A 54952-nucleotide genomic window follows, 5' to 3' on the forward strand; every position below is an offset into this window, starting at 1 on the left:
GCGCCGGCGGCGAGCGTGCCGCAGGTGCTGACCGTCGCCGCCAAGGCCGCCGATCCGGCCTTCGAGCTGGCCCTGCCGGCGCGCGCGCTGGCCGGCGAATCGGCGCAGATCTATGCCCGCGCCACCGGCTTCGTCAGCGAGCGCAAGGCCGAACTCGGCGACCGGGTCGCCGCCGGCCAGGTGCTGGCGACGATCTCGGCGCCGGAAACCGACCAGGCGGTGCGCGAGGCGCGCGCGGTGCTGGCCCAGGCCAGCGCCGACCAGGAACTGGCCAAGGTCAACTACGAGCGCGCCCAGGCGCTGATCGGTACCGGCGCTGTGTCGAAGGAATACTTCAGCGATCGCAAGGGCCATTACGACGTCGCCGTCGCCGCACGCAGCGCGGCCCAGGCGCGGTTGACCTCGGCGTTGGAGCGGCAGTCGTTCCAGGCCGTGCGCGCGCCGTTCGCCGGCGTGGTGGTGGCGCGCAACATCGAGCGCGGCGATCGCGTGGTCGGCGATTCGGCCGCCGCCGCGGCGCCGATGTTCGAGATCGCGGTGCTGGACCCGCTGCGGGTGGTGGTCGACGTGCCGCAGAACGTCGCCCTGCAGATCCGCAACGGCCTGGAAGCGGAAGTCGGCTTCGCCGAGCTGCCTGGACAGAGCTTCAAGGCCCAGGTCGTGCGCAGCGCGCGCACGCTGTCGCGCGAAGCCGGGGCGATGCGCACCGAATTGCTGCTGCCCAACCCCGACAGCCGCATCCCCGCCGGCATGGTCGGCACTGCGCGCCTGCAGCTGCCGCGTCCGGCGCCGGCGGTGATCCTGCCGGTCTCGACCGTGATCCAGCGCGCCGCCGGCGCCCAGGTCGCCACGCTCACGGCCGATTCCACCCTGGCCTTCCGCAGCGTCGTGCTCGGCCGCAACCTCGGCAACGACATCGAAGTGCTGGCCGGCATCGCGCCCGGCGACACGGTGATCCTGGCCCCGAACGCGCTGCTCGCCGACGGCAACAAGGTGCAGGCCAAGCCGCTGCCGGCGGCGAAGAAGTCGTGATGCTTGCCTCGCCGCCCTTGTCTACTCCCTGTAGGAGCGGCGTAAGCCGCGACAGCCGAAGCGACGCATGCAAGCGCCTCGGCCGAAGCCCGGATCGGCTGTTGGGCACGATCACTTCGGTGAGGCCGCGTTAATTCATCGCTTCGACTGTCGCGGCTTATGACCGGAGGAAATCCCTGTGGGACGCCGCTACAAGCGCTGGTTTCGGACTTGGATGGACGACGCAAGCGTTGAATACGCTGCGCGTCCCGTGGTCGCGGCTTGCGCCGGTCCTACCCTCCCTTCGCGGCGAGGTTTCGTCTGGACTGCGGTGGCTGCCAGCCGACGCTAGCCGTCGCGCGCTTCGTCGTTGGCGCTGCCGGGCGCTTCCAGCACTTGCAGCTGCAACACGTCCGCGGCCGCCGGCAGCGGCGCGCCCATCGCCTTGCGCACTTCGGCAAGCAGCGGCAGCAGGTTGTAGAAGGAATTGGCCACCGCCCGGCGTCCGAGCGCGGAGTAGCGGTCGCCTTCGCACAGCGCGAACCAGGTTGCGGCGTGCAAGGCCTGCAAGGCACGACTGGAATCGCGTTCGGTCGCATCGGCGTTCACGGCGTCCTCCTTCGCTCCACAGCGGTCGGCCTTCGGTGAAGACACACTAATCCGCGGCAGTCTCATACGCCGACACGTTGGCCGATTCCGGCTGAACCGCAACCCCGCTGCCGGGGTCGGAGCGCGCTTTTGTGCGCGCCGCCGCAACCCGCAACGCCGATTCGATCGGCTTCGTTCAGAACCGATCCGGTTTCAGTGTGTGGGACGACACGATGGAACGCTGCGCGCCACGCGTCGGCCTCGACGCGCCCTTCACGCGCCGTGGACCGGCGCCCCACCCGCAGGGAACGCAATGAGCGACATCATCGACCAGGCGCAGTTGTTCGAGCAGATCAACCTGACCCAATCGCTGCAGGCGCAGCGCCAATCCGCGCAAGCGCTGCAAACGCCGGCCGCGGCCGGCTACTGCCTCAACCTCGCCTGTTTGGAGCCGTTCGACGGCGAGCCGGTGCGGCTGTACTGCGGGCCGGCCTGCGCCGAAGCCCACCACCGCCAGTTGCAACGCGCGGCGCGGCCGCGGCGGCGCGGCTGAGCCGGCGATCGGATCATCGCACCCGCAGCGGCAGGCTGCAGGCGGCGTAGTGCGAGCGGCAGTTCGTCTCGGCGCGGGCGAGGCATTCGTGCAGGGCGCGTTCGACCGCGTCCTCCTTGAGTTCCGACGGCAGCACGAACACCCGGCGGTCGCTGATCGCCACCGCGACGCATTGGTTGCTGTAGACGAGTTGGATCGCGCAGTCCTGGCCGCCCTGCGCGGCGCAGTGGTCGAGCGCCTCGCGCCGCGCCTCGCGCTTGCTCGGCGCACCGTGCGCGGTGCCGATCGCGCCGCGCGCGCCGTCGAGCGCGATCGCGCCCCAGCGCGAGCCCCAGACCTCGCGCGGCGCGGCCGGCTCGGGGTAGTAGCCGGGCGGCGCCGGCGCGCAGGCCTGCTCATTGCCGGTGCGGTAGGGCAGCATGCCGGGCGGGCAGACGCCTTCGCCGAGCGCGCGGCCGGACAGGCAGGCGACGGCCAGGCTCAGCGCGATCGTCCACGGCCGCGCCGGCGGGCGGATCACGGCGCCCCCGCGGCGATGCGCGGCGAGGACGGCGGCGCGACGCGCGGCGACGATGTGCGGATGGGCTCGGCGGGCGTTCGCTCGGTCGCGCTGGTCGCCGGCGGCATCGCCGGCATCGGCGCGGCGCCGCTGTGGGTCGCGCCGGCCGGGTGGCCGGCGAACGCCGAATGGGCCTGGAACTGCCCCAGGGTGCCGTTGAAGAACAAGGCCGACGCCGGCGGCGCGACGACGATGAAGACGGTCAGGATCAGGCCGATCCCGCCCTGCTGCAGGGCCAGGGCGCTCATGCCCTCGGCATCCAGCCCGGGCAAGCCGCCGGCGAGCTTGCTCACCCAGAACGCCACCGCGATCTTGCCCATCAGCTTGGTGGCCATCGCCGTGACCACGCTCAGGGTCGCCATCGAGAACAGGGTGCCGATGCCGTACAGCAACCAACGCCGGAACAGCTCGCGGGTCTGCTCGAAGATAAGGCACAGCACGAACAGCGGCCCCAGGCCGATGAACACCGCGATGCCGAACTTGTACAGCAGCAGCATCGCCGCCGCGGTCATGGCCGGACCGGCCGCGCCGAAGCCGGCGAACAGCAGCGCGCGCGCCTTCTCCTCGCGCAGCGCCTGATCGCCCTCGACCACCTGCACCGCGTCGATCGCGTCCATCGCGACCTGGGCATAGGCCAGGTTCTCGTCGATGCTCTGCGCCGCGGTGCGGCCTTCGATGCCGGTGAACAGCTCGTGGATCTCGCGGTCCAGGTCGACGGTGAGGAACTCGTGCAGCCGCACGCCCGACAGCGACATGCCGGTGGCGACCGCGACGATCACCGCGATCCGGCTCAGATCCGCGACCAGGGCCGACATCGATTCGCGCGAGCGCCCGGTAACGATGCGGTAGCCGGCGACCAGGATCCACAGCGTGACCAGGCTCAGCGCGACCGCGCTGGCCCAGGCCATCGCCCGCGCCATCAGCTGCAGGCCGAAGCGGTCGATCTCGGCGCGGAAGTACTCGTCGATCAGGCGGAAGAACACGAAGTCGCCGATGCCGGCGCTCGCCTGCAGCGCGCCGATGCCAGCTCCGAGCGCATCCCATTGCATTCCGTCCATGCCCAGCGCCCCCGATCGTCTTGGTGGGCGATCGCCGCGACCGCCAGGGCCAAACGCTAACAGCGCCGCTGCGCCGCTTCGGGTAGGAGAAATCTGATTCGGCGGACGCGTTTGACTACACGTTGTGGACGAACGTCCACAACGATGTGGACGCGAAGCAATTTCAGCTGGCACACATTGCCAATTTACGGTTTTGCCGGCGTAGTCGCCCTTGGAGCCAACCGCAAGGACGCAATGTGATCCGGGTATTCGCCGTCGACGCCCAGCCTCTGATCCGCGCCGGATTGCGCTGGATCGCACAGGAGGCCGGCGACATCGCCGTGGTCGGCGAAGCCGACCGCGGCGAGGCGGCGCTGCGCGCGGTGTTCGAGGTCGAGATCGACCTGGTGGTGTGCTCGACCCAGTTGCCGGACATCGACGGCGTCGATTTCCTGCACCGGCTGCCGGGGCGGCCCTGGGTGCTGGCGCTGGCCGCGGCCCACGACGGCGTCCTGCCCAAGCATCTGTTCGCCGCCGGCGCGCGCGGCTATCTGTCCTACGGCTGCGCGCCGGCGACGGTCGCGCGCGCGGTGCGCGAAGTCGCCGCGGGCCGGCGCTATCTCGACGACGGCCTCGCCAGCCGGGTGCTGTTCGGCGAATCCCCGTTCGACCGGCTCAGCGCGCGCGAACTGGAGATCGCCCGCATGACCGCGCGCGGCCACGGCATCCAGCACATCGCCCAGGCGCTCGGCCTGGTCGATTCGACCGTGCGCACCCACCGCTCGCGCCTGTTCAACAAGCTCGGCGTGCGCAGCGACGCGGGGCTGACCCGGCTGGCGCTGGAACACGGGCTGCTGCTGTGAGCCCGATGCCTTCCCGCGACGTCGCGCGTTCGACGCTCCTGGCGGCCTGAATCCTTACTCCTGTCGAAGGGACCGACGCATGAGCCTGCCCAGCCGCCACTACGCCGCCCTCGCCGAACACGCGGCCCGGCCCGCTCCGCCGTACCCGGACGATGCGCTGCGCATCGACGGCGCGAGCTACGCGGTGGTGCAGCGCGTCGACCGCGCCTGCGGCTATCGGGGCACGATCTATCGTCGCGCCGACACCGGCGAATATGTGGTCGCCCACGGCGGCGATGCGTTGCGCCAGGCGGACCGGGACGCGGCCGGCCTGGCGACGGCCGGCCGGCGCATCGCCGCGCACAGCGACGGCGCGCTCGCCCTGACCCGGCAGGCGCTGATGCTGGCGCGCACCCTGCCGCCGGCGACGCCGGTCAGCGTCACCGGCCATTCGCTCGGCGGCGGCCTGGCCCAGATCGCCGCGCACCGCTTCGGCCTGCGCGGCGAAACCTTCAACGCTTTTGGCGCGGCCCATCCGGCCTGGGGCATTCCCGAAGGCGGCCGGCAGATGCTCAATCACGTCATGGCCGGCGATGCGGTCAGCGCCGCCGGCCAGCACTTCGGCCGCGTGCGCGTGTACGCGCTGGCGCAGGAGGTCTGGCGCCTGCACGAGATCGACCGCCACGCGCAATGCGGCGGCGGCGCCGACCTGCCCCATCCCCTGCCGGCCGCGGCGGCCTTGCGCGATTCGCACCGCCTCCAGCATTTCCTCGACGGCGGCGGCGACGGGCGCAGCCGCGCGGTGCTCGACGATCCGCTGGCGCGCTATCGGGCCCAGGCGCATCAGCCGATGTTCGAACGCTACCGGCACGGTGTCTTCGCGCTGTGCGAACGCCTGGCGCGGGCGGCCGCGCGGCACGGCTCCGGCGGCGTCGGCACCGAACTCGGCCCAGCGCCGGACCGTACGGCCTGAACGGCACGGACCGTGCTCGCGCGATCGGCGCTATGGCTGGGCGCAATTGGCTGGATTGGCCGGATCGGCCGTCGACGACCGGCACGACGCCGGCGCGGAACCGCCGCGCCGGCTTGCGGCGGCTGACCCGGGGACGACATCTCACTACAATGCCGCCCCCCTGTTTTACGTAGCCGCAGCGCATGAACATCGTCATCAACGAAGACCTCAAGGCCTATATCGACCCGCTGACCGCGGAGGAATACGCCGCGCTGGAGCGCAGCCTGCTCGCCGAGGGCTGCCGCGACGCCCTGGTGCTGTGGGGCGACGTGCTGGTCGACGGCCACAACCGCTACGGCATCTGCAAGAAGCACGGCCTGCCGTTCCAGACCGTGCAGAACCCGCGCTTCCAGTCGATGGAAGACGTCTACCTGTGGATGATCGACCAGCATCTGGGCCGGCGCAGCGTGTCCGACTTCCAGCGCGGCGTGCTGGCGCTGCGCAAGCGCGAGATCCTGGCCGAGCGCGCCAGCGCCAAGGCCAGCGCGGCAATGGCCGCGCCGGCGCCGATTCCGCCGCCGGCCTCGCCCGACGACGACCAGGCGCCATGGGATCCGCCGGCCGAGGGCCAAGCCGCACCGGCGGCAGCCGCAACCGCACCGGCGGCGCCGGCCGCCGCCGCGCGCAAGCAGCGCAGCGAGATCGCCCGCGAGGCGCGCCTGAGCAGCGCCCAGGTCGGGCTGATCGAAACCATCCACAAGCAGGCCGCGCCGGAAGTGGTGGCTGCGGTGAAGTCCGGCGGCTTGTCGATCAATGCCGCCGCTGCGGTGGCGACCCTGCCGGAAGAGGAACAGCGCGCCGCCGCGCTGGCCGGCAACAACGAGCTCAAGGAAGCGGCCAAGCGGGTGCGCGCGTCCAAGCGCAAGCCGCGCGAGAACGCCGAGGAGGACGCCGAAGAGGCGGCCGACGCGGGCCGCGACGAAGAGAAGCGGATCCTGCTGCGCCGGGTCGCCGAGCTCAGCGCCGAGAACGACGCGCTCAAGCGCGAGAACGCCGAACTGCGCGCGCAGCTGGCGGTCGGCGAGATCGCCGCCGGCGCCTGATCGGTCGGCGCTGCGATGCCGCTGCGCAAGCCACCGGCATCGCGCCGCGGCGCCGGATCCGGCCTTCCGTCGGCGCTGCCGGCCCGAGTGCGCGGCCGGGTCCGGCCCGGCTTCTAGCGACCGGCTTCTACCGGCGCGCCTCTTCCGACACGCCCCGACGCCCTCGTTCGTATCGGCTCGCCCGCCGCCCGGTTCAATTGACCGTGCAGGTCAGCGTCACCGTGATCGAGCCGCCGTTGCTCAAGGTGCCCAAGGCCACGCCCGCGTCGAGCTGGGCCAGGCTCAGCCCCGCCGGGCAGGCCGCGCCGCTGCAGCTCGGCGGCGCGGTGCAGCTGATCCCGCTGCGCCCGGCGACCGGGTCGCGCAGGATCGCGCCGGTCACCGCGTCCGGGCCGTTGTTGCCGACCACGATGGTGTAGGTGGTCGAAGCGCCGCGCACCAGGGTGTCGCCGACGGCATCGTCGGCGCCGGCCGCGGGCGTGTTGGTCTTGCGGATGGTTAGGTCGGCCAGCGGACGGCGGGTGTTGGCGAAGCTGCAGGTCAGATCGTCGCCGGCCACCGGGGTCAGGACGAAGCTGCGGCCGTTGCCGCTGGGCGCCTGGCCGCCGGCCAGCGCATTGCTGCAGGCATAGGTGGTGGTGTAACCGGCCAGGTCGGTGGCGGCGGCGCCGGTTTCGCTGAAGGTATGCGCCGCGCCGATCTCGGCCGGATCGATCAGCACGGTTTCGGCCGGCGCGTTGTCGCTGCCGCTGGTGGTCGCCGATACCGGCGCGCCGCTGCCGGCGATGCTGAGCACGAACTGGTCGGCGGCGACGAAGCGGCCCAGCGGCAGGCTCTTGCGCAGGCGCAGCACCGCCGGCCGGGCATTGACGAAGTCGCAGGTCAGCACCGCGTCCAGCCCGGTCGCGCCGCCTGGAATCGTATAGACCGTGCCCGCCAGGCTGCCGACGGTGGCGCCGCCGGCGTCGGTGCAGCGCGCCGAGCTCAGCCGCCAGCCGGCCGGCAAGGCGTTCTCGTCGATCGTCGCCGCGCTGCCGGCGGTCTGCACGGCGAACGCCTGCACCCCGGCCGTCGCGCTGTCGCCGTCGACCTGCACCGCGCTGCCGCTGGCGGTGGTGGTGACGCTGCCGCCGGCCTGGACGGTGTTGCTCAGGGCGAAACCGAAACTGCCGGTGCCGCCGAGGCTGGTCTTGCGCAGCACGATCCGCGCCGGCTCGGCCAGTTGCACCAGCGCGTCCTCGACTTCGCCGCTATCGGCGCGGCCGCTAGGCGTGGCCGCGCTCAAGGTGCTGCCGTAGGCGACCCGCAGGCGCGCCATGCGCTGGCCGACGACGGCGTTGGCCGGCGCCGCGACGCTCAGCGGCACGCTGGCCGCACCGGCGGCGAAACCGGCGCAGACGCCTTCGCCGGCGGCGAAGCTGCCGTTGTTGTCGAAATCGACCCAGCCGCAGGCGGTGCCGGCGCGGCTGGCGCCGGCGATCGGCACGGCGAAATTCGCTTGCCGGCCGCGCAGCAGGGTCGGCCAGGCGAGGTCGTCGCTGTCGGCGTCGGCCGCGGCGCTGGCCAATGGGCTGGTCGTCGCCGCGGCGACGGTCGGGTTGTCGGCGCTGAGGTTGCCGCCCAGGCTGAGGTCGCTGAGCACGTGCACCGCGGCCTGGCCGGAGTCGTAGCTCGCCGGCGCGTCGCCGAAGTCTTCTTCGACCGTCACCGCCAGGCTCAGCGCATCGACGTGGCTGCTGTCCAGGGTCACCGAACCGTTCTGCAGCAGGGTGTCCAGGGCGACGTTGATCACCAGCCGGGTGATCGTGCCGTTGATGCGCAGGCTGCCGCAGGCGGCGGGGTTGCTGGCGACGGTGCAGCTGGTGTTGCCGGCCAGCACGTTGCTGTAGGCCTGGGTCGCGGTGACGGCGAAGTTGGCGTTGCCGGCGCTGCGGGTCCAGGTCAGACCGCTGACCGGGGTCGCGCCGTTGGCGGCCGAGGCGATGGTGAAGCGTGCGGCGTGGTTGGCGCGTACGCCGCCGGAAATGTTGCCGCCTAGACCGCTGAAATGCAGCGAGGGATTGCGCACCGGCTGCGGGAAGCTGAGGGTGATCGTGCCGCGGTTGGCGCAGGTCTGGCGCGCGCTCGAGATCGGGCAGCCGCCGGCGTTGGCATCGAGCTTCAGCGCCGGCGTGGCTGGGGCGATGCCCGGCGCGTGCTGGCTGGCGACCGGGCCGCCGATGCCGTCGAAGCGGGTCGAGCCGGTGTCGATGGCGAGGTTGCTGCCAGCGACCGCGAGGCCGACCAGGTAGTTGTTCGGCAACACGTAGGTGCCGCCCGCCGCGGTCAGGCCGGCGGCGATGGCGGTCGGCGCCTGGTAGGCGCGCACCGGCGCGATCGGGGCGACCGCAGCCGCCAGCAGGCACAACACGAATGCGACCGCACCGCTGCCCAGACGCGCGCGCGCCGGCGCCGACCGCCGGCGCAGCGCCGCGGCCTCGTGACGAATTTTCACCAACAGTCCCCTGTGCGGCGCGACCAGTCGCGCCACCGAATGCGAAAGCGAACGGAGTTGCTGCCGGGCGAAACCCGCCGCGAGGCGTCGGATGGCCCAGTCAGGGTTCGACTACGGCGCGCATCCTGAATCAGTTCACAGAAATGGTCAATGCGTCACATTAAAAATCCGACGTCAATCGGCATTTGCGGCAAACAGGCGCCGTCCGAGCGCCGGCGGCGCGGGCGGCGGAACGCAGCGCGGGCGCGTCCTGAGCAGGCAGCGGCTTGTTCTGCCGCGCCGAGAACGTAAGATGATCGCAATCATATAAAGGCCGCCGCGATGCGCTACACCGCCGACCGCAAGCCCCAGACCCGCCAGCGCCTGCTCGACCATGCCGCCCGCGCCCTGCACGCGCAGGGCGCGCACCGGCTCGGCGTGGCCGCGATCATGCGCGAGGCCGGGCTCACCCACGGCGGCTTCTACGCCCACTTCGCCTCGCGCGACGCTCTGCTCGCCGCGGCGATCGAGCGCATGTTCGAGCAGGCCCGCGACTACTGGCGCGAGGCCTTCGCCGGACAGCCCCCGGCGCATGCGCTGCGCATCTGCATCGACCGCTACCTGTCGCCGGAACATCGCGACGGCAGCCGCCTCGGCGGCTGCCCGCTGCCGCCGCTGGCGGCCGACCTGCCGCAGCTGCCGCAGGCCGCGCGCGCCGCCTACGAGGCCGGCGCACAGCGCATGCACGAAGGCTTGCGCGCGCTGATCGCCGCGCATCGCCCCGGCGAGGACGCCGAACGGCAGGCGCTGTCGGTGCGCGCCGAACTGGTCGGCGCCTTGTTGCTGGCGCGCGCGCAGGCCGCGCGCGAGCGCTCCGACGCCCTGCTCGCCGCGTCGCGCGAGGCCCTGCGCGCCCGGCTCGGCCTGGACTGAACCGCGCCGGCGCGCGATCGGTCCGGCGCGCGCCTCGCATCCACTCGGAGTTCCGCCATGAGCCTGATCGATGAAGTCGCCGCCGGCCTGCCCGGCCTGGCCCAGTTGCAAGCCCTGCTCGCCTCGGGGCGCAAGCCCGGCATCGCGCGCGCGCTGGAGTTCGACTTCGTCGAAGTCGGCGACGGCGTCGCGGTGTTCGCCGGCACGCCCGGCGATCACGCCTACAACCCGATCGGCAGCGTGCATGGCGGCTATGCCGCGACCCTGCTCGATTCGGCCTGCGGCTGCGCGGTGCATTCGCGGCTGGGCGCGCAGCAGGGCTACACCACCCTGGAACTGAAGATCGCCTATCACCGTCCGGTCACCCGCGACTGCGGCCCGCTGCGCGCGGTCGGCCGGGTGCTGTCGATGGGGCGCCGCGCCGCTTTCGCCGAAGCCCGCCTCACCGATGCGCAGGACAAGCTCTACGCCTCGGCCACCTCCACCCTGCTCGTGTTCGAGCGCTGAACCGGAACGCTCCCATGTCGTCGGATCCCATCGTCGTCTGCGCCGCCGTGCGCACCCCGCTCGGCCGTTATCTGGGCGAGTTGTCGCCGCTGCCCGCGCACCGCCTCGGCGCGCACGCGATCGCCGCCGCCCTGCAGCGCGCCGGCATCGCCCCGGAGCGCATCGACGAGGTGCTGATGGGCTGCGTGCTCGGCGCCGGCCAGGGCCAGGCGCCGGCGCGCCAGGCCGCGCGCGCGGCCGGCCTGCCCGACGCGACCCCGGCGGTCACGATCAACAAGGTCTGCGGTTCGGGCATGAAGGCGGCGATGCAGGCGCACGACGCGCTGCTCGCCGGCTCGATCGACGTCGCCGTCGCCGGCGGCATGGAATCGATGTCGAACGCGCCCTATCTGCTGCAACGCGCGCGCGCCGGCTATCGGGTCGGCCACGACCGGATCTTCGACCACATGGCCCTGGACGGACTGGAAGACGCCTACGAACCGGGCCGGGCGATGGGCGAGTTCGGCGAGGCGCTGGCGCGCGACTACGGTTTCGACCGCGCCGCCCAGGACGCCTACGCCCACGAGACCCTGCGCCGCGCGCAGGCGGCGATCGAAAGCGGCGCGTTCGCCGGCGAGATCGTCGCCGTGCCGGTCGCCGACAAGACCGGGCCCCGACTGGTCGAACACGACGAGCACCCGCGCAAGGTGTCGCTGGACAAGATCGCCGCGCTCAAGCCGGCGTTCGCCGCCGACGGCAGCATCACCGCCGCCAGCGCCTCGGCCAATGCCGACGGCGCCGCAGCCCTGCTGCTGACCCGGCGCTCGACCGCGCAACGCGAAGGCTGGCCGGTGCTGGCGCGGATCGTCGCCCACGCCAGCCACAGCCAGGCGCCGGCGCAGTACACCACCGCGCCGATTCCGGCCGTGCGCAAGCTGCTGGCGCGCGCCGGCTGGAACGCCGAAGACGTCGACCTGTTCGAGATCAACGAAGCCTTCGCGGTGGTGGCGATGGCCGCCGCGCGCGATCTGGGCATCGCCCGCGAACGGCTCAACCTCAACGGCGGCGCCTGCGCGCTCGGCCATCCGATCGGCGCCAGCGGCGCGCGCCTGCTGGTCACCCTGATCCATGCCCTGCGCCGGCAGGGCGGCCGTCGCGGCGTGGCTGCGCTGTGCATCGGCGGCGGCGAGGCCACCGCGATGGCGGTCGAGATCGACCCCACCTGAGGGCCGCCGCCGCGACCGTGACCGCGGCGCCCGGCCGGCCGACGCGGTCGCCTGCTGCGGGCTCGCCGCCTGGCCTTCGAAGCGCAGCGCCGGATGGCGCACGACCTCGATGAAGTCGGCCCGGCGCCATCGCGAATGCAGGGTCATTTGCTGACGTCGGTTGCCGGCGCTTGGCGCAAGACCGACCGCCCGACGATCGGCTCGGCCCGCTCCGGCGCCCGACGCCGCGCACGGCGCACACGCAAATCGCGCAGCGGCCGGCCTGCATCGCGAGGCCGGCACGAAAGCACATGGCGATCGTCATCGGCCGCATCCCGGCGCGCGCGCTCCGGGGCGACCGGCAGCGGCTACTTGCCGGCGCGGACCTTGCGCGCCGGCACCGGCACGCAGCGCAGGCAGCGCCCGGCCAGGCCTTCGTCGACCCGATAGAACTGGTGATGGCTGAGGTCGTTGTAGCTCCACGGACGGGTCACCTCGACGATCGAACGCGGCGCCAGGCGGGCGCACTCTTCGGCCGCGGCCTTGGACGCGCTATGCCAGTGGTCGTCGACGATGCCGCAGGTCTTGGTCCCGACCTGGCCGCTGCCGGCCGGACAGGAATCCGGGTCGCTGGGCGGCTGGCGCTGGTGATAAGCCTTCAGATACGCCGGGCTGAGCTCGAACTTGGCGACCTCCTGCTCGGTCGTGCCCGGGTCCAGGCACCAGCCGACCGGACGCGGGTCGTGGGCCTGCGCAGCCGAGGCGGCGACGGCGAGAACGAGCGACACGAACAGCGGCAGGGTACGCATGGGACTCTCCTTATCGAGGGACGCGTTGGCGAAGATGCGGTCGGACTCCAGGGCGCGGTCACGCTAGGCCTGCCCCTGCCCACTGTCCAACGAATTCACGGGACAAACCGGGAACGAATGCCGCCGCGGCAATGCCGACGCGGCCTGGCGACGGGCCGCGAGGCACATTCAAAGCGCGTGAGTTGCGGCACACCGTCCCCGGGGTCCACTCTCCAAATCGAGAACCAGATCACAAGATCGCCGCTCGACCCGCAGCCGCGCTCCATCGAAGCGGCGCGCGCAGCGACCGCCCTACCCCCAGCTGTGCTCCACCTCGTATGAACGCCATCGACGCCACCCCTCCCGGACTCATCGCCCGCCGCATCGCACCGGATCAGTTGCTGGTCCAACTCGCCGAGCGCCAGACCGTGCTCAGCGACGAAGAAGCGAACTGGCTGTTGAAGCAGCTCGACGTCGCGCTGCGCGCCGCGTGCGCGCCGGCGATCGGCGACTGACCATCGCCGGCCGAAGCCGGCGCGCGGCCGCGCCCGCGGCCGCCCTAGGGCCGGCCCGAGGACTGGGGCACGCCCTAGTTATGCGCAGGCCGCGCCCGGCCTAACCTGCGCGGCATCCCCCTCGCAGCGCCGGAGCACGTCATGGAACTGAACAGCGCCAACCTGTACGCCTTCCGCCCAGTCAACCTGCCGGCGGAAATCGACCACGAGAAAGCGGCCGAGGCGAACAAGACCGAGACGCCGTTCGTCCAGGGCGACGGCGACGCCAATCCGATCGACGCCAACGACGTCAGTCAGGACGGCTACGGCAGCTGCGCGGTGCTGTCGACGATCAAGGCGATCGCGGCGCAGAACCCGGACGTGATCAAGAACATGATCCGCGACAACGGCGACGGCACCTACACCGTCACCTTCAAGGAATACGACAGCGGCTTCCTCGGTTTCGGCTCGGGCTGGGACAAGAAGGAAGTCACCGTGTCCGGTCCGTTCGACGGCGACGCCGCCGATATCGGCGACATGGGCAAGGACGGCCAGGGCGAAGTGTGGCCGGCGATCATCGAAAAGGCTTACGGCCAGTTCGCCGGCGACGGCTACAAGACCTACGACGACGGCGAAAGCCCGGCCAAGGTCCAGGAGGCCATCCTCGGCCGCGACGCCAGCACCGAATCGCCGTCGGAATACAGCTCCGGCGATCTCAACGAGAAGCTCGAGAACGGCGAGGCCGTGGTCGCCTGGACCGCCGGCGACTGGAACGACGAGCAGACCAAGCTGGCCCAGCAGTACGGCGTCGCCGGCGGCCATGCCTACCGGGTCGAGGACATCTACGTCGACGGCGACGGCAACACCCGGATCAAGCTCGACAATCCCTGGGGCCACGGCGACGTCGACATGCCCTATTCGGATTACCAGAAGCTGTACCACGAAGTGAACTCGACGCCGACCCGCTAAGTGCGTCCGCCATCGCCGGTACACCGCGCGCAAGCCGCAGCCCTGCGGCTTGCGCGTTCGGCGTCCGGGTGATTACATGCGCAAGCCTCGTTTCGTGGCTTCACTGCAGACGAATGACGCGATGAACGGCCGATTCTTGCAAGCCGGCGCGGGCCTGTTGCTGAGCCTGACCCTGCTGTCCTGCGCCGCCGAGCCGGCGCCCCCCACCGCTGCCCAGGCAGGAGCCTCCATGAGCGACAGTATCCAGATCATCCAGGGCCGCACCGCGTCCCACGATCAGGCCAAGCTTGGCCTGGTCAACGTGTTCGACGGCCACGACGTGCGCCTGGACGTGTGGAATCCGGCCGACAAGCGCTGGCTCGGCAAGCTCAAGCTCAAGCGCTCGGACATCTTTCCGGTCGGCGGCGGTTTCCTGCGCCTGCAGGACGTCGGCGGCGACGGCCAGCGCGCCAACGTCTCGCTGGCCGAATTCTCCGCCGCCGGCATCGGCGCGCCCGCGGCCGACGCCCTGGCCCTGGTCGAAGGCGGCGAACTCGACATCGGCGACGACGCGGTGCGCATCGTCGAAATCGACCGCGACGGCGCCACGGTCGAAACCTGGCCCAAGCGTTATCCGCGCGACGTGGTCGAGGCCGACAAAGTCGCCAGCCAGCGCCTCGAACCCGGCGCCGTGCTCGCGCTGGGCGGCGCCTCGCTGCAGGTGCGCCGCCTGCAACCGCGCGCCGGCGAAGTGCTCGGCTTCATCGAGTTCGACCTGCAGCACTGAGCCCGGCATTCGGCGCATCTGGCCGGACGACTTCCGACGACGGCCGCTGCGGTGCTCCCGCAGCGGCCGTCGCCGCATCGACGCCAGCGGTCCCGCATCCGTCGGCCGATTCCCTATTCCCGACTCCCCATTCCCGGCTCCGCTTCACTCGGCCGGCGAAGCCAACCCGCCCAGATCGCTGACGATATTGATGCACTTGCCGCCGGCATCGCAGGCGGCATGAGCGATGTTGCGGTCGTTGCAGTTGCCGTAGGTGCGGGTGGTTTGGCCGGTCGCCGGAACGTTGCCGTTGGCCATCGGCAAATAGAACACCGAAGACTGCGCGCCGATCACGCTGCACGAAGCGAGCTGGTTGCTGCCCTGGCTGTACTCCTCGACGAAACTCACCGACTGGTTCTTGAGCCCGCTCCACGCGGTCGGGATCAGGATCGTCGCCACGGTGATGCTTTCGCCGCTCATCAGGTCGGTGACCACGCCGCTGACCCGGTTCGAGGCGCGGACGATGTCGAGCCGGTACTTGTGCCCGGTCTTCCAGTTCCATTTGATCTGGCACTGCACGCCGCTGCCTTCGTGGCTGAAGTGGCCGCAGTTGGCGCGGCTGGCCGGATCCCAGCCGCTGGCCAGCCAGATCGAGAAGTTGAGCCAACGCTGGCCGGAGCGGTTCTGCAGGCCGATGTAGCCGCCGTCGCCGCCGACGAACCAGAACTGGTTGGCCCAGTAGTAGTTCGAGCGGCTGCCGCCGTCGTGGTTGACTTGATCGTAGAAGCTCAGCCGGTCGTAGCCGCCGACCGCTTCGGGCCATTGCGCGTGGGTGCTGACGATGCCGCCCACCACCACCGCCTGCGCGCTTCCACAGACCAGCGCGCTCAACGCCAGCACGCCGCTCAGCAGCCAGTTCTTCATTGCGACCTCCCTCTTTCGGTTCGGAATGCGTCCGCGGATGCGGACGGCGAATGCGCGTGCGACGCCGGCGCGACCGGCGCTGTCCACGCGGCGGCCGAGCCTAGTCGCGCCGAAGACGGGTAAGAAAAGAACCTTTTTTCATAAGCGCGGACGCGGCGCGGCGCGTTTTCGCGCCCGCTTCGGGGCTGGCCTTCGAGACAACGATGTCATGCGTCCGGTTCTGTGCGGACCATTGCAGGCGACTACGCGGACAGGTCGCTCAGCGCGCGTGAGAAAGCGTCGATGACATCGCTATTCGCTGTCGCGGCTGTTTCGCCTTACTAGATGAAAATTTCCTTCATCGCCGCCATCGGCCCCGGCGAAGGCGCGGATTTGCGCGAAGTCGCTGTCCTGTAGGAGCGGCGTGAGCCGCGACCGCCGAAGCGACGCACAACGTGTCACGTCCGAAATCCGGATCGGCGCATGAGGGCTTGTCGATCGGCCGCTTCGAACACAACGCTGGCGTACACCGCTTCGGCGGTCGCGGCTTATGACCGCAGGAAATCCCGTGGGACGCCGCTCATACAAAAGCCGGGGGGGGGGGGGGCGCATCGGACACGCAAAAAACCGCGGGGCCGATCGGCCCCGTGGTTCGTCGTCATGCTCGCTGGCGCCGGGATCCGGCCGGCGTATAGGCCTGGCCGACGGGCACTTGCGCCATATGTCGTGTTACGGCGCCCCGCGCAGTGCCCGCCGGCACCGGCCGGTTCGCGATGTCTACGACGATCTGCGCTGCGGCTCAGGCATGCGCGCACAGGCGCAGGCTTTCCGCCGGACCGATCTGCGCCGCCAGCGCTTGCGCGTGGGCGCGTTCCCAGGCCGCGCGCGCGGCCGGTTTGGCCTGCGCCCAGTCCAGGCACGAGTTGCCGCGCACTTCGCGGTAACGCCGTTCCAGGTTCAGGCGCGGATCGTCGAAACAATATTCGGGATGTTCGTTGAACACAGCGACGCCCAGGTACAGGGCCGGACCGTAATCGCGGAAACTCACCCCGGCGCGATGGAACGACGCGGTGTGATAAGCGATGGCCCAGTAGCCGAGATCGCTGGCAGGCGCCTTGCGCGGCAGCCTGAACGGGATCGTGGTCATCGGTGTAACTCCGACGGGATCCGCCTTGGGGAATAGCACTTTGGTCGAAGCCAGGGGCCAATTCCGTGACCGCACGCGTAGTTCCTGTGCCTTATGTGCCAGGGGGACCGCCACTCGTCGGAAACGCAACCGGTCGCGCATACCCGGCGCGACCGGGCGCACCGGCGCGGCGGACGCAGCGCAAATCCGCCCGCGGCGAGACCGTGCCGGCCGCGCGGCGGACGCCTGGGACGCGTTTACAGGCCGCGGAACAAGGTGCCGAACAGCAGCAGCGCGAAACCCAGCGCGACCAGCCAGAAGGCGAAGCCCGCCAGCGGCAGGTAGCCCAGCTTGGCGGCGATGCCGGCGCCGCCGGCGAGCACGGAGAGGAAGAAGATCGGGAAGCTGGGCGGAGTCAGGTTCATGGGCACCTCGTGGCCGTGGGAAGGACCGGTCGCGGACAGGCCGGTAGATCGGTGATGTTCATCACAAAAATCACACCAATCGGCCCGACGATGCCACTCCGCTCCCCACCGCACAATCTGTGTGTCGCAGCACACTGCGCCGCTGCAACAGGCTTCAGCCGCCGTCCGTGCGCTGCGCGCTCACCCGCGCACCTCGGCGACGAACGCGCGCAGCGCGCGCCCGATCTGCCGCGCGAATCCTCCTGCGGGTAATGCAGGCCGGCGACGACGACCTCGCGCTGGTTCGGCCAGCCGCGGCAGAACTCGCGCGCGCGGCCGGTCAGCAGCGCGCCGGGTTCGACATTGACGAACAGCTTCGGCACAGCGCTGCGCGCCAGCCACCGGCCGTAGGCCTCGACCGCGGCGGCGACATCGGCCGGCTCGCCTTCGATCGGCAAATCGCGCGGAAACGCCAGGGTCGGCGCGCGCGACTGGCGGCTCGCGAACGGCGCCCGGTACGCCCGCATCTCCTCGGCCGAGAGGCTGCGCAGGATGCTCTTGGGCAACACCGTTTCGACGAAGAAGTTTTCGTCCAACAGCATCCGCTCGCCGCGCTCGGACCGCATGGCGCGGAACAGCGCGTCGCGGCCGTGGGCGAAATCGCTCCACAGGCGCGGCTGCACCAACGCTTCCATGTAGGCGATCGCGGCGACCCGCTCGGGGTGCCGGTGCGCGTAATGGAAGCCCAGCGCCGAGCCCCAATCGTGCAGCACCAGGACCACGTCCGAGCGCAGCTCCAGGGCCTCGAACCAGGCATCGAGATAGCGCGCATGGTCGAAGAAGCGATAGCCGCCGCCCGGCATCGGCGCCGAGGCGCCCATCCCGACCAGGTCCGGCGCAAGGCAACGGCCGAGATCGCTGAGGTGCCCGATGATGTTGCGCCACAGATAGGACGAGGTCGGGTTGCCGTGCAGCAGCACGATCGGCGCGCCCTCGCCGACGTCGACATAGCTGATCTCGCTGTCGAGCACGCGCACGCGCCGGCGCGGCCAGGGGTCGAGCGGCGAGATATCGTCCGGCGTCGCGTCGTCCGGCATCGCGTCTTCGGACATCGCGTCTTCGGACATCGGCGCATCCGACCGGTCGGCGATCGGCGGCTGCGCAGCGGCGGGTGTGGGCATGGCGGTCTCGACGCGGGATAGGGAAACCCAGTCTGCCCAGCGCGCCGCCGCCGGGGAGCCAGGCCCGGCGATTTGCAGGGAGCCAGCTCAGCGCCGGCGCTGACTCAGCCGGCGCCGGTTTTGCGCCACGGTGCGCGCCACCGGCCGCAGCCCCGCAGCGATCCAGCGGTCGCCCTCGCGCCAGGCGCCGGCCCAGGCCCGGGCGGGGTGGTGCCAGCTCGCCGCCGCGGCCGGCGTCGACCAGGCATCGAGTTGCATCCGCCACCACTGGGTCGACATCGCCCACCACGACAGGCCGAACGCGGCCCACTTCTCGTCGAGCATGCGCTGCCACTCGCGCCGATCGCGCGCCGACGGCGGATACGCCGCCATCGACAGCCACCACAGACGCATGCCGATCACCCACGGCGCACCGGTCCAGATCGCGGTCAGCGGCGGCAGGGAACGGGAGAAAGACAACGTGTTCGGGTTCGGCATGGCGGCCTCGCGATGGCTGCAGCGGATGGGAAGCGGCTTGGCGGCCGGCGCGAACCGCCCGCCTTCGGATCCGGCGGCGACGGGCGGATGCTGGCGCACGCGCATCGGCTTCACCCTGCCATGCCGCTCGCGCAGACTTGATGACGATGCGATGTCGTCTCGGCGGCCGCGCGCGAAGTCTCATTTTCGAGTTGCGACGCCGCATTGCGGGCGCTGGCGCGGTGCGTTCCAGTTCCGCATATCGCCGGCATTTTCGCTTGCCTGCGCGTGGCCGAGCCGACCAAGGTGTACCGGCCGCCGCCCCGGCGGCCCACGAATGGAGTCGGCAATGCAATCGGTGATCAAGAAGATGTCGCGCAGCGCGATGCTGGTGTTGGCGATCGGCACGGCCTACAGCTCGTCCGCCTCGGCGGCGCGCATCGAGCAGGTGTACGGCAGCGGGTTCTGGGCGGACAGCACCACCGCCACGGTGATCGCGGTCAATCAGGCGATCTCGATCTGCCAGACCAACGGCGGCACGGTGCTGTTCGGCTACCAGGTGCACAGCATGCGTTTCATCCATCCGAACTGGTTCGTCAACGTATCGATCAACTGCCAGTACCCCTGAGCCGCGCGCGCGGCGTCGCCGCAGGCCGATCCCGGCCTGCGGCGCTCGCGGGCCGGCCGGCTTTTCGAGGGGCGGCCTTTCAAGGGCAGGCTTTTCAAGGGCAGGCTTTTCAAGAGCCGACCTTTCAAGGATCGATCTTTCAAGGATCGACCTTTTCCGGTGCGACCTTTCAGGAGCCGGCCAGCCGCGCGCCGATCCGGCGCGGACTGAAGATCGCCAGGCCCAGCGCGGCCAACAGCCACACGCCGACGCCGCCGTACAGCATCGCCAAGTCGAAGCCGTGGGCGAGCGCGGCGCGCGCCGCCTGGCGCGCGGCTTCGTCGCTGCCGAGCGCGCTCAGATCGCCGGCCGCGATGCGTTCGGCCGCGGCCGGAGCGAACGCACCGTAGCGCTCGCGCAGGCTGGCGCCGATGCCGGCCAGCAGGATCAGTCCCATCACCGCGATGTTCACCGTCAGGCTGATGAAGCGCGCGCTCATGTCCATGCCGGTGGCCATGCCGGCGCGTTCGCTCGGTACCGCCGCGGTGGTGGTGTTGGTCACCGGGGTATTGGTCAGGCCCAGGCCGATGCCGGCCGACAGCAGGCCCGGCAACAACTGCGCCCAGCCCGGCTCGGCCGCGCGGCCGCCGTAGCGCATCGCCAGAAAGCCGGCGCCGATCGCGAACAAGCCGGTGGTGACCGTCCACCCCGGATGGAAGCGCAGGCTCAGGCGTTCGGCCAGCGGCGGCATGACCAGGGTCGGCAGGGTGTAGGCCAGCAGCAGCGCGCCGGCCGCGAAGGCGTCGTAGCCGAGCACGCCGTGGAAATAGATCGGCAGATACACGATGAACGGCCAGAAGCTGACGTTCATCGCTACCGCGCCGACCATCGCTCCGGAGAAGTCGCGCAGCTTGAACACGGCGAAGTCGAACATCGGGTGCGCCTGCGCGGTTTCGATGCGGACGAAGGCGATCAGCGCCACCGCCGCGACGGCGGCCACGGCGAGCACCGCGGCGCTGGCGAAGCCTGCCGCCGGCCCCTGGATCAGGCACCAGGTCAGGCCGAACACGCCGACCGACAGAGTCGCGATGCCGGCCGCGTCGAGCCGGCCGGCCTGCGGGTCGCGCGATTCCTGCACCCCGCGCAGCAGCGGCCACAAGGTGATCGCCGCCAGCGCGACATGGACCAGGAACACCCAGCGCCAGTCGGCCAGGGCGAGGATGCCGCCGCCGACGATCGGGCCGAAGCCCAGGCCGACGCCGAACACCACGCCCCAGGCGGCGAAGGCGCGTGCGCGTTCGCGACCGGCGCGGAACTGGTGCGCCAGCACCGCGGTGCCGCAGATCAGCATCACCCCGCCGCTGCCGCCTTGCAGGAAGCGCGCGACGATCAGCGTCCGCGCATCGCTCGCCAGGCCGCAGGCCAGCGAGGTCGCGGCGAACCCGAGCAGGCCGGCGACGAACACGCGCTTGCGGCCGTAGCGGTCGCCGAAGGTGCCGGCGGCCATCAGTACCGTGGTGCAGGCCAGGGTGTAGGCGTTCATGATCCACTGCAGTTGGCCGAAGCCGGCCGGCAGCTGCCGCTCCAGCACCGGCAGGATCACCGGCACGCTGGAGATCTCCAGGCCGAACATCAGCGAGGACAGGCAGACCGCGGCCAGCGCCACGGTATTGCGCGAAAGCGGCCGCGACGCGGGCGCGGCGGAAGAAAGCGGCATGACAGGAACTCCGGGCGACGGGGGATGGATCCCGCCGTCGCCCGCTGGCCGCCTGCGCGGTGGCGCAGCGGCGCGACGCCGTCGCGGCGAGGCGAACGGCAGGCGGATCGGACGGCGGGCCCGCTGCAGCGGAGGCGGCCATTGTCGGCAAGCCCGGGCGATGAGAGAAATGATTTAATTTCGGCCAGGCCATTAACGGCCGTCATCCATCCGCCGCCATGGACTTCGATCCCAGCCTGCTGCGCGCCTTCGTCGCGGTCGTCGACACCGGCGGCTTCACCCGCGCCGCGCAGCGCCTGCACCTGACCCAGTCGGCGGTCAGCCATCAGATCCGCCGGCTCGAGGCGCAGGTCGGACGACGCCTGCTGGTGCGCAGCACGCGCAAGCTGAGCCTGAGCGAGGACGGCCGCGAGTTCCTGCGCCATGCGCAACAGATCCTGCAGGCGCTGGATGCGCTGAGCCGGCGCTTCGATCCCTCGCCGGTGTCCGGCACGGTGCGTTTCGGCGCGCCGGAGAACTTCATGCGCGAACGCCTGCCGCAGTTGCTCGGCCGTTTCGCCCAGGCCTATCCGCAGGTGCGGCTGGAAGTCAGCGTCAGCGCCAACCTCGACCTGCCGGCGATGCTCGATGCCGACGAACTCGACCTGGCGGTGCTGATCGCCGAACGCGCGAACGACACGCCGTCGCCGGGCCAGTTGCTGCGGCGCGCGCGCCTGGTCTGGGTCGCCGCCGAAGGTTTCGCGCCGCCGCCCGGCGCGTCGTTGCCGTTCGCGTTCTTTCCGCCGCCGTGCGTGCACCGCCGGGTCGGCCTGCAGGCGCTGCGACAGGCCGGCATCGACGGCCATATCGTGTTCACCTCGCACAGCCAGGAAGGCATCCACGCCGCCGCCCTGGCCGGGCTGGCGATCACCGCGATCGCCGAGGACGACATCGAGCCGGGCCTGCAGCCGGTGGCCGAACGCTATGCCCTGCCGCCGTTGCCGGAAGTGGATTTCTCGCTGGTCTGGAACGAGCGCGGCCGCAGTCCGGCGGCGCAGGCCTTCGGCGAGCTGATCGGCGAGATCGCCCTGGCGGCGCCGGAATCGGTCTATCCGCGTCCGGCCCAGCGCGTCGCGCGCCGCTGAATAATCGCGGAGTACGTCACAGAACCGAAGGCCGCCGCGCCGAAATCTCCACGATCCGCCGCGCAATGCCGGCGGCGTCGACGCCGACTTGATCATCCAGTCACATCGACGGCGGCATGCTCGGGTTTGGCCCCGCAGGAGCATGCGCGAGCGCGGGCGCGGCCTCCGGCTCGTCCGCTCGCGCCGACCAACGCGACCGTGCTTAACGAACCCAAACGCATCGGCTGGGACGCGCTGCTGATGGCGCTGTTGACCGGCGTGTCGGCCTGGGGCGCGATCGCTCTCGCGCGCGGCCCCGGCGAGCTGTCGGCGGTGTGGATCGGCAACGGCATCCTGGTCGGCTGGCTGCTGTCGCGGCCTACCGCGCGCTGGCCGTTCTACCTGTGCGCCGCGCTCGCCGTCGAACTCATCGTGCGTCTGCTCGCCGCCGAGACGTTCGCCAGCGCGGCAATCGTGGCCGGCGCCAACTTGCTCGAAGCCCTGATCCTGGCCGGCCTGGTGCGCCGCTTCGTGCCCGACGTCGGCGACCCCAAGCGCTGGATCAGCCTGGGCGGCATCGCCACTTCCAGCACTCTGCTCGCCTGCATCGTGTCCGGCCTGATCGCCGCCGGAGCGATGTGGCGGCTGCACGGCGCCGCGTTCTGGCCCGGGTTTCTGACCTGGTTCTCGGCCCACGTGGTCGGCCTGGTGGTCTTCGCCACCACCACCCTGGTCGCCCAGCGCGAGGGCCGGCGCATGTTCACCGCGCCGGGTCGCGGCCTGTCCTTCCTGCTGACCATGGGACTGGTCGCAGCGATCGCGCTGGCGGTGTTCATGGCGCCGTATCCGGTGCTGTTCCTGGCCTACCCGCCGCTGTTGCTCGGCGCGATCCGGCATCGCTTCGCCGGCATCGCGGTCGGCGTGGTCCTGCTGACCCTGATCGGCAGCGTCGCCACCGCGCTCGGCCACGGCCCGCTGTGGCTGGCCGAGGTCGGCACCTCGGGCCGCCTGGCCCTGCTGCAGTTGTACATCGCCGGCGGCTGCCTGATGACCATCCCGGTGGCCCTGGCGATGGCCGAACGCAAGCGCTTGGTCGCCGGCCTGCGCGACAGCGAGCGCCGTTACCGCATGCTGGCCGACTACTCGCACGATGTGGTGGTGCGGATGCGCGCCGACGGCCAGCGCCTGTACGTATCGCCGTCGGCGCGCGACATCCTCGGCTGGGAGCCGGCGCAGATGCTCGGCTCGCGCGAATCGCTGGTCCATCCGGAAGACCTGGATCGCCAGCAGCGCCTGTTGGCCGAAGTCATCGCGACCGGCGAGCCGCGCACCGCGGTCTACCGGATCCGCCACAAGGACGGCCACTACGTCTGGATCGAAGCGGTGACCCGGGCGATTCCGGCCGAGGACGGCAACGGCGTGGAAGCGATCTACGCCGGCCGCGACATCAGCCGCCGGGTCGAGACCGAGCGCGCGCTCGAAGCCAGCCGGCAGGAACTCGAACGCCTGGCGCGCTTCGACACCCTCACCGGCCTGGCCAACCGGCGCCAGTTCGAGGAGCGGATCGGCCTGGCCGTGCTCGGCCTCAACCGCGGCGGCGCGCTGTCGCTGCTGTACCTGGACATCGACCACTTCAAGCAGATCAACGACAGCCTCGGCCACGCCACCGGCGACGAAGTGCTGCGCAGCTTCGCCCAGCGCTTGCTCGGCTGCGTGCGCTCCAGCGACCTGGCCGCACGCCTGGGCGGCGACGAGTTCGTGGTCCTGATCGAGGACGCCGCCGTGCCCTCGGCCGCGGAGGCGGTGGCGCGCAAGCTGATCGAACGCATGCGCCGGCCGATCGCGGTCGGCGAGCGCGAACTCAGCGTCACCACCAGCATCGGCGTGGCCTACGCCAACCGGCCGACCGAAACCGCCAAGCTGCTGGCCGCCGCCGATGCGGCGCTGTACTGCGCCAAGCGCGAGCGCAATACCTATTGCCTGCAAGCGGTCGGCGCCGACGCCGCGCCGCGCAGCGTCGCGCGGCGCTGAGCGCTCAGGCCGCGTCCAGGAAACCGAGCACTTCGGCGAGGAATTCGGCCGGGTACTCGACATTGCTCAGGTGCACCGCCGGCAGCACCACCAGCCTGGCGTCCGCCACGGTCGCGGCGATCGCCGCGCTGTGGCTGGCCGCGGTCACCGGATCGTGTTCGCCGGCGATGATCAGGGTCGGGCTGACGATCAGCGCGATGCTGCGGCGCAGGTCGGCGTCGCGCACCGCGGCGTAGCTGCCGGCGAAGCCCTGGCGGTCGGTCGCCAGCAGCATGGCGCGGAACGGCGCGACCGCGGCGTCGCCGCGCTCCAGCATCGGCGCCGGAAACCAGTTGCGAAGGAAAGTTTCGGCGGTCTCGGCCAGATCCGGCGCCTGGGTCACCGCGGCGATGCGCTCGTCCCACTGCGGCGCCGGGCCGAGATAAGAAGAGGTATTGGCCAGCACCAGCCGGTCGATGCGCTCGGGCGCGTGCACGCCCAGCCACTGGCCGACGAAACCGCCCAGCGACAGGCCGAGGAAATGCGCGCGGCCGATGCCCAGTCCGTCCATCAGCTCGATCACGTCGCGGCCGAGCCGGTCCAGCGAGTAGGCGCCGGCCGGTACGTCGGAGGCGCCGTGGCCGCGCGCGTCGTAGCGCAGCACGCGGAAGTTCCGCGCCAGCGCGTCGACCTGCCCGTCCCACATCCGCAGGTCGGTGCCGATCGAGTTGGACAGCACCAGCACCGGCGCCTGCGCGTCGCCGTCGAAGCGGTAGGCCAGGCGCACGCCGTCGCCGGTGGTGAAGAAGGACAATTCGCTGTTCACGGGTCGGGTTCCTGTATCGATGGCTGAGGAGCGCCTTGCGCGCCCCCGCAACGGCTTCGCCGTGGAACCAAGGCTAGTTGCGGCCGGCCCGGCTTGATATTACAAAGCTTGCACATTCTCTGTAAGAAAATCGGACATGAGCGGATTCACCCTGCACGACCTGCAATGCTTCGATGCGGTGATCCGCGAGGGCGGCTTCCAGGCCGCGGCAGCGGTGTTGCACCGCTCGCATCCGGCGGTGTTCGCCGCGGTCGCCAAGCTCGAACGCCAGCTCGGCCTGAGCCTGCTCGACCGCAGCGGCTACCGGGTGCGCGCGACCGACGCCGGGCAGTCCCTGCACCGCCGCGCCCAGGCCGTGCTGCGCGAATGCGAAGGCCTGCGCACCCACGCCGCGCAGTTGGCGATGGGCGCGGAAAGCGAACTGCACGTGGTGATCGGCGACCTGTGCCCGCGCCCGCCCGTGCTCGGCCTGCTCGGGCGCTTCTTCGCCCAGGTGCCCGGCACCCGTCTGCATCTGCATTTCGAGGCGGTCGGCGGCCCGGCCGAGCGCCTGTTCGACGATCGCGCCGACCTGATCCTGCACTGCATCGACAAGAGCGATCCGCGCCTGGACTGGATCGACCTGGGCCAGGTGGCGTTCGTGCCGGTGGTCGCGCCGGGCTTCCTGCCGTTCGCGCCGTCGCGCGCGATCCGCCCGCAGCGACTGCGCGAGTTCACCCAATGCGTGATCCGCGACAGCGCCAGCCATTCGCCGCGGCGCGATTACTTCCTGGTCGAGGGGGCGCAACAATGCACCGTCGCCGACCATGCGATGAAGAAGGAAATCGTCCTGCAAGGCCTGGGCTGGGGCCACCTGCCACGGTTCCTGATCGAGGACGAACTGGCCGACGGCCGCCTGCTGTCGATCGCCGGGCGCTACCTGCCCGGCCGCCGCGAGGAACTGGTCGCAGCCCGGCGCCGCGACCGTCCGCAGGGCCCGGTCGCGGCGCGGCTGTGGCGATACCTGGCCGAGCAGGCGCCGCTGGCCGCGGCGGCGGCGTCTGTCCGGGTCCGTACCGCTGCAGCGAAACCGCGGCCGCCCGCCCGGTCCGGGCGAGCTTAGGGGCGGTACCGGGCGAGACCATGCCCAATCCATGGGTATTTGCTCAATCGATGCTAGGATGTTGCCAGCCAGCCCATCCGTCGAACCAACGCATGCACCGACCGTCTCCCCTGCAGTCGTTCGATCTGGTGATCTTCGATTGCGACGGCGTGCTGGTCGACAGCGAAACCCTGGCCTGCGAGGGCCTCAGCCTGCTGCTGGCCCGGTACGGCATACAGGCCGACATCGGCTATGTGATGAGCCAGTTCCAGGGCCGCAGCCTGACCTCGCTGGTCGAGCACTACCGCGAGCGTGGGATCGAATTGCCGCCGGGTTTTCGCGACGAGGTCCGGACTTGGATCGCCGAGCGCTTCCGTACCGCCTTGCGTCCGGTCGAAGGCGTCGACGCGATCCTGGGCGAGCTCGGCCTGCCGCGCTGCGTGGCCTCGTCCAGCGAGCGCGCGCGAGTCGAGCTGTCGCTGCGGCTGACCGGCCTGAGCCGCCATTTCGGCGACAGCGTCTACACCGCCGAGCAGGTCGCGCACGGCAAGCCGGCCCCGGACCTGTTCTTGTACGCGGCTCGACGCATGGGCGCCGATCCCGCGCGTACCCTGGTGATCGAGGACAGCGTCAGCGGCGTGCTCGCCGCGAACGCAGCCCGCATGCAGGTCTGGGGATTCACCGGCGGCAGCCACTACCGCGACCGCGACGGCGCCGCCCTGCTCGGCCAGGCCGGCGCGCAACGGGTGTTCGACCATATGAGCCGGTTCTGGCGCTCTTGAGCCGGGCCTGTTGAAATCCGATCAGTTGAAATCCGATCAGGAGCGCCGGACGCCGCCGGCGCTCCGGCTCGCCCACCGCCCGATCCGCCTCAACGGTCGGCGCACCCGCCGCAGGACGCCGCGCACGTACAGGACCCGCCGATGCCCGCCTTCGACAGCGATACCCGCCTGGACGCCGCCGCCCGTGCCGGCTGGCTGTACTACATCGCCGGCAACACCCAGGACGAGATCGCGCGCAAGCTCAACGTGTCGCGGGCGACCGCGCAGCGCATGGTTTCGTTGTGCCTCAGCGAACGCTTGATCACTTTCCGCCTGGACCACCCCATCGCACATTGCATGGGCTTGGCCGCGCAACTGCAGCAGCGTTTCGACCTGCGCCACTGCGAGGTCGCGCCGACCGACCCGGGCGCGCCGAACTCGGTCGCCGGCATCGCCGAGCGCGCCGCCGCCCTGCTCGAATCGGTGCTGCGCAGCGAGCAGCCCTCGATCGTCGCGCTCGGCACCGGCCGCGCCATGCGCGCGGCGGTCGAACGCATCCCGCGCATGGACGCGACCAATCACCAGATCGTGTCGCTGGTCGGCAACATCTCCCCGGACGGTTCGGCCAGCGAATTCGACGCCGCCGCGCGCCTGGCCGATACCGTGCAGTCGCAGCTGTATCCGATGCCGCTGCCGGTGTTCGTCTCCAGCGAGGAAGAGTGCGCGCAGTTGCTGCGCATCAACGCGGTCGGCCGGGTGCGCGCGATCGCCGCGCGCGCCGACCTGCGCCTGGTCGGGGTCGGCCAGATCGACAACGCCGCGCAACTGCACGTCGACGGCTTCATCGAGCGGGTCGAACTGCTGGAACTGATGCGCAAGGGCGCGGTCGGCGAGATCATCGGCTGGGCCTACGACCGCGAAGGCCGGATCGTCGACGGCGGCAGCAACGCGCGCCTGACCAGCGTGCCGCACGTGGTGCCGGCGCAGACTTCGACCATCGGCGTCGCCCAGGGCGCCTCCAAGGTGGTGCCGATCGCGGCCGCACTTCAAGGCCGGATCCTCAACGGCCTGATCACCGACGAAGCCACCGCCGCCGCACTGCTCGCGCTGTAAGCGCTAACAGTGTTCGCCGCCTGCGCCGCATCGCGGCGCAGCCCAAGCCCTTGATATGTGTGCCTTTCCCGTCGCAGCGGGCTCGCAGCGGCGGTCCCCGACCGTGCGCCCGCGCACTGCTGCGGCGCAATATCGATAGTTCTTTACAAGCCTCGCGAAGAGTGGGCATATGATCGACGCAAGATCATTTGCTCAAAACATCCTTGGGAGGGGCATCGGATGGGCAGGTCGACGATCGAGTACAAGCGCGGTTTCGGATGGGCAGCCGCAGGCCTGGCCTGCGTCCTGGCTGCGGGGTGCACGCCGGCGCCGGACGACGACGCTCCGGCCGGCGGCGGTGCGCAAACGCTGGTCATCGCCACCGTCAACAACGGCGACATGATCCGCATGCAGGGCCTGACCGCGGACTTCACCGCCAAGCATCCGGGCATCAGGCTCGAGTGGGTCACCCTGGAAGAGAACGTGCTGCGACAACGGGTGACCACCGACATCGCCACCCGCGGCGGCCAGTTCGACGTGCTGACCATCGGCACGTATGAAGTGCCGATCTGGGCCGAACGCGGCTGGCTCAAGCCGCTGCAGTTCTCCGCCGACTACGACGTCGACGACCTGCTGCCGAAGATCCGCGATGCGGTCAGCCACGACGGCAAGCTGTACGCGGCGCCGTTCTACGGCGAAGGTTCGATGCTGATGTACCGCACCGATCTGCTGGCCAAGGCCGGACTGAGCATGCCGGCCCAGCCGAGCTGGGACTTCGTGATCGACGCCGCGCACAAGACCACCGATCCGGCCGCCGGGGTGTACGGCATTTGCCTGCGCGGCAAGGCCGGCTGGGGCGAGAACATGGCCTTCCTCAGCGCGATGGCCAATTCCTTCGGCGCGCGCTGGTTCGACCCGCAATGGAGGCCGCAGTTCGACACCCCGCAGTGGAAAGACACCCTGCAGACCTATGTCGACCTGATGCGCAGCGCCGGTCCGCCGGGCGCGGCCTCGAACGGCTTCAACGAGAACCTGGCCCTGTTCAACGCCGGCAAGTGCGCGATGTGGGTCGACGCCACCGTGGCCGCGTCCTTCGTCAGCGACCCCAAGGAATCCAAGGTCGCCGACAAGGTCGGTTTCGCCGCCGCGCCGGACAAGGGGCTGGGCAAGAGCGCCGGCTGGCTGTGGGCCTGGAGCCTGGCGGTGCCGGCGAGTTCCAAGAAAGCCGACAGCGCGCAGAAGTTCATCGCCTGGGCCACGTCCAAGGGCTATAGCGAACTGGTCGCGTCCAAGGAAGGCTGGGCCAACGTCCCGCCGGGCACGCGCAAATCGTTGTACGCCAATCCCGCCTACCGCCAGGCCGCACCGTTCGCCGCCCAGACCCTGGCCGCGATCGAGGCCGCCGACACCCGCCACCCGACGGTCGAACCGGTGCCTTACGTCGGCGTGCAGTACGCGGCGATTCCCGAGTTCCAGTCGATCGCGACCGCGGTGGGCCAGCAGTTCTCCGCCGCGCTGACCGGCTCGGCCAGCGTCGAGGCGGCGCTGGCCAACGCGCAAAGCGCCACCGAACGCGAGATGCGCCGCGCCGGCTATCCCAAGCGCTGACCGCGCCCGCGCTTCCCCCTTCCGGGCGCGCCGGTCGCGCCCTCATCCGAATGACATGCAGGGCGGCCGCCGCGCCGGGCGCCCTAACGGAGTCGCTCATCATGAAGAAGCTCGAACCATCGGCCGCGACCGCGCTGGCCTTGTCCGCGGCCTTGGCCTGCAACGCGGCCCGCGCCGGCGAATTCGACCCCAACCGCTACCTCACCGGCGATTGGGGCGGCGCCCGGGCCCGCCTCGCCGAACGCGGCGTCGACCTCAAGCTCGGCTATTTCGGCCAGGCCGGCCATAACGCCAGCGGCGGCGCGCGCAGCGCCACCGCCTACGCCGACCAGTTCTTCCTCGGCGGCTATTTCGACCTCGACCCGCTGCTCGGTTGGCGCGGCGCGGAGTTCAAGCTGGAAATCAGCAACCGCAACGGCGAACTGATCAACGACAAGGCCGGCATGCCGTTCCTGCTGCAGTCGATGCAGATCTACGGCCGCGGCAACGTCACCCGCCTGACCCAGTTCTCGCTGACCCAGCGCCTGTTCGACGATCGCTTGCGGATCAAGGCCGGGCGCATCTACCCCAGCGCCGATTTCTTCGCCATGAGCTGCGCCTTCCAGCACCTGACCTTCTGCAGCGGCGGCTCGTCCAACTACATCAGCGGCAACTGGTACGGCGACCCGCTCAGCGCGCTAGGCGCGCAAGTCACCTACAGCCCCGACCGGCGCTGGTTCTTCAAGCTCGGCGGCTACGACACCAATCCGCGCACGCTGTCGCTGGAACAGGGGTTGAAGCTGCATACGCCCGGCGACGACGGCGGCACGCTGATGGTCGGCGAGATCGAATACAAGGCCGACTTCGGCGGCGGCATCGACGGCGACTACCGCATCGGCGTGGTCCGCAACAGCACCGACAAGCCCAAGCTGTTCGACCGCGCCGGCTTCCCGAGCGGACTGAGCGCAGCGCCGATCGCGATCCAGGACACCGACCGCGCCTGGTACCTCAATCTGGAACAACAGGTGACCCGCAACGCCGCCGGCGGCGGATTGCGCCTGTTCGCCAGCCTGATCCGACCGGACCAAGAGGTCAGCGCGGTCGGCGAAGTGCTCGCGGTCGGCGGCTTCCTCAATGCGCCGTTGCCGTCGCGGCCGCGCGACCGGCTCGGCCTGGCGTTCGGCCGCAACGCGGTCAGCCGCCGCCTCAGCGACGCCCAGCGCCGCTACAACCGCGCCCCGCCGACGGCCGGCGCGCCGGCTCTGGGCGTGCAGCGCTACGAGTACCCGGTCGAACTGAACTACAACTTCGCCGTCACCCCGGCGGTGGAGATCATGCCCAGCCTGCAGTACGTGCGGCATGCGAACGGACTCGACGGCAAGAACGCCACGGTCCTGGGCCTGCAACTGAGCCTGAACTTCTGAGCCGGCGCCCGACGGCCGGCGCTGCCCGCGCCGGCCGTGGGACGCGCGAGGACACCACGATGACCTCTAGCAGCGCACCCACCGCTCTCTCTCCCCCCGGCGCGCCCGCGCCGGGCGTCGGAACGCCCCCGGCCGCCGCGCGGCGGCCGGGTCCGGCCTGGGCTCGCTTGTTCGATAATGGCGCCAACGCGGCTCGGGACAGACCGATGGCCACGCAACAGACGCAAAAGCTCGCGCGCTGGCTGATCGCGCCGTCGATCGTCCTGCTGTTGGCCTGGATGATCGTGCCGCTGGCGATGACCGCGTGGTATTCCACGCTCCATTACAGCCTGCTCGACCCCGAACGGGCCTTCGTCGGCCTCGACAACTTCCGCTACTTCCTCGGCAATCCCGCCTTCCTCGCCTCGCTCGGCAACACCTTGCTGCTGGTCGGCGCGGTGCTGGCGATCACGGTGCTGCTGGGCGTACCGATCGCGCTGCTGCTGGACCAGGCCTTCATCGGCCGGCGAGTGGTGCGGCTGATGCTGATCGCGCCGTTCTTCATCATGCCTACGGTCAGCGCGCTGGTGTGGAAGAACCTGTTGATGCACCCGGTACAGGGCTTCCTGGCCTGGCTTTGGCGGGCGTTCGGCCTGATCCCGATCGACTGGTTCGCCGAGCATCCGATGCTGGCGATCGTCCTGATCGTCGCCTGGCAATGGCTGCCGTTCGCGGTGCTGATCCTGCTGACCGCGCTGCAGTCGCAGGACGAGGAGCAGCAGGAGGCCGCGCGCATGGACGGCGCCGGTCCGTTCGACCGCTTCTTCTACCTGACCCTGCCGCACCTGGCGCGCCCGCTGACCATCGTGGTGCTGATCCAGACCATCTTCCTGCTCACCGTGTTCGTGGAGATATACGTCACCACCGGCGGCGGCCCGGGCCACCAGACCACCAATCTGGCCTTCCTGATCTATTCGCAAGCGCTGCTGCAGTACGACGTCGGCGCGGCTTCGGCCGGCGGCCTGATCGCGGTGGTGATCGCCAACATCGCCGCCTTCTTCCTGGTCCGCATCGTCGGCAAGAACCTGGAGACCTGACATGGCCCGTCGCGCGCCGATGCCGCAGATGCTGCTGACCACCGCCGTCGCCTGGCTGGTCGGCGGAATCGTGTTCTTCCCGATCCTGTGGATGCTGCTGACCAGCTTCAAGACCGAGATCGATGCGTTCTCGACCCCGCCCTCGCTGCTGTTGTTCGACTGGACATTGGAGAACTACATCCAGGTGCAGAAGCGCAGCGACTACCTGCGCCACGCCTGGAACTCGGTGGCGGTGTCGCTGGGCTCGACCCTGATCGCGATGCTGATCGCTATCCCGGCCGCCTGGGCGATGGCGTTCGCACCGACCCGGCGCACCCGCGGCATCCTGCTGTGGATGCTGTCGACCAAGATGCTGCCGCCGGTCGGCGTGCTGGTGCCGATCTACCTGATCTACCGCGACGCCGGCCTGCTCGACACCCGGATCGGCCTGATCGCGGTGCTGTGCATGAGCAACCTGCCGATCGTGGTATGGATGCTGTTCAACTACTTCAAGGACATCCCCAAGGACATCCTCGAAGCCGCGCGCATGGACGGCGCCACCATCGGCAAGGAAATCGCCTACATCCTCGCGCCGATGGCCCTGCCCGGCATCGCCTCGTCGCTGCTGCTGAACATCATCCTGGCCTGGAACGAGGCCTTCTGGTCCTTGAACCTGTCGTCCTCGCAGGCGGCTCCGCTGACCTCGTTCATCGCCTCCTACTCCAGCCCCGAAGGCCTGTTCTGGGCCAAGCTCTCCGCCGCTTCGACCCTGACCATCGCGCCGATCCTGGTGCTGGGCTGGTTCTGCCAGAAGCAGCTGGTGCGCGGGCTGACCTTCGGCGCGGTGAAGTAGACCGCGCGCCCCCAACTTCGCAAGAGAGCTCCCATGGGACGCATCACCCTGCAAGCGGTACGCAAGCGTTTCGACGCAGCGACCATCATCCACGGCGCCGACCTCGACATCGAGGACGGTTCGTTCGTGGTCTTCGTCGGTCCCTCCGGCTGCGGCAAGACCACCCTGCTGCGCCTGATCGCCGGGCTAGAGGACGTCAGCGAGGGCCGCATCCTGATCGACGGCCAGGACGTCACCCGCGCCGCGCCGGCCAAGCGCGGACTGTCGATGGTGTTCCAATCCTACGCTCTGTATCCGCACATGAACGTGCGCAACAACATCGCCTTCGGCTTGAAGATGGCCGGCCTGCCCAAGGCGGAGATCGAACGCCGGGTACAGAGCGCGGCCGGCGTTCTCGACCTCAGCGGCTACCTCGACCGTCGCCCCGGACAGCTGTCCGGCGGCCAGCGCCAGCGCGTGGCGATCGGCCGCGCGATCGTGCGCGAACCCAAGGCCTTCCTGTTCGACGAGCCGCTGTCCAACCTCGACGCCGCGCTGCGGGTGCAGATGCGGATGGAGCTGATCCGGCTACAGCGCAGCCTCGGCACCACCGCCGTCTACGTCACCCACGACCAAGTCGAGGCCATGACCATGGCCGACAAGATCGTGGTGCTCAACGCCGGCCGGATCGAGCAGGTCGGCACGCCGCTGGAACTGTACGAGCGGCCGCGCAACCTGTTCGTGGCCGGCTTCATCGGCTCGCCGAAGATGAACTTCGTCGCCGGCATCGCCGCCGCGACGCACGGCGCCGACACGCTCGGCGTGCGCCCCGAGCACATCGCCGTGTCGCGCGACGGCGACGGCTGGTCCGGCACCGTGACCCTGGCCGAACACCTGGGCAGCGACACTTTCCTTTACGTCGACGTGCCGGGGTTGGGCGCGCTCAGCGCGCGCACACCGGGCCATTTGGGCATCTGCGCCGGCGAATCGGTGGTGCTGCGCCCGGATCCGCAACGCCTGCATCGTTTCGACGCCGCCGGGGAGGCGGTACGCGCATGAAGCTGGAAGGAAAGATCGCCGTGGTCACCGGCGGCGCGCGCGGCATCGGCCGCGCGATCGTCGAACGCTACCTCGCCGAAGGCGCCCGGGTCGCCATCGCCGACGTCGACCTGCGCGAGGCCGAGCGCCTGGCCCGCCAGCACGGCGAACAGACGATGGCGGTGTCGCTGGACGTGACCCGACAATGGTCGATCAACGCCATGGTGCAACTGGTGGCCGAGCGCTACGGCGGCATCGACATCCTGGTCAACAACGCCGCCGTGTTCGACATGGCGCCGGTGGTCGAGGTCAGCGAAAGCAGCTGGGACCGGGTCTTCGCGGTCAACGCCAAAGGCTTGTTCTTCACTTTGCAGACCGTCGCCCGGCACATGATCGATCGCGGCCGCGGCGGACGCATCGTCAACATAGCCTCGCAGGCCGGACGCCGCGGCGAAGCGCTGGTCTCGGTGTACTGCGCCAGCAAGGCCGCGGTGATCAGCCTGACCCAGTCGGCCGGCCTGGACCTGATCCGGCACGGCATCCACGTCAACGGCATCGCCCCGGGCGTGGTCGACACGCCGATGTGGGACGAAGTCGACGCCTTGTTCGCGCGCTACGAAGGCCGCCGTCCCGGCGAGAAGAAACGTCTGGTCGGCCAGGCCGTTCCGCTGGGCCGGATGGGCCGCCCGGAAGATCACGCCGGCGCGGCGGTATTCCTGGCCAGCGACGACGCCGACTACGTCGTCGCCCAGACCTTCAACGTCGACGGCGGCAACTGGATGAGCTGACGCCGCCTCACCCTTCCCCACGGAATTCGCCATGTACCTGCAAAAGTTCAAACTCGAGGGCCGCACCGCGGTCGTCACCGGCGGCGGCCGCGCGATCGGCCTGGCCTGCGTCCAGGCCCTGGCCGAAGCCGGCGCCCGGGTCGTGATCGCCGATCGCGACGCCGAGGTCGCCGAGGAAGGCCGCACCGAGCTGCGCCGGATCGGCCTGGACGCCGACATCGCCATCGTCGACGTAACCGATTCGGCGCGGGTCGGCGCGGTCGCCGACGAGTTGGTCGCGCGCTACGGCCGGATCGATATCCTGGTCAACAATGCGGGCATCGCCCGCAGCGAAACCCCGGCCGAGGACGTCGCCGACGAACATTGGCTCAACGTCATCGACGTCAACCTCAACGGCACCTTCTGGTGCTGCCGGGAGTTCGGCCGGCATATGCTCGCCGCCGGCCGCGGCACGATCGTCAATATCGGCTCGATGTCGGGCTTCATCGTCAACAAGCCGCAAGCGCAAAGCTATTACAACGCCTCCAAGGCCGCGGTGCATCACTTGACCCGTTCGCTCGCCGCCGAATGGGGCGCGCGCGGGGTACGGGTCAACGCGGTCGCGCCGACCTACATCGCCACCCCGCTCAACGCCTTCGTCCAGTCGCAGCCGCAGATGTACCAGGCCTGGATCGGCGGCACGCCGATGGCGCGCCTGGGCGAGGTCGACGAGATCGCCTCGGTGGTGCTGTTCCTGGCCTCCGACGCCGCCAGCCTGATGACCGGCAGCATCGTCCTGGCCGACGGCGGCTACACTTGCTGGTGATCGCGGACGATGAACCAGGCCATGGCGGGAGCGGTCATCGGCATCGACGTGGGTTCGACCAGCGCGCGCGCCGGCGTGTTCGACGCGTATGGCCGCCTGTTGGCGACCGCGCGCCATCCGATCCGCACCTGGCATGAGCCGGGCGAGATTGTCGAACAGTCTTCCGATGACATCTGGGATGCCTGCGTGCGCAGCGTGCGCGAGGCGGTGCGCGAGAGCGGCGTCGCTGCCGGCGAGGTGCGCGGGATCGGCTTCGACGCGACCTGCTCGCTGGTGGTGCTCGATCCGCGCGGCCGGCCGCTCGCGGCCGGCCCGTCCGGCGATCCGCAACGCAACGTGGTGGTCTGGATGGACCACCGCGCCGGCGCCGAAACGCGCGAAATCAACGCCGGCCGCGCCGACGTGCTGCGCTACGTAGGCGGCCAGATCTCGCCGGAAATGCAGACTCCCAAGCTGCTCTGGCTCAAGCGCCATGCGCCGGCCAGCTACTACGGCGCAGGGCACTTCCTGGACCTGGCCGACTTCCTCAGCCTGCGCGCGACCGGTAGCGACGCGCGTTCGACCTGCACCGTCACCTGCAAATGGACCTACCTGGCCCATGAGCGGCGCTGGAGCGACGCGTTTTTCGAATCGATCGGCCTGGGAGACCTGAGCCTGCACGAGCACGCCCGCATCGGCCGCCGCATCGTCGAGCCGGGCACGTCCCTGGGCAGCGGGCTGACCGTCCAGGCCGCGGCCGAACTCGGCCTGCCGCGCGGCATCGCGGTCGGCGCTTCGCTGATCGATGCCCACGCGGGCGCGATCGGAACCCTCGGCAGCCGCGGCGGCGACGCAGAACCCGACGTCGATGCCTGCAGCCGGCTGGCCTACATCATGGGCACCTCGGCCTGCGTGATGGCCAGCAGCCGCGACGCGCGCTTCGTTCCGGGCGTGTGGGGGCCGTACTACTCGGCGTTATTGCCTGGGCTGTGGCTGATCGAAGGCGGCCAATCCGCCGCCGGCGCCGCGATCGACCACCTGGTGCAGTCGCATCCGGCCAGCGCCGACGTCGCGCAGGCCGCCGCACGCGCAGGCCTGGATCCTTTGGGCTGGCTGGAAGCGCAGGTGCTGGCGCGCTGCGGCCACGCCTCCGACAGCGCACGGCTGGCGGCGCAGCTGCATGTGCTGCCGGAATTCCTCGGCAACCGCTCGCCGCACGCCGACCCCGACGCGCGCGCGATCGTCGCCGGGCTCGACCTCAACCGCGATCTCGACCAGCTCGAACGGCTTTTCGTCGCGACCCTGTGCGGCCTAGGTTACGGCTTGGCCGAAGTGATCGAGAGCATGCGCAACCACGGCGTCGCCGGCGAGACCATCGTCGCCAGCGGCGGCGCCAGCCGCAGCCCGCTGGTGCGCCAACTGATGGCCGACACCACGGGACTGGCGATCGCCCAGGCCGCCACTGCCGAACCGGTACTGCTCGGCGCGTCGATGCTCGGCGCGGTCGCTGCGGGCCTGTACCCGGACATCCCTTCGGCGATGCGGGCGATGTCGCGCCTGGGCGGCATCACCCGGCCCTCGCCGGCGATGGCCGAGCTGCACGCGCGCAAACGCCGCGCCCACGCGGTGCTGCGCCGCACCGACCGCGACCTGCGCACGGCGATGGCCGAGCGGCCGCTGCTGGCCGACTGACCTGTCCGCCGGCCGGTCGCCGGCCATTGCGCGGCGCGCGCCGTCGCCGACGCACCGCACGTTTTTCCGCATCGGATCGCCTCATGAACCTCTTACATCGTCCGTTCCCTCGCTCAGCCGCTTCGGTCCTGGTGTGCGGCGAAGCCTTGTTCGATCTGTTCCTGCATGCACAGGACGCAGACCCCACGGCGCCACCGCAGCACGGCCATCCGTCCGGCGCTTCGCCCGGAGAACTGCGCCTACGCGGCCGCCTCGGCGGCTCGCCTTGCAATGTCGCCGTCGGCCTGACCAGGCTCGGCCGGCGCGCCGCACTGTTCACCGGCCTGGCCGCCGACGCGCTCGGCGCGCGCCTGCGCGCGGCGATCCTTGCCGAAGGCGTCGATGCGGGCGCCTGTGCCGACAAACCCGGCACGGCGACCACGCTGAGCCTGGTCGCCGCCGACGCCGCCGGCGTGCCGGCCTATGCCTTCTATGGCCAGGACGGCGCAGAGCGCGCCCTGCAAGCGTCCGATTTGCCGGCCCTGGCGGACCACTGCGTGGCGCTGCATTTCGGTTCTTACTCGCTGGTGGTCGAGCCGACGGGCTCGGCGCTGCTGGCGCTGGCACGACGCGAGCGCGGCCGGCGCGCGCTCAGCCTGGATCCGAACGTACGCCTGGGAGTAGAGCCCGATCTGGCCTGCTGGCGCCGACGCATCGGCGAATGGAGCGCGCTGGCGCAGCTGATCAAGGTCAGCGAAGAAGACCTGCAACTGCTGTATCCGCGGCGCGAGCCGCTGGCTGCGGCCGAAGCCTGGCTGCACGCCGGCGCGCACTTGGTCGTGGTCACCCGCGGCGCGCACGGCGCGATCGGCCTGCTGCGCGAACAGCGCATCGAAGTGAGCGCGCCGCAGGTCCGGGTCGCCGACACCGTCGGTGCCGGCGACACCTTCCAGGCCGCATTGCTGGACGGATTGCTCGGTTGCCCCGGCCTGCGCGCCTGGCTGGGCGGCGAGCCGTCGCCGCTGCCCTGCGACGCGGTCCCGGCCTTGCGCGCTGCGCTGGAACGCGCCGCGCGCGCCGCGGCGTTGACCTGCACCCGGGTCGGCGCGCAACTGCCCTATGCCGACGAACTGGACCGCTATTGCGCGACGCTCGACTGAGGTCCGCCGGCTTACCAGCCGTCGATCAACCGCACCGCCAGCTCGGGAGCGAAGGTACCGGCCGGCGTATTCGGCGCGATGCCGCATTGGCCGTCGGAGTCGCCCGGCACCTTCAGCCACAGCAGCATCTCCGCGCCGCTGGTGCTGGCCTGCGAGCTCGCGCCGAGCTTGCGTCCGGCCGGGTTGCACCATTCGCCGTTGGAGCCGTTGCCGTTGCGGCTGGTATCGACCACGAACGGCTTGGCGTAGCCGAACTGGCGGTTGAGCGAGGCGGCGACCGCGGCGCCGTAACTGTTGGACGCGGCGGTGGTGTGGTAGTTGGACACGTTGAGGGCGAAGCCGCGGATATCGCGCACCCCGGCCGAGTTCAACCGCCGCGCCATCTCGTCGGCGCCGATCCAGGTGGCGTTGCCGCCGTCGTGGTACACCTGCGCGTTCGGCGCGCGCAGCTTGAACTCGCGCGCCGCGTACTGCAGCAGGCCGATGCGGATGCTGCGCTGGTCGGCGGCCAGGCAGTCGAGCTGGGCCAGGGCGTCGGGTTCGATCACCACCACCGCGCGGCGGTCGCCGATGCCCGAGGCGAAGCTGGAGATCCAGGTGCGGTAGGCCTCCGGGCTGCCGGCGCCGCCGCCGGAGTGGCTGCCGCAGTCGCGACCGGGGATGTTGTAGGCGACCAGGATCGGCCGCTTGTCGGCCGCGCGCGCGGCGTCGACATAGGTCGCCACCGCGGTGCCGATGTTGCCGCTCCAGTTGCCGAACCAGCGCCCCATCGGCTTGGTCGCGATGGCGTTGCGGATCTTGCTGGCGCGCGCGTCGGCAGGATGATCGCGGACCCAGATCGCCGGGTTCGAGTTCGGGTCGACGTAGAAGCCGCTGCCCTGGTTGGCCGCGGCCGCGGCGCCGGGCGCCAGCGTCGCCAGGGCCCAGACCAGTGCGCCGGCCGCGAGCCGGCGCGACGCGCGCGCGGATATTGCGTGGTGCTGTTGCATCGTTCCTCCTGCGGATGGCGTCGGGCGGGGGATCGCCGCGGGGCGCGCAGCGCCGCGAGGCGATGCCGGCCGCGCGACGCCGCGCGACCGGCATCGCGCACCATGACCCGCCGCGCCGGCCTGCGCATCCGCGGCGCTCACAGTTTCGAATATCGCGCCGCCACGCCGGCGCCGCTTGGCGACGGCGTTCACCGTGCAGCGCGGTTGGCTTACAAACGTCATGCCGCGGCCGGATTGCGACCGCGTGCGCAGCGCGCGGCGGTCAAGCCTCGGCGCCGGTTGCGCTGCGCGCTTCGGCTTCGACCGCGACGACGAAGTCCGGATCGGCGGCCGCGAGCGCAACCAGCATCGCGCCGGCCTCGCCGGCCTGCGCCGGCGCGATCACGCCGCGCCCCGCTCCCCGCAAGGCCTGCTCCATGGTCTCCACCACCAGCGGCGCGCTGATCGCGTAGATGTCGCGGCCCTGGGCGCAGGCGCGGCGCTCCTCGCCGCGGCGGCGGATCAGCACCTCGACCGCGAAGCGCTGCGCCGAACGTCCGCTGGCGTCGGCCGGGCGCGGCGGCGGCGTGGCCTGGTCGCGCAGGTCCTGCAGCGGCGCCAGGTTCATATAGGAATGCAATCGCCGGCAGCACAGATGGCGCGACACGGTGACGACTTCCGACAAGGGCAGCAGGGTCATCGGCTGGGTGCCGAACGGCGCCTGGAACCGCCATTCGCGCTGCGGCGGCGGATTCGGCACCAGGGACTCGCGTCCGTCCTCGATCACCCAGCGCGGCACCTGGTTGCGTTGGCCGGTGAGGCGGGTGCCCAAGGTCGGCTGCCAGGAATCCAGCGCCACCGCGATCTCGATCGCGTCGATCTCGCTCCAGTCGGTGCAGGCGGCGCTGGCGAGCAGGTCGGCCAGGCCGCCGTAGAACGCCGCCGCCGGCACCGCGACGATGCCGGCGGCGACCGCCTCGTCGTGGCGCCGGTAGGCCGCCGCGACCGCGGCCTGTTCCGCGCAGAGGTCGAAGTAGCCGATGCCGGCACGCAGGGCCGCGTCCAGCACCGGCGCCCCGGTGTCGAGGAAGGGGCCGGCGCAGTGGATCACCGCCTGCGCGCCGGCCAGGGCGCGATCCAACGCTGCCGCATCGTCGGTGGCTGCGACCGCGATCTGCGGATCCGGGAACTCTGCGGCCAAAGCCCGCAGCCGCGCCGCGTCGCGACCGCACAGGCGCGGCGTCCAGCCGCGCCGCAGCAACTCGGCGACGACGAAGCGGCCGGTGTGGCCGTAGGCGCCGTACACCGCCACCGGCGCGGCCGGCTCGGCCGCGCCGCGCCGCCGCGGTTGCGCCGTGATCGTTGCGCTCATGCCGTTGCGCCCTCGACCGCGGCCGGCGTCGGCGCCACCGCGGCGGCGTGCCAATGCGCGCGCAGTTCGCGGTTGAACTCGGCCGGACGCTCTTCGGGAAAGAAGATCCGCGCCCCGTCGAACTCGACCCGGCGCCGGGTGCCGGGAATGGTCTGCTGCAGCCAATGCGACCATTGCAGCGGGAAATACACATCGTCGCTGCCCCAGGCGATCAGGGTCGGCGCCCGCAGCCGGCGCAGGCCGTCCTCGATCGCCAGGGTGTGGCGGCAGTCGAACGCGCCGACGAAGCGCTCCAGTTCGCCCAGCCTTCGCGGCGAGCTCAGGAACGGGCGCAGATAGGTCTCGATGGTGTCGTCTTCGACCCGCTGCGGCCGCTCGTAAGCCGGCCCCAGCGCCTGCGGCGAGCGGAATACGTCTTTGTCGGCCAGCATCGCGGCCAGGGTCTGGCCTAAGCCGCCGGCGGCGACCATCGCCACGAACGGCTGGAACGCTTGCGGCGGCCAGTTGTCGTGCGCATCGCAGTTGCTCAGGGTCAGGCTGCGCAGGCGCTGCGGATACAAGGCGGCGAAGATCTGGCAGATGCCGCCGCCGCTGTCGTTGCCGACCAGGTCGACCCGTTCGATGCCGAGCGCGTCGAGGAACTGCGCCAGCATGTGCGCGTTCGCGGTCACCGACAGATCCTGGCCGGGCGCGGCCTCGGTGTAGCCGTGGCCGAGCAGGTCCGGGGCGATGCAGCGGCGCACCGCGCTCAGCTCGTCGAGCTGATGCCGCCACAGGTAGCCGTTGAGCAGCACGCCGTGGACGAACAAGGCCACCGGGCCGCTGCCGCGCTCGACGTAGCCGATCTCGCCGGACGGCGTCGCCACCGTCCGGCGCGCGGCGAAGAAATCGGCGCCGCTCACGGCTGCGCCTGCGCTTCGCGCAGTTTCTGCGCGCATTCTTCGCAGCAGACCTCGACCGTTTCGCCGCCGATCCGCACTTCGATCGCGTTCTCGTCCAGCGGATAGTCGCAGGCCGCGCAAGTCTTCTCGTTCATGATGCTCTCCGGTTCTCGCCCGTCGATCGGGCTAACACAGAAGACCATCGGCGCGCCGGCGGCGCTGTCGGAATCTTTAGCGATCGTCGCGGCGGCCGGGCGGCGACCGGCGCGCTCAGCCGCTCTTGGCGCGCGCGGTCTGGCGGAACGCGCTCGGGCTGCGCCCGTAGGCCTGCTTGAAGGCGGCGGCGAAATGGCTGTGGCTGGAGAAGCCCAGGTCCTGGGCCAGCGCCGACATGTCCGGCGCATCGGCGACCAGGTCCAGTGCCCGCGCCAGCCTCAAGCGCAGGTGGTAGCGGTACAAGGGCACGCCCTCGACCTGCTGGAAAGCCTGGGTCAGGTATACCGCCGAACCGCCGATCTCCGCGGCGATTTCGTCCAGGCTCCAACGCCGGCCCAGGTCGCTGGCGAGCAACACCTTGACCCGGTCCACCAGGCGCCGCCGCGCCGGCCCGCCGCCGCCGTTGTGGGTCGAGCGCGGCCCCAGGGTGCGGCAGACCAGGGTCAGGGCCAGGCTTTCGGCCTCCAGCGGTTCGATATGGCCGTGCTCCAGGCGGTGGCGCAGCAGGGCGACCAGGGCCTGGGCGCGCGGATCGATCTGCAGCGTCTGGCGCCGGAACGCGAGCCCGTCGCGCGCCTGCAACAGGCCCGCCGGCGCCAGTTCGCGCAGCAAGGGTTGCGATATCGCCAGCACCAGGCTGGCGTCGCCGCCGCTGACCGGATGACTGACCTGATAGCCCTCGCCGGCGTTGAACAACAAGGCGTGGTTGGCGTCGGCCACCGACTGATCGCTGCCGACGTGGCGCAGATACAGGCCGCGATAGGGAAACACCAGGTGCGTGGCCGACGCGCACTCCTCGGCGCTGCGATGCCGGCACTCGCCGCGGCAGCGGACGTTGCGCACCGAGACGCTGGCGGTGTCGAGCAGGCGGCTGACTTCAAACTCGGCCATCGCCGCTTCTCGCCGCCAGATGCCGTTCGCGCAACAGCAGGAACCAGGGCAGCGCCAGCGACACGCCGACGCCGAGCCCGAGCAGGGGCAGCCACCATCGGCGCATGCCCAGGCGCCGGCCTTCGGCCAGGATCAGCGCGACCACCGCCACGCCGGACACCAGCACGTCGCTCCAGGCGAACGCGGCGATCGGGTTGGCGGCCGCCTGCCGAAACATCAGCGGCAAGTCCAGGCCGTGGGCCGCCAGCCATGGCGCGAACTGCGCCAGCGGCCACAACGTGCCGGCCACGCACAGCAAGGCATACACGACGCGCATGCGACCTCCGGCTCGGGACAGGGCAATGGTTTCGGCGACGAGCATAGACGCCGGGCGCCAGACGCACCATGACGCCGGCGGGACGAAGTTTTGCGGCGGCATGGCCTTGCGGCCGGCCGCATCGTGATCTGAACCCGGATCCGCAGGTGGCGCTGTCGGAATCTTTAGCCTCCCGGCCGGTGCGGGCGAACCCGCACGCCGCTCGGACCTGGTCCCATCTCAAGCGTAGTTGCCAATCCCGTTGCAGCGGATTCGCCGGGCCGCGCCGCTCAGTCGGCCGGCTTGGCCGCGTCCAGCTCGTAGCAATGGCGGCCGGCCGGGTGGCGCCAATCCGATTGGATGCCGTAGTGGCCGGCGTCGTGGCGGCGTTCGTCGCCGGTGTCGGTGGCGAAGTTCGCGCACAGCCGGTAGCGGCCGGCCGCGCCGGGCTGGTACGCGTAGGGTTGCGCGGTTTCCGGATCGGCCACCGACAAGGCCACGCCGGGCTGCGCCGCCAACGCCGGCAGGTCGCCGGGCAGGCGGTTGTTGGCCTGCCAGTATTCGCGCAGCTCGCGCTTGATCTGCTGCAGCTCGTGCGCCCGCCTCTGGTCCAGGCGCAGGTCGCGCTGCGCCTCCGGCCCGCCCATGATCGCCACTGCGGCGATGCACGAGGCGGCCACCGCGGCGCCGACGACCATCAACAGCCAACGTCCGACCGGCGCGCTCATGCCTGATTCTCCTCTCGACGCAGATCCCACAGGTAGTAACCGAAGATGGTCCCGGCGATCGCGCCGACCGCCAGCGATTTCATCGCGAAGCGCAAGCTGATCTCGCCGCCGAGCAGGTTGTAGACCAGCACCGTCATGTCGCCGACCAGCACGGCCGCGGCGAGGAACAGGGTCAGGTAGGTCAGCCAGCGCCGCACCGGCGACAGCCGCTTGATCGGATGGCGGGCGACGTCGCGGGCGACCCGATGGCAGACGAAGGCGAACACCGGGAAACCGATGCTCAGCGCCGATACCGACCAGCGCAGCGAGTCGTCGATGCTGCGCCGCCAATAGCCGAAATCGTCGACCGCGTCCGGCCAGGCCAGGTTGATGAAATCGAACCATAGGCTGCCGAGGCTGCAGGCGACCAGGTACAGGGTCGAGAACAGCACCAGATAGGCGAAGGCCTCGCGCGCCGACAGCGAAGCGCGCGGCTTGGGCACCGGCAGGACGAAGCCGACGTCGGCATAGGCCTCCAGCGCGCCGCGGGTCTGTTCGGCGCTCCAGCCCGCCGCGGCCAAGGCCTGCGCGGTGGCCTGCTTGCTTTGCCCGCGCATCAGGGCTTCGCGGACGAAGCCCTCCAGTTCCTGACTGCCCCCGGCCATGATCGGCGACTCCGTGAGAAGGACGCCCCGACCTTAGCAAGGCCGGCGCCGCCGCGAAGCCTGGCCGCGACAAGTAGCGCCAAACGATACCCGCAGGCGCCCCGGCCGCACCCTGTCCGTTGCGTGCGGCATGTTTCGTGCGCGACGGCGGCGCGGATTGCGTCCCGGTCCGCCGCAAATTGCGCCGGCGCCTCCGCCGGGACGCGCCATGCGCGCTCGAGCCGCTCGATACGCATGCCGCGCGCGACGACGTGAGCCGGCGGGTCTCATCGAACGCCGTGCCTAGCGTTCGCTGTACGACTGATTCACTTTTCGCTAACGGCGGATCGGCGATCACTGAACTCGTCCGCGGGCCGCGCGCTCGCCTCTTCCTCGGTTGCCCATGCCCACCGCCGCCAGCCGTACCGCCGCCACCCCGTCCAACGCGATTCCGGAGAGCGAACGCCAGCGCGCGCTCGACCGGCTGCGCATCGTCGACAGCCTGCCCGAACCGGTCTACGACGACCTGGTCAAACTGGCCGCCACCGTCTGCGACACGCCGATCGCCCTGGTCTCGCTGGTCGACCGCGACCGGCAATGGTTCAAGGCCCGGGTCGGCCTGGACGAGAGCGAGACCGCGCGCAGCGTCGCGGTCTGCGATCATGCGATCCGCAGTCCGGACCAGTTGCTGGAAGTGCCGGACCTGGCCCGCGATCCGCGCTTCGCCAACCTGCCGCTGGTGGAGAACGAGATCGCCCGCTTCTACGCCGGCGCGCCGCTGGTCACCGACGAGGGCGTGGCGATCGGCACGGTCTGCGTGCTCGACAGCGAACCGCGCGAACTCGATCCGCGCCAGCGCCAGGCGTTGAAGTCGCTGTCGCGGATCGCGATGGAACTGATCGACGCCCATGCCCGCGAGCACCAGGCCGAGGTCGGCGCGCTGCTGGCCAAGCCGGCCGCGGCGGCGGCCGCAGCGGCCACCAAACAGACCGCGCCGGTCGCGGCCCCGGCCGAACCCTATACCGTCGCGATCCTGGAACTGCAGGACTACGCCGGCACCATTGCGCGCCTGGGCGAACGCGCGACCGAGAAAGCGATGCAGGCGCTGGGCCTGGCCCTGGAGCACTGCCTGCGGCCCGAGTTCGGCGACCATATCGACCGGGTCACCTCCAGCCCCGAATTCGTCGCTACCCTGAGCGGCGGCGACGTCGAGGCGCGGGTCGACGCCTTGCGGCGCACCGTCGAACGCCAGCGCGGCCAAGGCCTGACCGTGCTGGTCGGCAGCGCCGCGGCGAGCAGCGCGCAGGAGGCTCCCGGCGCGGTGTTCCTGCGCGCGGACGCGGCCCTGAGCCGGGAGAAAAATCGGCTCAAGGCCGCCTGAGCGGCGCGGCTACAGCGGCGGCAGTTCGTCGCAATCCGGCTCTTCCGCCGCGGCCGCGGCCGGCGCCGGTTGCGGCGTGCGCACCGGCGCGCTCAGGCCGGGAGTCGTTGCGCATGCCGGCAGCGGCGGCGCCGGCGCCGTACCGCTCCAAGCCGAGGCGTCGCGCGTCGCCGCCGTCGAGGCCGCATTGAGATCGCGCATGAAGTCGACGGTCTCGGCGACCCAGGCGCGATTGCTGCCCACGGTCTGCGAACACTGCACCGGACTCCAGACCACGAAGCCGCCAGCCTTGGCGCCGAGCTGGTCGAGCTGGCGGCGCCAGCGATCGGCCGGCAGATAGGCCGGGTTCGGATTCTGGCCGCAGGTCGCTTCGTATTGCGGCCGGACGTAGGGAATCAACGGCTTGCTCGAATCGACGTTGCGCGCCGAAGCGACCCGGTTGTCGAGCCGGCGCTCCCAGGTCGCCTGGTCCAAGGCGGTCGCGGTGTACAGATGCGGAAAGAAACCGTCCTGGTACTGGGCCAGGTCGCGCGCGCAGTCCAGATACTGGTCGCTGTTCGGGCCGAGCAGGTCGTAGGCGCCGATCATCCGTCCCGGCGCGGCCTGGCGCGCCCACAGGAACAACTGGCGCCAGATCCGGTAGCGCAGATGGGCCTTGGCCGGGTCGACGTTCTTGATCCAGATGTTCTCGAAATCGAGCACGATCGGGCCGGGGTGTTTGTCCGCGGCCGCCGCCACCGCGGCCTTGAACGCGGCCTGGCGCGGCAGCTTGTCGATTACGGTGCAATCGGCCCATTCCCGCGCCTGGTAGACGATGTTGGATTTGACCAGACCGGCCTCGCCGACCAGGTCGACGTCCTGGTAGCGGCTGTTGTCGTAAGCGTGGAAGACGCGGCCGAGCGTGCCGGTCTGCGCCTGCGCTCCGTTGAGGCCGCAGGCGGCCAATACCAGCGCGAGCGCGCCGGTGCTTCGCAATCCTGAGAGGTGCATGTCGCGGGGTCCTTGCGGGCGTACTAGCGGTGGGGCCTTGCGCCGGACGCAGCGCAAGGCCGGGGGAACCCGGATTCTAGCCAGCGCGAGCGTTCGCTACGGTGTCGGGAAGACGACCGCGCGCACCGTTTCGAGCATTCGCTCGTGCGCATGCGCCGTGCGCGACCATCCGGCCACACACAGCATGACCATCGGCGCTTACTGCATCATCGTGCGCGCGTTCTGCTGCTGTTGCTGCTGCGCGTTGTGGACCTGGGCCTGCGGCTGCGGCAGTTCCTCCAGCTTGAACGTGCTGATGCCGACCGACTGGCCCATCGCCTCCTGCTTGGGCACGTGCGCCAGGCCGAGCGGATGCTGCTGCGAGCCGTGCACCGCGAACAGGGTCTGGCCGTCGACGCTCTGCGCCACCGAGTCGACCGAACCCAAGTTCCCCTGCTGCGCCGCGACCACCAGCGCGCCGGCCGCGTTCTGGCGCTGCTCGCCGCTCATGTTGCGGCCGAAGTCGGTCTGGCCGAGCTTGCCGAGGACATCGTCGTACTGCGCTTTAAGCGGATGGCCGTCCTCGTTCAGCCACGGCATCGGTCGATAGTTCAAGCCCAGCTCGCGCGCCTGCTGGGCCACAGCGGTGGGCAGTTCCTCGTCCATCGTGTCCTGATCGAGAAAGTCGTCGAACTCGCCCGGGACTTCCGCTTCCTCGAAATCGCGGTACTCGTTGCGCAGGTCCACTTCGAATTCGTGCGAGCTGTTGGTGCTGCGGCTGACCAGGCGCAGGTTGGACACGTCGTTGTAGGCGTCCAGGGCGTCGGCCTTGCTCAGCGAACCGTTGGGCGCGTGCTTGAGCATCTCCTGCGACAGCAGCTCGAACGGGAATTTGTGGTCGATGTCCAGCGCGTCGCGGGTGCACAGCTGGCCCGAGGCGGCGCAGCGGAACAAGGGCACCGTTTGCACGTCGCCGGCCTGGTTGGTCAGGTTCACGCTGCCGGCGTAGGAACGGCCCAGCTCGGCCTCGAACCACTGGCCGAGCACCTTGCTGTCGAAGCTCAGGCCTTTGCGGCCGTCGTCCGGCGACCAGGACTGGCCCAGAGTGGCCTGGGTGCGCCGGGCCTGGTCGCGATCGGGATCGAACCCGGGACGATCGGCGTCGGGATCGAAGCCGAAACGCTCCTCGACCCAGGTCTTCCACTGCGTCGAATCGGCGCCGTAGTGGCGCAGTACGTGGTCGGCGCTGTCGCGGGCGCGGTTGATCACCGACGGCAGCATGCGCAGGTTGTCGACGTCGTTGTAGGCCATGTGCGCATCGGCATGGTTGGCCACGCCGAGGGTGTCGAAATGCTCGCGCCACTGGCTGACGTGGTCGATGTCCAGCGCATCGGTGCTGTGCCAGCTGTTGCTGTCGGCATGGTGGTAGAGCAACACGCTGCCGATGCCGGGCAGGGTGGCTTGCTGCGGCTGCATGTGCTCCAGCGCCCAGTCGTTGCGCATGTACTCCACGGTCGAGTCGTAGAAGCCGATGCTCGAACGGGTATTGGCCGCGGTCCACGGTTTGGCATGCAGGCCGTGGCCGTGCTGGGTCGGCGCCAGGTCGTCCCAGCTGACCAGGCGCACCTGCTCGCCGCTGCTCAGGGTCTTGGTCTCGAATTGGTATCCCATGGCGTCGCTCCTGGTTGGCCGGTCGTTTTACGTTCGCCCTTACGCGAAATCCGCGCCGCGCCGGCCAACGACGGCAGGCGCGGCCGGACAATGTACACGCGCGCGGTCGCGGCCCGAGCGACGGCGTGGGGAGCCGACCCAGGCCGCAGACTCCGGCGTGAACGGGTCGACGCTATCGCCGCGACCGCGATCGGATCAGCGCGCTTCGGCCGGCGGCGCCGGCCGGCGCGGGGCGCGCAGCAGCTCGCGCACCGCGTCGGCCACGGCTTGCGGACGGTCCAGCGGCACCTCGTGGGAACTGCCGGGCAGGTCCACCCGTCGGCTGGCGCTGGACGCGGCGAGGATGCGCTGGTGGGTTTGCGCGCGCGCCCGCTGCAAGACCGCGCGCGCTTCCTCCGTCGCCCCCGGGTAAGCGGCGTCGGCGACCAGCAGCCGCAACGGAATCGCACCGTAGCTTTCGTCGGCCGATACCGGCGCGGCGAACACGACGCGGTTGGACTCCAGCTCCGAGCGCAGGGTGCGCCAGTAACCGGGCTTGAGTTTGTTGCTGCGGACGGCGTCGGCCACCGCTTCGCCCATCCACGGCGGCGGGGCGCGCAGGCAGCTCTGGGTCGCCGGCTCGGGCGTGCCCAAGCGGCCGGCTTCGGCGGCGCTCTCGCAGGCGGCCAGCAGCGCATCGCGGCGTGCGCTCAACGCCGCGTCCTGTCGCTTCCATTGCGCCGGCATGGCCGGCGCCGCGCCCTGCTCCGGCGGGTCGAGCAACACCAACCCGGCGACCCGCTCCGGATGCGCCTGCGCATAGCGGCGGACGATGTTGCTGCCCAGCGAATGCCCGACCAGCACCGCCGAACCGGCGCCGGCGCTGGCCCGCACCACCATGTGCAGATCGGCGACGGCGGCGTCCAGATCGCGCGGCATCGGCCCCTCGTTGCTGAAGCCATAGCCGGCGCGGTCGTAGGCGCAGACCCGCGCCGCGCCCCGCAGCAAGGGCACCACCCGGTACCAGGTCGTGGAATCGGCGTTGCTGCCCGCCTCCAGCACCACCACCTTCGGCCCGCGGCCGCCGTAGCAACGCAAGTTCAGGCGCCGGTCGGGAAGATCGATCGGGCGGCCCGGATCGGCGTATTCCACCGGGATCGGCGCCGGGTCGGCGGCCGCCGACCCGGCGACGGCGGGGGTGCAGACGAGCAGCGACATCAGCAGTACGGCCAACGGCGACGGCTTCAAGGGCGTTCTCCTGGGTGGGCGGTGGTCTGCGCAGTCGCAGCACGAGGCGGAGCGAACGCAGCCGCGCGAGCTTAGCAAGCGCGTCGCGACACGCCGCCGCGCCGGTGTCGCAGGCCTCGTCTGCCGCCGGGCGACGCCTCGCCGCGCGCCGTATCCGCTGGCAGGTCGGCGCGTGGTTTCCACGATTCGCTGGGTCGCGTGCAGTTGTGGCGCGACTGGCCCGAACGCCTGTCGCGACATCGCGCAACCGATGCCTCGTCCGCTCGCGAATGAAACGGCATACGCGCAGGCGCGGCGGATCGCAGCGGCGATCACCAATCCAAGGCGAGTTTCGGCGTAGCCGATAAGCGGCACGACCGCTGTCCAACGAGAAAGCGGCCGGTCGTACCGGCCGCCCCGACGGAATTCCGAGCGGTCCGGCGACTCAGTCGTCCTCGCCCTCTTCTTCCTCTTCCTCGTCTTCGTCCTCGTACGGCAGGCCCATCACGTACTGGATCCACGGCTCGCCGCCCGGACGCTGGCCGGTGCCGATCGCGAGGATGACCCAACCGTCCTGCAGGCGCTGATTGACGTCCGCCACCTGGTCGACCTGCACCACTTCTCCGATCGTCTCGAACTCCACGCGCATCGCTCCGGTGTGTGAAAGGGCGCCAGGATACGACACCGCGCCGCCGCCGATAAGCCAGACGCCGATCAGTCCAGGTAGGCCGGCAGCACCGGCAGCTTGGCGAAGTCCTCGGTCGAGTGCTGGATCACCAGGCGGGCGCGGTGGTGGCGAAGCAGGCCTTCGACGCGCTCGATCGAGGCCAGGGTGTCGCTGCGGCTGACGTTGAACACCGGCATGCGGCGATGCTTGCGGTTCTCGTGCGAATGGAAGAGATCGCCCGACAGCATCACCGCGCCGCTGCGCGGCAGCTTGACCAACAACACCTGGTGGCCCGGCGAATGCCCGGGCGCCTTGAAGATCCGCACCGAGCCGTCGCCGAACACGTCGTGGTCGCCGTCGATCAGCACGGTCTTGGCCTCCTGCCGGGCCTGGATCAGCTTGAGGTTGGTGCGCGCCGGCGCCGGGGTGGCGTTGAGCCATTCCAGTTCCTTGCGGTTGACGATCCAGGTCGCGTTCTGCAGCCGGTTGGCGTTGCCGAGGTGGTCGCCGTGGCCGTGCGAGAACGCGAAATAGTCGATGTCGTCGAAGCTTAGGCCCAGTTGCTGCAACTGCGAGGCGGCGGTCTTGGAGACGACGGCGCGGAACAGCGGCAGGCGCACGCCCTCGGGCGAACCGGCGTGCTGGTCGCCGAGGCCGGCATCCCACAGCAGGTCGCCCTGGGGATGGCGGATCAGGAAGCACGACGCCATCAGCGTGCCCGGATGGCCTTCGTACTCGCCGGTGTCGGCGAACGGGGCCAGGTCGTCGAACTGGGCGCGGCCGCAATCGATCGCGTACAAGCGCAGCTGTTGCGCCGCTTCGGCCGCCGGCGCCGACGAAAACGCGCCGCACAGGGCGAGCGCGAGCGAAAACCGCTTCAACCAAGAAGTCATGGCTTAGTCCTGAAAGATCTGAGGAGGGGGGAGAACCGAAGGAGGTCAGGCGTCGCCGGGCTGCGCCGGCCTGCGGCGACGGCGGACGACTGGCTGGGCGTGCTGCAACAACATCGCGGCGATCGCCTGCGCCGAGGCCGCGGGCGCGGCCGAGCCGGTACGCAGCGCGGTGACGATGGCGCCGTCGACCAACAACATCCATTGCTCCGCCAGCAGCGCTGCCCGATCGACGCCGGCCTCGGCCAGCAGGCCGCGCAGGTACTCGGTGACGCGCCGCTTGTGATCGTCGGCGATGAGGTGCCCGGCGTGGCGGCGGTCGGCCAGCTCGACCATCGAATTGATGAACAGGCAGCCGCGGAAATCGTCCCGGCCGAATCGCTCGGCCAGAGCATCGAACACCGCCAGCGGCCGGTCCTGCGGCCGCTCGCTCAGGCGTTCCACCGCCTGCGCCAGCCAGCGCCGCCAGTCCTCGCCGCGCTGGGTCAGGATCGCCGCGACCAGGTCGCTCTTGGACGGGAAGTGCTTGTAGAAGCTGGCCTTGGCCACGCCGGAGCGAGCAATGATCAGGTCCACCCCGACCGCGTGGATGCCCTGGGCGTAGAACAGCGCCGAGGCAGCCTGGAGAATGCGTTCGCGCGGGGAGTCGGCGGGGGCGGGGGCAGCAGGCATGGACGCAGTGTACAGACAGGTCTGTCTACGTCAAGTGGGGAATGAAGCGAGGATGGGGGCGCTCGCACCACGCGCCCTTGCGGATCGCTCGCGCCAGCGAACCCGCTGTTCCTATCGGGCCTGCACCGCGGCAGCGGCTGCGTCGTCCCGGCGCAGCGCGGGATCCGTCGCCGCGCTGGCAAACCTGGGCCTGCCGCCCGCAGCGTACCGGGCCGGCGGCCGCACCAAGATGCGCTGGCGCCGCCGCAGCGACGCTCGCTTGCGCGCGTCCGCCGTTGGAACGGTGCGGATCGCGACGTCCGGCGGCTGTGCCGGCGAGGTTCAGCCGGCGCTCTTCTTCGCCGCCAGTTGCTGCTTGGCCACGATCGCCGTCTTCTCCGACAACTGCTTCTTGGCCTCGAGCTGCTGCTTGCCGACCAGATCGGTCTTCTTCGCCAGCTGCTTCTTCGACTCGAGCTGCTGCTTGACCACCAGGTCGGCCTTGTTGGCCAGCTGTTTCTTGGCCTCCAATTGCACCGCGCTGAGCTTCTCGGCTTTCACCGCCAGCTGCTTCTTCGCTTCCAGTTGGGAAGCGGCGACCTTGTCAGTCATTTCGGCTCTCCTCTTCGGTATCGAACACGTGGCGCAATACGAAAGCCCGTTGATCCGCCGACAAGTCGGCGAGCAGGCCGTCGCGGGTCAGGGCTTCGTCCGCAAACACCTTGCATTCGGTCAGCGACGGATTCTGCCCGCTGGTCACCAATCGCACCTGCTCGTGGAAGCCGGCCTCGCACAACTGCCCCAGCGGGCAGGTGATGCAGGGGGTGCGGTCGCGGTCGGCGGGAAGATAGGCCTTCTCGCTGATGCAGTACTCCATGAACTCGGGGCCGTCGTAGCGCCGTCGCGGATCGACGTTGAAACCGGACACCTTCATCGCGACGCCTCCCCCTGGTTGGATCGCTGCTTGGATCGCTGTTCGGATCGCTGTTCGGATCGCTGTTCGGATCGCGGCCCGGCGGCGGCCGTCCGACCGCTGCGGCCGCCGTGCACGGTCGCAGGCGCGAGACTCGCACCGATCCGGCCCGCGTTTCGCGCCGCCGGTAGCAGATAAGCGCGTCGGTATCTGCGGCCACGGTCCGCCGCAGACTGCCCGCCTGCGACGGACGCAAACGGCTTTGCCGCGACGGCCGCGGTTTTCCGATACCGCTGATCGCTTGCCTGATCGGCAAATCCGCCGCCGACGCGCCGCCTGCATACGCTTGTGCCAACGTCGCGCTGCCGCGCCTGCGGCCAGGCCGCGCCGGACGATCCGACGATCGGCGTTCACAGGCGTCGCCCACCGGCGCTCAGCTCAACGACCGCATCGCCCGGAGAGCTCCGCATGCAGCGCCCGTACCGCAGCCGCCGGCACCACGTCCCGCGGCTTGTGCCGCCGGCTCGGCCCAGGCAGGCGCCACGCGGCTTCCGCCGAAGTCGCGAGAACGACGACGAAGAAAACGACGACCAGGGCGACGACGAGGACCGCGAAGACGACGAGTTGATCGGGCTGGCCCGCGTCGGCGCCGCGACCGGCAGTCGGCTAGGAAACCACGAACGCCCGCACTACCGGCCGCGCGCCGTCCAGCGACACTTCCACCCGGTAGGTCCCGGGCTTCCAGCCCGCCGGCTCGGCGACGCGGAAATCGTAGAAGCCCTCGCCATGAAACGCCGGCGTGCGCGCTTCCTGGTTGAACACCCGCCCGGCCGGATCGAACCAGCGCACGCTCAACCGCCCAGGCACGCGGGTCTGCGCGTCGCGGGTGGCGGTTCGTATGGTCGCGACCACGGTATCGCCCGGGACGAAGCGATTGCGCGGCGAGGACGCGGTCTGCGGTCGGGCACGGGCCGGACCGAGTTCGACCCCACGAATGGCCACGTCGGTCGCGATCGGCGCGTTCTCGCCGCCGGCGCCGTGCGCTCCGGGCGCGGCCCGAGCGGCCTCGGGCGTACCCGCCGGCCGGTCGCAGCCGGCCGAACAACAAGCCGCGGCGATCAACGCGGCGGCGACGATGCGATGCATATCCAGGTTCATGCCTGCAGTCCGTTGACGGCGCTGGCCGCGACTCGCAGCGCCAGCGCCGATTGTCGACAAGGCGGCGGGCCGCCGAAGCCGGCGGCCCGCCGCGCGGGTTTACTGCACCGTGCCGTTGAGGTCGAACGGCAGCTCCTGGGCCACGTCGGGCGCCGACGAGGGCGTGCCGACGTCGATCAGCGAACTCCAGCTGGACGTATCGACGTTGTACTGGCGCGCGTTGGCGCCGCTGCGGCCGCGCGCACCGACCACGGTTACCGGCGGCGCGAAGTGCGCGCCGGCGCTGCTGTCGGTACTGCCCCACACCAGCCAGTAGCTGCCGGCGGTGAAGAAGCCGGCCCCCGCGCAGGCCGCAGGCATGCTCAGGCGATTGCGCCAGACCTTGCGGGTGGTGACCGGGTCCACGCCCGGCGAGGGATACAGGCTGTTGCCGATGCGGTACAGCTTGGCCTCGGTCGAAGAGGCCAGCACGTTGCTGCCGGTGCTGCCGCACAGCAAGGCGCTGCCCGAGTCGCCCGGACGGCCGCGCCAGACCTGCAGCACGCCGGCGGTGAACGGCGAGGTCGAGCCGGTGGAGCCGGACTTGTAGGCGTAGACATCGACCGAGGACAGGGTCCAGCTCTGTCCGCTGGGCACGACGAAATCGTCGGCCAGGCGATAGGTCGCGTTGCTGACCGCATAGCCGGTGTTGGTATTGCTCTCGGCGGTGTTGCCGTCGTTGTTCTGCACCTCGCTCCAGGTCGTTCCGGTCGGCGCGGCGGTGCCGTCCTTGGCGCTGGCGCCGGTGCTCAGGCCGCCGTTGCTCCACACCCTGCCGCCCGAGGAACCGGCCGTGTAGCTGCCGGTCAGGCTCAGGCCGGAGTAGGCGCTGTAGCCCAGGACCATCACGTGGTACGTCCCGGCCTGGACGTTGGCGATGGCGCAGGTTTCGGTGTTGCTGTCGCTCTCGGACTTGCAGTCGAACACCGAGGTCGTGGGCGCCGCGCCGAAGCGCACGAACAGATCCGCATCGCCGCTGCCGCCGGAGGTCGCGAAGCGCAGGTTGCTCGCTCCGGCCGGCACTTGCAGGGTCCAGAACCGCTGGCTGTCCTTGGCCCCGGCGATACCGGTCACCGGCACGCCGTTGAC

The 54952-nt window shown here is 70.6% G+C and carries 57 protein-coding genes (2 of these 57 running past the window's edge); 27 read left to right on the plus strand and 30 right to left on the minus strand.

The features are described 5' to 3' along the window. On the plus strand, nucleotides 1–1032 hold the 3' portion of the coding sequence (locus tag AC3A57_RS01385; protein ID WP_487577225.1) for an efflux RND transporter periplasmic adaptor subunit. Its footprint begins 111 nt before the window's first position; the window shows 1032 of its 1143 coding nt (coding positions 112–1143); its start codon lies off the left edge, out of view; the stop codon is at nucleotides 1030–1032. A 327-nt stretch (nucleotides 1033–1359) separates the two neighbouring features. On the opposite strand, the gene AC3A57_RS01390 is transcribed toward AC3A57_RS01385, so the two are convergent. After that, entirely contained in the window at nucleotides 1360–1620 is a 261-nt protein-coding gene (locus tag AC3A57_RS01390; RefSeq protein WP_487577226.1) for a hypothetical protein, read from the minus strand. Between the two features lie 292 nt (nucleotides 1621–1912). Between AC3A57_RS01390 and AC3A57_RS01395 the strand changes: the two genes are divergently transcribed. Next, entirely contained in the window at nucleotides 1913–2152 is a 240-nt protein-coding gene (locus AC3A57_RS01395; RefSeq protein WP_487577227.1) for a hypothetical protein, read from the plus strand. A gap of 13 nt (nucleotides 2153–2165) precedes the next feature. On the opposite strand, the gene AC3A57_RS01400 is transcribed toward AC3A57_RS01395, so the two are convergent. Next, nucleotides 2166–2672 (minus strand): DUF4189 domain-containing protein, encoded by a 507-nt coding sequence (locus AC3A57_RS01400; protein WP_487577228.1) that lies wholly within the window; start codon nucleotides 2670–2672, stop codon nucleotides 2166–2168. Continuing rightward, nucleotides 2669–3769 carry a TrbL/VirB6 family protein gene (locus AC3A57_RS01405; RefSeq protein WP_487577229.1) on the minus strand — a complete coding sequence of 367 codons (1101 nt, stop codon included), beginning with the start codon at nucleotides 3767–3769 and terminating at the stop codon, nucleotides 2669–2671. Before AC3A57_RS01405 ends, AC3A57_RS01400 begins: the two co-directional genes overlap by 4 nt. 236 nt (nucleotides 3770–4005) lie before the next feature. Here AC3A57_RS01405 and AC3A57_RS01410 point away from each other — a divergent pair, with 236 nt between their 5' ends. The 3 genes from AC3A57_RS01410 to AC3A57_RS01420 all read left to right on the plus strand — a co-directional run bounded on the left by AC3A57_RS01410 (nucleotide 4006) and on the right by AC3A57_RS01420 (nucleotide 6645). After that, a complete protein-coding gene (locus AC3A57_RS01410; protein WP_487577230.1) occupies nucleotides 4006–4611 on the plus strand; it encodes a LuxR C-terminal-related transcriptional regulator in 606 nt (201 codons plus the stop codon). A 79-nt stretch (nucleotides 4612–4690) separates the two neighbouring features. Continuing rightward, nucleotides 4691–5563, plus strand: coding sequence for a Tle-like phospholipase domain-containing protein (locus AC3A57_RS01415; RefSeq protein WP_487577231.1), 873 nt, complete (start codon nucleotides 4691–4693; stop codon nucleotides 5561–5563). A 182-nt stretch (nucleotides 5564–5745) separates the two neighbouring features. Beyond that, nucleotides 5746–6645, plus strand: a complete 900-nt coding sequence (locus tag AC3A57_RS01420; protein WP_487577232.1) for a ParB N-terminal domain-containing protein — start codon at nucleotides 5746–5748, stop codon at nucleotides 6643–6645. Between the two features lie 193 nt (nucleotides 6646–6838). Here the strand turns inward: AC3A57_RS01420 and AC3A57_RS01425 are convergent, their stop codons facing one another. After that, entirely contained in the window at nucleotides 6839–9139 is a 2301-nt protein-coding gene (locus tag AC3A57_RS01425) for a prealbumin-like fold domain-containing protein (RefSeq protein ID WP_487577233.1), read from the minus strand. Nucleotides 9140–9460: 321 nt separating this feature from the next. Here AC3A57_RS01425 and AC3A57_RS01430 point away from each other — a divergent pair, with 321 nt between their 5' ends. Genes AC3A57_RS01430 through AC3A57_RS01440 form a run of 3 tightly spaced genes read left to right on the plus strand, consistent with a single transcriptional unit; the run spans nucleotide 9461 to nucleotide 11763 of the window. Further along, nucleotides 9461–10051: a TetR/AcrR family transcriptional regulator gene (locus AC3A57_RS01430; RefSeq protein ID WP_487577234.1), complete on the plus strand. Its 591-nt coding sequence runs from the start codon at nucleotides 9461–9463 to the stop codon at nucleotides 10049–10051. 57 nt (nucleotides 10052–10108) lie between these two features. Next, on the plus strand, nucleotides 10109–10558 hold the full coding sequence (locus AC3A57_RS01435) for a PaaI family thioesterase (protein ID WP_487577235.1): 450 nt from the start codon (nucleotides 10109–10111) through the stop codon (nucleotides 10556–10558). A 14-nt stretch (nucleotides 10559–10572) separates the two neighbouring features. After that, a complete protein-coding gene (locus AC3A57_RS01440) occupies nucleotides 10573–11763 on the plus strand; it encodes an acetyl-CoA C-acyltransferase (protein ID WP_487577236.1) in 1191 nt (396 codons plus the stop codon). Nucleotides 11764–12110: 347 nt separating this feature from the next. Here AC3A57_RS01440 and AC3A57_RS01445 read toward each other — a convergent pair whose 3' ends face one another. Beyond that, complete coding sequence (locus tag AC3A57_RS01445) at nucleotides 12111–12551, minus strand: hypothetical protein (RefSeq protein WP_221670204.1); 441 nt, start codon at nucleotides 12549–12551, stop codon at nucleotides 12111–12113. A 317-nt stretch (nucleotides 12552–12868) separates the two neighbouring features. Between AC3A57_RS01445 and AC3A57_RS01450 the strand changes: the two genes are divergently transcribed. From AC3A57_RS01450 to AC3A57_RS01460, 3 genes are all read left to right on the plus strand, one after another. Continuing rightward, nucleotides 12869–13045, plus strand: coding sequence for a hypothetical protein (locus tag AC3A57_RS01450; RefSeq protein WP_221670205.1), 177 nt, complete (start codon nucleotides 12869–12871; stop codon nucleotides 13043–13045). 141 nt (nucleotides 13046–13186) lie between these two features. Continuing rightward, nucleotides 13187–13993: a C2 family cysteine protease gene (locus AC3A57_RS01455; protein ID WP_487577237.1), complete on the plus strand. Its 807-nt coding sequence runs from the start codon at nucleotides 13187–13189 to the stop codon at nucleotides 13991–13993. Nucleotides 13994–14222: 229 nt separating this feature from the next. Beyond that, complete coding sequence (locus AC3A57_RS01460; protein ID WP_487577238.1) at nucleotides 14223–14759, plus strand: hypothetical protein; 537 nt, start codon at nucleotides 14223–14225, stop codon at nucleotides 14757–14759. 144 nt (nucleotides 14760–14903) lie between these two features. Here the strand turns inward: AC3A57_RS01460 and AC3A57_RS01465 are convergent, their stop codons facing one another. From AC3A57_RS01465 to AC3A57_RS01485, 5 genes are all read right to left on the minus strand, one after another. Further along, a complete protein-coding gene (locus AC3A57_RS01465) occupies nucleotides 14904–15662 on the minus strand; it encodes a DUF3472 domain-containing protein (RefSeq protein WP_487577239.1) in 759 nt (252 codons plus the stop codon). A gap of 778 nt (nucleotides 15663–16440) precedes the next feature. Then, entirely contained in the window at nucleotides 16441–16788 is a 348-nt protein-coding gene (locus AC3A57_RS01470; protein ID WP_487577240.1) for a hypothetical protein, read from the minus strand. A gap of 236 nt (nucleotides 16789–17024) precedes the next feature. Continuing rightward, nucleotides 17025–17192 carry a hypothetical protein gene (locus AC3A57_RS01475; RefSeq protein WP_487577241.1) on the minus strand — a complete coding sequence of 56 codons (168 nt, stop codon included), beginning with the start codon at nucleotides 17190–17192 and terminating at the stop codon, nucleotides 17025–17027. After that, nucleotides 17189–18352: a haloalkane dehalogenase gene (locus AC3A57_RS01480; protein WP_487577242.1), complete on the minus strand. Its 1164-nt coding sequence runs from the start codon at nucleotides 18350–18352 to the stop codon at nucleotides 17189–17191. The genes AC3A57_RS01475 and AC3A57_RS01480 overlap by 4 nt, the downstream gene beginning before the upstream one ends. 87 nt (nucleotides 18353–18439) lie before the next feature. After that, nucleotides 18440–18811, minus strand: coding sequence for a hypothetical protein (locus AC3A57_RS01485; RefSeq protein WP_487577243.1), 372 nt, complete (start codon nucleotides 18809–18811; stop codon nucleotides 18440–18442). Between the two features lie 346 nt (nucleotides 18812–19157). Between AC3A57_RS01485 and AC3A57_RS01490 the strand changes: the two genes are divergently transcribed. Next, nucleotides 19158–19436 (plus strand): hypothetical protein, encoded by a 279-nt coding sequence (locus AC3A57_RS01490; protein ID WP_221670214.1) that lies wholly within the window; start codon nucleotides 19158–19160, stop codon nucleotides 19434–19436. A gap of 169 nt (nucleotides 19437–19605) precedes the next feature. On the opposite strand, the gene AC3A57_RS01495 is transcribed toward AC3A57_RS01490, so the two are convergent. Next, nucleotides 19606–21132, minus strand: a complete 1527-nt coding sequence (locus AC3A57_RS01495; protein WP_487577244.1) for an MFS transporter — start codon at nucleotides 21130–21132, stop codon at nucleotides 19606–19608. Nucleotides 21133–21350: 218 nt separating this feature from the next. Between AC3A57_RS01495 and AC3A57_RS01500 the strand changes: the two genes are divergently transcribed. Further along, nucleotides 21351–22256 carry a LysR family transcriptional regulator gene (locus AC3A57_RS01500; RefSeq protein WP_487577245.1) on the plus strand — a complete coding sequence of 302 codons (906 nt, stop codon included), beginning with the start codon at nucleotides 21351–21353 and terminating at the stop codon, nucleotides 22254–22256. 198 nt (nucleotides 22257–22454) lie between these two features. After that, nucleotides 22455–24266, plus strand: coding sequence for a diguanylate cyclase domain-containing protein (locus AC3A57_RS01505; RefSeq protein ID WP_487577246.1), 1812 nt, complete (start codon nucleotides 22455–22457; stop codon nucleotides 24264–24266). Between the two features lie 4 nt (nucleotides 24267–24270). Here the strand turns inward: AC3A57_RS01505 and pcaD are convergent, their stop codons facing one another. Further along, nucleotides 24271–25071, minus strand: coding sequence for a 3-oxoadipate enol-lactonase (gene pcaD / locus AC3A57_RS01510; protein ID WP_487577247.1), 801 nt, complete (start codon nucleotides 25069–25071; stop codon nucleotides 24271–24273). A gap of 136 nt (nucleotides 25072–25207) precedes the next feature. Here pcaD and AC3A57_RS01515 point away from each other — a divergent pair, with 136 nt between their 5' ends. The 12 genes from AC3A57_RS01515 to AC3A57_RS01570 all read left to right on the plus strand — a co-directional run bounded on the left by AC3A57_RS01515 (nucleotide 25208) and on the right by AC3A57_RS01570 (nucleotide 38344). Continuing rightward, the gene (locus AC3A57_RS01515; protein WP_487577248.1) at nucleotides 25208–26173 is read left to right on the plus strand and encodes a LysR family transcriptional regulator; all 966 of its coding nucleotides are present in this window, start codon (nucleotides 25208–25210) and stop codon (nucleotides 26171–26173) included. 92 nt (nucleotides 26174–26265) lie between these two features. Continuing rightward, a complete protein-coding gene (locus AC3A57_RS01520; RefSeq protein ID WP_487577249.1) occupies nucleotides 26266–26934 on the plus strand; it encodes an HAD family hydrolase in 669 nt (222 codons plus the stop codon). 141 nt (nucleotides 26935–27075) lie between these two features. Then, nucleotides 27076–28026 carry a sugar-binding transcriptional regulator gene (locus tag AC3A57_RS01525; RefSeq protein WP_487577250.1) on the plus strand — a complete coding sequence of 317 codons (951 nt, stop codon included), beginning with the start codon at nucleotides 27076–27078 and terminating at the stop codon, nucleotides 28024–28026. Between the two features lie 219 nt (nucleotides 28027–28245). Continuing rightward, entirely contained in the window at nucleotides 28246–29613 is a 1368-nt protein-coding gene (locus AC3A57_RS01530; protein WP_487577251.1) for an ABC transporter substrate-binding protein, read from the plus strand. A 101-nt stretch (nucleotides 29614–29714) separates the two neighbouring features. After that, the gene (locus AC3A57_RS01535; RefSeq protein WP_487577252.1) at nucleotides 29715–31016 is read left to right on the plus strand and encodes a carbohydrate porin; all 1302 of its coding nucleotides are present in this window, start codon (nucleotides 29715–29717) and stop codon (nucleotides 31014–31016) included. Between the two features lie 206 nt (nucleotides 31017–31222). Beyond that, nucleotides 31223–32092 (plus strand): carbohydrate ABC transporter permease, encoded by an 870-nt coding sequence (locus AC3A57_RS01540; protein ID WP_487577253.1) that lies wholly within the window; start codon nucleotides 31223–31225, stop codon nucleotides 32090–32092. A 1-nt stretch (nucleotide 32093) separates the two neighbouring features. Then, nucleotides 32094–32924 (plus strand): carbohydrate ABC transporter permease, encoded by an 831-nt coding sequence (locus AC3A57_RS01545; RefSeq protein ID WP_487577254.1) that lies wholly within the window; start codon nucleotides 32094–32096, stop codon nucleotides 32922–32924. A 33-nt stretch (nucleotides 32925–32957) separates the two neighbouring features. Beyond that, entirely contained in the window at nucleotides 32958–33962 is a 1005-nt protein-coding gene (locus AC3A57_RS01550; RefSeq protein WP_487577255.1) for an ABC transporter ATP-binding protein, read from the plus strand. After that, the gene (locus AC3A57_RS01555; protein WP_487577256.1) at nucleotides 33959–34729 is read left to right on the plus strand and encodes an L-iditol 2-dehydrogenase; all 771 of its coding nucleotides are present in this window, start codon (nucleotides 33959–33961) and stop codon (nucleotides 34727–34729) included. Before AC3A57_RS01550 ends, AC3A57_RS01555 begins: the two co-directional genes overlap by 4 nt. Before the next feature lie 31 nt (nucleotides 34730–34760). Then, a complete protein-coding gene (locus AC3A57_RS01560; protein ID WP_487577257.1) occupies nucleotides 34761–35534 on the plus strand; it encodes an SDR family NAD(P)-dependent oxidoreductase in 774 nt (257 codons plus the stop codon). Between the two features lie 9 nt (nucleotides 35535–35543). Next, nucleotides 35544–37205: an FGGY-family carbohydrate kinase gene (locus AC3A57_RS01565; RefSeq protein WP_487577258.1), complete on the plus strand. Its 1662-nt coding sequence runs from the start codon at nucleotides 35544–35546 to the stop codon at nucleotides 37203–37205. 83 nt (nucleotides 37206–37288) lie between these two features. Further along, nucleotides 37289–38344, plus strand: a complete 1056-nt coding sequence (locus AC3A57_RS01570; protein WP_487577259.1) for a carbohydrate kinase family protein — start codon at nucleotides 37289–37291, stop codon at nucleotides 38342–38344. 11 nt (nucleotides 38345–38355) lie between these two features. Here the strand turns inward: AC3A57_RS01570 and AC3A57_RS01575 are convergent, their stop codons facing one another. The 8 genes from AC3A57_RS01575 to AC3A57_RS01610 form a co-directional block, all read right to left on the minus strand. Beyond that, nucleotides 38356–39333, minus strand: coding sequence for a glycoside hydrolase family 6 protein (locus AC3A57_RS01575; RefSeq protein ID WP_487577260.1), 978 nt, complete (start codon nucleotides 39331–39333; stop codon nucleotides 38356–38358). Between the two features lie 262 nt (nucleotides 39334–39595). Then, on the minus strand, nucleotides 39596–40684 hold the full coding sequence (locus AC3A57_RS01580) for a saccharopine dehydrogenase NADP-binding domain-containing protein (RefSeq protein WP_487577261.1): 1089 nt from the start codon (nucleotides 40682–40684) through the stop codon (nucleotides 39596–39598). Further along, nucleotides 40681–41586, minus strand: coding sequence for an alpha/beta fold hydrolase (locus AC3A57_RS01585; protein WP_487577262.1), 906 nt, complete (start codon nucleotides 41584–41586; stop codon nucleotides 40681–40683). Before AC3A57_RS01585 ends, AC3A57_RS01580 begins: the two co-directional genes overlap by 4 nt. Then, on the minus strand, nucleotides 41583–41720 hold the full coding sequence (locus AC3A57_RS01590; RefSeq protein WP_221670223.1) for a hypothetical protein: 138 nt from the start codon (nucleotides 41718–41720) through the stop codon (nucleotides 41583–41585). The genes AC3A57_RS01585 and AC3A57_RS01590 overlap by 4 nt, the downstream gene beginning before the upstream one ends. Before the next feature lie 115 nt (nucleotides 41721–41835). Then, nucleotides 41836–42672, minus strand: a complete 837-nt coding sequence (locus AC3A57_RS01595) for a helix-turn-helix transcriptional regulator (protein WP_487577263.1) — start codon at nucleotides 42670–42672, stop codon at nucleotides 41836–41838. Next, entirely contained in the window at nucleotides 42659–42988 is a 330-nt protein-coding gene (locus tag AC3A57_RS01600; RefSeq protein WP_487577264.1) for a DUF2834 domain-containing protein, read from the minus strand. Before AC3A57_RS01600 ends, AC3A57_RS01595 begins: the two co-directional genes overlap by 14 nt. A gap of 269 nt (nucleotides 42989–43257) precedes the next feature. Next, the gene (locus AC3A57_RS01605) at nucleotides 43258–43695 is read right to left on the minus strand and encodes a hypothetical protein (RefSeq protein WP_487577265.1); all 438 of its coding nucleotides are present in this window, start codon (nucleotides 43693–43695) and stop codon (nucleotides 43258–43260) included. After that, complete coding sequence (locus AC3A57_RS01610; protein ID WP_487577266.1) at nucleotides 43692–44339, minus strand: DUF5671 domain-containing protein; 648 nt, start codon at nucleotides 44337–44339, stop codon at nucleotides 43692–43694. Before AC3A57_RS01610 ends, AC3A57_RS01605 begins: the two co-directional genes overlap by 4 nt. Before the next feature lie 382 nt (nucleotides 44340–44721). On the opposite strand from AC3A57_RS01610, the gene AC3A57_RS01615 reads away from it, so the two are divergent. Next, nucleotides 44722–45699, plus strand: coding sequence for a GAF domain-containing protein (locus AC3A57_RS01615; protein WP_487577267.1), 978 nt, complete (start codon nucleotides 44722–44724; stop codon nucleotides 45697–45699). A 9-nt stretch (nucleotides 45700–45708) separates the two neighbouring features. On the opposite strand, the gene AC3A57_RS01620 is transcribed toward AC3A57_RS01615, so the two are convergent. From AC3A57_RS01620 to AC3A57_RS01665, 10 genes are all read right to left on the minus strand, one after another. Continuing rightward, entirely contained in the window at nucleotides 45709–46689 is a 981-nt protein-coding gene (locus AC3A57_RS01620; protein WP_487577268.1) for a hypothetical protein, read from the minus strand. A gap of 198 nt (nucleotides 46690–46887) precedes the next feature. Beyond that, complete coding sequence (locus tag AC3A57_RS01625; protein WP_487577269.1) at nucleotides 46888–48339, minus strand: XVIPCD domain-containing protein; 1452 nt, start codon at nucleotides 48337–48339, stop codon at nucleotides 46888–46890. 195 nt (nucleotides 48340–48534) lie between these two features. Then, entirely contained in the window at nucleotides 48535–49566 is a 1032-nt protein-coding gene (locus AC3A57_RS01630) for an alpha/beta fold hydrolase (protein ID WP_487577270.1), read from the minus strand. Nucleotides 49567–49990: 424 nt separating this feature from the next. Beyond that, complete coding sequence (locus AC3A57_RS01635; protein WP_221670234.1) at nucleotides 49991–50188, minus strand: hypothetical protein; 198 nt, start codon at nucleotides 50186–50188, stop codon at nucleotides 49991–49993. A 71-nt stretch (nucleotides 50189–50259) separates the two neighbouring features. After that, nucleotides 50260–51105, minus strand: coding sequence for an N-acyl homoserine lactonase family protein (locus AC3A57_RS01640; RefSeq protein ID WP_487577271.1), 846 nt, complete (start codon nucleotides 51103–51105; stop codon nucleotides 50260–50262). Between the two features lie 45 nt (nucleotides 51106–51150). Then, the gene (locus AC3A57_RS01645) at nucleotides 51151–51774 is read right to left on the minus strand and encodes a TetR/AcrR family transcriptional regulator (protein WP_487577272.1); all 624 of its coding nucleotides are present in this window, start codon (nucleotides 51772–51774) and stop codon (nucleotides 51151–51153) included. Between the two features lie 321 nt (nucleotides 51775–52095). Further along, complete coding sequence (locus tag AC3A57_RS01650) at nucleotides 52096–52365, minus strand: hypothetical protein (protein WP_221670237.1); 270 nt, start codon at nucleotides 52363–52365, stop codon at nucleotides 52096–52098. Beyond that, entirely contained in the window at nucleotides 52358–52687 is a 330-nt protein-coding gene (locus AC3A57_RS01655; RefSeq protein ID WP_487577273.1) for a hypothetical protein, read from the minus strand. The genes AC3A57_RS01650 and AC3A57_RS01655 overlap by 8 nt, the downstream gene beginning before the upstream one ends. Nucleotides 52688–53332: 645 nt before the next feature. Then, nucleotides 53333–53824, minus strand: a complete 492-nt coding sequence (locus AC3A57_RS01660; protein WP_487577274.1) for a hypothetical protein — start codon at nucleotides 53822–53824, stop codon at nucleotides 53333–53335. Nucleotides 53825–53923: 99 nt separating this feature from the next. After that, nucleotides 53924–54952, minus strand: the 3' portion of a protein-coding gene (locus AC3A57_RS01665) for a PKD domain-containing protein (protein WP_487577275.1). It continues 1773 nt past the right edge of the window; only the last 1029 of its 2802 coding nucleotides appear in the window; its start codon lies off the right edge, out of view; the stop codon is at nucleotides 53924–53926.

Source organism: Lysobacter sp. Soil_C_15 (genome assembly GCF_057657315.1).

Excerpts from the sequence above, each read along its gene's own strand:
- AC3A57_RS01655 (WP_487577273.1), bottom strand. The coding sequence starts at position 52,687 with ATGAAGGTGTCCGGTTTCAACGTCGATCCGCGACGGCGCTACGACGGC.
- AC3A57_RS01595 (WP_487577263.1), bottom strand. The coding sequence starts at position 42,672 with ATGGCCGAGTTTGAAGTCAGCCGCCTGCTCGACACCGCCAGCGTCTCG.
- AC3A57_RS01625 (WP_487577269.1), bottom strand. The coding sequence starts at position 48,339 with ATGGGATACCAATTCGAGACCAAGACCCTGAGCAGCGGCGAGCAGGTG.
- AC3A57_RS01535 (WP_487577252.1), top strand. The coding sequence starts at position 29,715 with ATGAAGAAGCTCGAACCATCGGCCGCGACCGCGCTGGCCTTGTCCGCG.
- AC3A57_RS01540 (WP_487577253.1), top strand. The coding sequence starts at position 31,223 with ATGGCCACGCAACAGACGCAAAAGCTCGCGCGCTGGCTGATCGCGCCG.
- AC3A57_RS01645 (WP_487577272.1), bottom strand. The coding sequence starts at position 51,774 with ATGCCTGCTGCCCCCGCCCCCGCCGACTCCCCGCGCGAACGCATTCTC.
- AC3A57_RS01560 (WP_487577257.1), top strand. The coding sequence starts at position 34,761 with ATGTACCTGCAAAAGTTCAAACTCGAGGGCCGCACCGCGGTCGTCACC.
- AC3A57_RS01495 (WP_487577244.1), bottom strand. The coding sequence starts at position 21,132 with ATGCCGCTTTCTTCCGCCGCGCCCGCGTCGCGGCCGCTTTCGCGCAAT.
- AC3A57_RS01580 (WP_487577261.1), bottom strand. The coding sequence starts at position 40,684 with ATGAGCGCAACGATCACGGCGCAACCGCGGCGGCGCGGCGCGGCCGAG.
- AC3A57_RS01640 (WP_487577271.1), bottom strand. The coding sequence starts at position 51,105 with ATGACTTCTTGGTTGAAGCGGTTTTCGCTCGCGCTCGCCCTGTGCGGC.
- AC3A57_RS01530 (WP_487577251.1), top strand. The coding sequence starts at position 28,246 with ATGGGCAGGTCGACGATCGAGTACAAGCGCGGTTTCGGATGGGCAGCC.
- AC3A57_RS01465 (WP_487577239.1), bottom strand. The coding sequence starts at position 15,662 with ATGAAGAACTGGCTGCTGAGCGGCGTGCTGGCGTTGAGCGCGCTGGTC.
- AC3A57_RS01415 (WP_487577231.1), top strand. The coding sequence starts at position 4,691 with ATGAGCCTGCCCAGCCGCCACTACGCCGCCCTCGCCGAACACGCGGCC.
- AC3A57_RS01550 (WP_487577255.1), top strand. The coding sequence starts at position 32,958 with ATGGGACGCATCACCCTGCAAGCGGTACGCAAGCGTTTCGACGCAGCG.
- AC3A57_RS01460 (WP_487577238.1), top strand. The coding sequence starts at position 14,223 with ATGAGCGACAGTATCCAGATCATCCAGGGCCGCACCGCGTCCCACGAT.
- AC3A57_RS01620 (WP_487577268.1), bottom strand. The coding sequence starts at position 46,689 with ATGCACCTCTCAGGATTGCGAAGCACCGGCGCGCTCGCGCTGGTATTG.
- AC3A57_RS01455 (WP_487577237.1), top strand. The coding sequence starts at position 13,187 with ATGGAACTGAACAGCGCCAACCTGTACGCCTTCCGCCCAGTCAACCTG.
- AC3A57_RS01590 (WP_221670223.1), bottom strand. The coding sequence starts at position 41,720 with ATGAACGAGAAGACTTGCGCGGCCTGCGACTATCCGCTGGACGAGAAC.
- AC3A57_RS01480 (WP_487577242.1), bottom strand. The coding sequence starts at position 18,352 with ATGCCCACACCCGCCGCTGCGCAGCCGCCGATCGCCGACCGGTCGGAT.
- AC3A57_RS01395 (WP_487577227.1), top strand. The coding sequence starts at position 1,913 with ATGAGCGACATCATCGACCAGGCGCAGTTGTTCGAGCAGATCAACCTG.
- AC3A57_RS01605 (WP_487577265.1), bottom strand. The coding sequence starts at position 43,695 with ATGAGCGCGCCGGTCGGACGTTGGCTGTTGATGGTCGTCGGCGCCGCG.
- AC3A57_RS01555 (WP_487577256.1), top strand. The coding sequence starts at position 33,959 with ATGAAGCTGGAAGGAAAGATCGCCGTGGTCACCGGCGGCGCGCGCGGC.
- AC3A57_RS01565 (WP_487577258.1), top strand. The coding sequence starts at position 35,544 with ATGAACCAGGCCATGGCGGGAGCGGTCATCGGCATCGACGTGGGTTCG.
- AC3A57_RS01445 (WP_221670204.1), bottom strand. The coding sequence starts at position 12,551 with ATGCGTACCCTGCCGCTGTTCGTGTCGCTCGTTCTCGCCGTCGCCGCC.
- AC3A57_RS01520 (WP_487577249.1), top strand. The coding sequence starts at position 26,266 with ATGCACCGACCGTCTCCCCTGCAGTCGTTCGATCTGGTGATCTTCGAT.
- AC3A57_RS01430 (WP_487577234.1), top strand. The coding sequence starts at position 9,461 with ATGCGCTACACCGCCGACCGCAAGCCCCAGACCCGCCAGCGCCTGCTC.
- AC3A57_RS01420 (WP_487577232.1), top strand. The coding sequence starts at position 5,746 with ATGAACATCGTCATCAACGAAGACCTCAAGGCCTATATCGACCCGCTG.
- AC3A57_RS01470 (WP_487577240.1), bottom strand. The coding sequence starts at position 16,788 with ATGACCACGATCCCGTTCAGGCTGCCGCGCAAGGCGCCTGCCAGCGAT.
- AC3A57_RS01405 (WP_487577229.1), bottom strand. The coding sequence starts at position 3,769 with ATGGACGGAATGCAATGGGATGCGCTCGGAGCTGGCATCGGCGCGCTG.
- AC3A57_RS01650 (WP_221670237.1), bottom strand. The coding sequence starts at position 52,365 with ATGACTGACAAGGTCGCCGCTTCCCAACTGGAAGCGAAGAAGCAGCTG.
- AC3A57_RS01435 (WP_487577235.1), top strand. The coding sequence starts at position 10,109 with ATGAGCCTGATCGATGAAGTCGCCGCCGGCCTGCCCGGCCTGGCCCAG.
- AC3A57_RS01525 (WP_487577250.1), top strand. The coding sequence starts at position 27,076 with ATGCCCGCCTTCGACAGCGATACCCGCCTGGACGCCGCCGCCCGTGCC.
- AC3A57_RS01490 (WP_221670214.1), top strand. The coding sequence starts at position 19,158 with ATGCAATCGGTGATCAAGAAGATGTCGCGCAGCGCGATGCTGGTGTTG.
- AC3A57_RS01475 (WP_487577241.1), bottom strand. The coding sequence starts at position 17,192 with ATGAACCTGACTCCGCCCAGCTTCCCGATCTTCTTCCTCTCCGTGCTC.
- AC3A57_RS01450 (WP_221670205.1), top strand. The coding sequence starts at position 12,869 with ATGAACGCCATCGACGCCACCCCTCCCGGACTCATCGCCCGCCGCATC.
- AC3A57_RS01600 (WP_487577264.1), bottom strand. The coding sequence starts at position 42,988 with ATGCGCGTCGTGTATGCCTTGCTGTGCGTGGCCGGCACGTTGTGGCCG.
- AC3A57_RS01660 (WP_487577274.1), bottom strand. The coding sequence starts at position 53,824 with ATGAACCTGGATATGCATCGCATCGTCGCCGCCGCGTTGATCGCCGCG.
- AC3A57_RS01615 (WP_487577267.1), top strand. The coding sequence starts at position 44,722 with ATGCCCACCGCCGCCAGCCGTACCGCCGCCACCCCGTCCAACGCGATT.
- AC3A57_RS01545 (WP_487577254.1), top strand. The coding sequence starts at position 32,094 with ATGGCCCGTCGCGCGCCGATGCCGCAGATGCTGCTGACCACCGCCGTC.
- AC3A57_RS01610 (WP_487577266.1), bottom strand. The coding sequence starts at position 44,339 with ATGGCCGGGGGCAGTCAGGAACTGGAGGGCTTCGTCCGCGAAGCCCTG.
- AC3A57_RS01575 (WP_487577260.1), bottom strand. The coding sequence starts at position 39,333 with ATGCAACAGCACCACGCAATATCCGCGCGCGCGTCGCGCCGGCTCGCG.
- AC3A57_RS01515 (WP_487577248.1), top strand. The coding sequence starts at position 25,208 with ATGAGCGGATTCACCCTGCACGACCTGCAATGCTTCGATGCGGTGATC.
- AC3A57_RS01500 (WP_487577245.1), top strand. The coding sequence starts at position 21,351 with ATGGACTTCGATCCCAGCCTGCTGCGCGCCTTCGTCGCGGTCGTCGAC.
- AC3A57_RS01570 (WP_487577259.1), top strand. The coding sequence starts at position 37,289 with ATGAACCTCTTACATCGTCCGTTCCCTCGCTCAGCCGCTTCGGTCCTG.
- AC3A57_RS01440 (WP_487577236.1), top strand. The coding sequence starts at position 10,573 with ATGTCGTCGGATCCCATCGTCGTCTGCGCCGCCGTGCGCACCCCGCTC.